This window comes from Mesorhizobium delmotii (assembly GCF_900149755.1).
Taxonomy (GTDB): Bacteria; Pseudomonadota; Alphaproteobacteria; order Rhizobiales; family Rhizobiaceae; genus Mesorhizobium; species Mesorhizobium delmotii.
Window position 1 is genome coordinate 1 of the sequence record NZ_FUIG01000002.1, and the last position, 57373, is coordinate 57373.

The window sequence follows — 57373 nt, forward strand, 5'->3', positions numbered from 1 at the left end:
CAGAACTTGACGCACACAACTCGAGACTGGCGTGGCGAGTGGGGCTCGTGTGTCCAGCGGGACGGCACAAGAAGCTGGCCGCCGGGAGGCCTGCAGGGATACGCGGCAGCCAGGGATTTCCCGCCGGTCAAGGGCGGGGATTGAGGTTCGGGGCTTAGTCGGCCTTGGCGATGTGCCAGACGCCGCCGACGCCGTCGCCGGTCACATCGCCGGCCTTCTTGTCCTTGATGAATGTGTAGAGCGGCTTGCCTTCATAGGCCCACATCTTGGTGCCGTCGGTGCGGTCGACGATTGTCCATTCGCCTTCGGGCTTGGCGTCGGCCTCAGCCTTCAGCGGCGGCCAATTGGTGGCGCATTTGTCGTAGCAGTTCGACTTGCCCGTCTCATCCTTGTCGTAGGTGTAAAGGGTCATGCCGTTGGCATCGGTGTAGATCTTGGTGCCGCCGACATCGGCTTCTTTCCACGCTTCGGCGGCATAGGAGGTGGCGGTGCCGAGCAAAAGCACCGCCAGCCCAACTGTGATCGATTTCATGACGCTCTCCCTGATATGGTCGAGAAGCGCGCGGAAAGCCGCGGCCTCGTTGTATCAACGCGCCTGGTGTGGCGTTTCTTCCTCGATGCGAGGCGGCAACTTGCCACGCATTGGTGATTGGCGGACAAGGACGTGCGCCGCTATATCGGCGCCGATACAGTTGGAGTTTCGGGAATGGCATTGGATATCGGCTATGTCAGCGCGGTCGGGGCGGGGGCGATCTCGTTCCTGTCGCCCTGCGTGCTGCCGCTGGTGCCGCCCTATCTCTGCTACATGGCGGGCGTATCGGTCGATGATTTCCGAGGCAATGCCGGCGTCGCGGCCAAGGCAGACGCACGCAGCGCGCTGCTCTATGCCTCGATCGCCTTCGTTCTCGGCTTTTCGACCGTCTTCGTGGCGTTGGGCGCCGGCGCCTCGACCATCGGCCGGCTGCTGCGCGTCTGGCAGGAGCCGCTGGCCATGGCCGCCGGCGTGCTGATCATCCTGATGGGGCTGAATTTCCTCGGCATATTGCGCATCCCGCTGCTGTCGCGTGAGGCGCGCTTCCAGTCGCGGGGCAAGCCGGCCAGTATCGTTGCCGCATACGTCATGGGACTGGCCTTCGCCTTCGGCTGGACACCCTGCATCGGACCGGTGCTGGGGCCGATCCTGACGCTTGCCGGCGGCCGCGAGACGGTGGGCGAGGGCGCGCTGCTGCTTGCCGCCTATTCGCTCGGCCTCGGCATACCGTTCCTGATCGCGGCGCTGTTTTCCGGCGCCTTCATGCGCTTTCTCTCGAAATTCCGCGTCCATCTCGGCCGTGTCGAAAAGGCGATGGGCGCACTGCTGGTCGTCGCCGGCGTCTTTTTCCTGACCGGAGGCGTGCAGGCCGCGTCCTACTGGCTGCTGGAGAATTTCCCGATGCTGGGGCAACTGGGTTGATTAGATCAAGTCGAAAGCTTGATGCGACTCACAGCTATCGCAGCTGGCGTTGCCGGCACGGTAATCGCTTCAGGTTTGCGCCGCCCCTCATCGCCCTGCAGGGCACTTCTCCCCGTATAGTGACGGGGAGAAGGACGCCTTCGCAAAGGATTTCGCCAATCTCCAACGTCGCCAGAAAGGGTGCCGAGGTTGCGGCCAGCCTCCTTCTCCCCGTCACTATACGGGGAGAAGATGCCGGCAGGCAGATGAGGGGCAGCGCCAGCATAGATCATTGGCCGGATTAGAAATCGAATTTGCGACGCAGCACAACCACCTCACTGGAATTTAACCGCATTGGCGCAGCATTGGCGCCAATGCTAGACATGCCTTGATTCCCGACCCTTTTCATATGGTTGCCATTCCATGAGCCAGAGAACCTGCCTGTCCGTCATCCTCGCCGCCGGCGAAGGCACGCGCATGAAAAGCGCTGTGCCAAAAGTGCTGCACCCGATCGCCGGCCTGCCGATGGTCGCCCATGTCGTGAGGGCTGCGGAAGCCGCAGGCAGCGGTGATCTGGCGCTGGTGATCGGCCATGGCGCGGACGAGATGCGCAAGGCCATGCAAAAGTTCGCGCCGAAGGCGGAGACCTTCGTCCAGGACAAGCGGCTCGGCACGGCGCATGCCGTGCTGGCGGCTCGCGACGCGATATCAAAGAGTTACGACGACATCCTGGTGATGTTCGGCGATACACCGCTGATCGATCCGGCGGTGCTGACCGCTGCGCGCCTGAAGCTGGCTGAAGGCGCTGCCGTCGTTGTGGTCGGCTTCCGCACGTCAAATCCGTCCGGCTATGGCCGCTTGATCGAAAAAGGCGGCAAGCTCATCGCCATCCGCGAGGAAAAGGACTGCACCGACGAGGAGAAGAAAATCACCTTCTGCAATGGCGGGCTGATGGCGATTGCGGGAAAGCATGCGCTGCAGCTGCTCGATCAAGTCGGCAACAACAACGCCAAGGCCGAATATTATCTCACCGACATCGTCGAGATCGCCGGCGGGCAGGGTTTTGACGTCGTTGCCGCAGAGGCCGGCTTCGAGAATGTGCTCGGCATCAACAATCGCGCCGAACTCGCTGCGGCGGAAGGCATCTGGCAGATGCGCCGGCGGCGCGAGGCCATGCTCTCCGGCGTTACATTGATCGCGCCGGAAACCGTGTTCTTTTCGCACGATACCGAGATCGGCGCCGATACGATCGTAGAACCCAATGTCTGGTTCGGGCCCGGCGTGAAGATCGCCCCGGGCGCCAAGATCCATGCCTTCAGCCATATTGAAGGCGCCACGATCGCTTCCGATTGCGATGTCGGACCGTACGCGCGGCTGCGGCCGGGTTCCGATCTCCGGCAAAAAGCCAAGGTCGGCAATTTTTGCGAGGTCAAGCAGGCGACGATCGAGGAGGGCGCAAAGGTCAATCACCTGACCTATATCGGCGATGCTCGCGTCGGCGCCGGCGCCAATATCGGCGCTGGAACCATCACCTGCAATTATGACGGCTATTCGAAGTTCTTCACCGACATCGGCGAGGGCGCTTTCGTCGGCTCGAATTCTTCGTTGGTGGCGCCTGTTAACATCGGTAAGGGCGGCTACATCGCTTCGGGCAGCGTGATCACCGAAAGCGTGCCCGACGATGGATTGGCCTTCGGCCGCGCCCGCCAGAGGACGCTGCCCGGCAAGGGCAAGGAATTGCGCGAGCGTATTGCTTCGGCTGCGGCGGCCCGGAAAAAAGGCTAGCCTGACGGAGCTCCGCAACGAGCTGCATCATGTCTTCGACGGATTTCAGGAACCACCGAGGCGAGATAGGATGCATGCTCGGAGAAACTGAGCGATTGCTGTAACCGGATTGCAAGAGCGCCCTGTCATGGTGCATCTGTGCAAGATCGTTCCGGCTGATACGGGACGAAACGCAATGTGATTTTCGCGGCAGCCCGGCCAACCCTAAATGGCGCCGGGCTTTTATGCCGGAATCGGGGGCAACGTCTATGTGCGGTATCGTCGGAATTGTCAGTCACTCGCCGGTCGCGCCACTGATCGTCGATGCACTGAAAAGGCTCGAATATCGCGGCTATGATTCGGCTGGCGTCGCCACCGTCGAGCACGGCAAGCTTGCGCGTCGCCGCGCCGAGGGCAAGCTGATCAATCTCGAACGCCGGCTGAAGGACGAACCGCTCGACGGCATGATCGGCATCGGCCACACGCGCTGGGCAACGCATGGCGTGCCCAATGAGACCAATGCGCATCCGCATTTTTCCGACGGCGTCGCCATCGTCCACAACGGCATCATCGAGAATTTCGCCGAATTGCGCGACGAGCTGATGCGCGACGGCTACACATTTTCATCGCAGACCGACACCGAGGTCGTCGCACACCTGGTGGGTCGCGAACTGGCCAGGGGCCTGCAGCCGGTCGAGGCCGCGCACCAGGCGCTGAAGCGGCTGGAAGGCGCCTTTGCGCTGGCCATCATGTTTAGGGGAGACGAGGATCTCATCGTCGGCGCGCGGAACGGCCCGCCGCTGGCCGTCGGCCATGGCGATGGCGAGATGTTTTTGGGCTCCGACGCCATCGCGCTTGCCCCCTTCACCAATTCGATCACCTATCTGGAGGATGGCGACTGGGCGGTGGTGCGCCGCAACGACGTCGGCATCTTCGACATGGACGGCAACAAGGTCGACCGCAAGCGCCAGCAGTCGCTCAGCACCAGCTTCATGGTCGACAAGGGCAACCGGCGCCATTTCATGGAGAAGGAAATTCATGAACAGCCCGAGGTGATCTCGCACACGCTGGCGCATTATGTGGATTTTGTTGGCGGCGTCTCGAAGCCGCTCGAGCTGCCGTTCAATTTCGCTGAGATCAATCGGCTGGCGATTTCGGCCTGCGGCACCGCCTATCTGGCCGGCCTGATCAGCAAATACTGGTTCGAGCGCTATGCGCGGCTGCCGGTCGACATCGATGTCGCTTCGGAATTCCGCTACCGCGAGATGCCGCTGTCGAAGACAGACGCCGCCTTCTTCATCTCGCAATCGGGCGAGACCGCCGACACGCTGGCCTCGCTGCGCTATTGCCGGCAGGCCGGGATGAAGATCGGCGCGGTCGTCAATGTCCGCGAATCGACGATGGCGCGCGAGTCCGACGTCATCCTGCCGACGCTGGCCGGGCCGGAGATCGGTGTCGCCTCGACCAAGGCCTTCACCTGTCAATTGTCGGTGCTGGCCTCGCTTGCCGTGCGGGCCGGCGTGGCGCGCGGAACGATTTCGCGCGAGCAGGAAACGACGCTGGTCCGCCAACTGTCGGAAGCGCCCCGCTACGCCAACCAGGTCCTGAAGCTCGACGGCCAGATCGAAAAGGTTGCGCGCGACCTCTCGCACTACAAGAACGTGCTCTATCTCGGCCGCGACACCAATTTCCCGCTGGCCATGGAAGGTGCGCTGAAGCTCAAGGAAATCTCCTATATCCATGCCGAGGGCTATGCCGCCGGCGAACTGAAGCACGGGCCTATCGCGCTGATCGACGAGAACATGCCGGTCATCGTTATTGCCCCGCATGACCGCATCTTTGAAAAGACCGTGTCGAACATGCAGGAAGTGGCTGCGCGCGGCGGCAAGATCATCCTGATCACCGACAGCAAGGGTGCCGCGCACGCCACGGTGAAGACGATGGAGACGATCGTGCTGCCGGACGTGCCGGAAATCATCTCGCCGATCATCTACGCGCTGCCGATCCAGATGCTGGCCTATTTCACCGCGGTGTTCATGGGCACCGACGTCGACCAGCCGCGCAACCTGGCGAAATCGGTGACTGTGGAATAGCCGTGGTTTAAAAATTTCGCAGTTCCAAAGCCGAATGCGGTTCACTAATGTTGTGCCGCAATCAGTGCTGCGGTGAACCATGTCCGATGCTTCCAAGACCTCAGGCATGACCCGGCTGCGGAATTATTTCCTGACAGGTTTTGTTGTCTGCGCGCCGCTGGCGATCACCGCCTACATTGCATGGTCCTTCATCGGCTGGGTCGATTCCTGGGTGAAACCCTATATTCCGGCGCGCTACAACCCCGATAGCTATTTGCCGGCGCCGGTTCCGGGTTTTGGCCTGATCGTCGCCTTGATCCTGATCACCCTGATCGGTTTCCTGACCGCCAATATCGTCGGCCGCGCCATCGTCTTGTTTGGTGAGCGCCTACTCGGCCGCATGCCGCTGGTGCGCGGCATCTACGGCTCGCTGAAGCAGATCTTCGAGACCGTGCTGTCGAACAAGGGAGACATGTTTCGCCAGGTCGGGCTGGTCGAATACCCGCGCAAGGGCGTCTGGTCGCTGGTCTTCGTCGCCAGCGAGAAGGAAACCGAGATCAACCAGAAGCTCGACCAGGAAGGCAACCCGCTGATCGCGGTGTTCATGCCGTGCACGCCCAACCCGACCACCGGCTTCCTGATGTATGTGCCGAAATCCGATGTCGTGCTGCTCGACATGACGATCGAGGACGGGGCCAAGCTGATCGTCTCGGCCGGGCTGGTGGCACCGGAGGTCAAGGCGAAAATGGTGACGTTGAACGGCAAGCCGATCGGCGTGCAGATCGCCAATCCGCCGGTGGGTGCCGGGCCTCAGCCGGCGCGCAAGAGCCGCACCGCCTCGTCGCGGCCGAACAAATAAAGCAGCATGCGAAGGGCGGCGCCGCGTTCGGATTGCAATTCCGGATCGCGCGACAGGATCAGCCGTGCGTCGTCGCGCGCGGCTTCGAGCAGGTCGGCATGCGCCTCGATGCGCGCCACTTGGAAGCCCGGCGTGCCGGACTGGCGGGTGCCCAGCAGCTCGCCTTCGCCACGCAGTTTCAGGTCCTCCTCGGCGATGCGGAACCCGTCCTCGGTCTCGCGCATCACCGACAGCCGGCGCATCGCTGTCTCGCCGAGCGGATCCTTGTAGAGCAGCACGCAGGAGGACGGTTTTTCGCCGCGCCCGACGCGGCCGCGCAACTGGTGCAGCTGGGCGAGGCCGAAGCGCTCGGCATGCTCGATGACCATGATCGTCGCATCCGGCACATCGACGCCGACCTCTATGACCGTGGTGGCGATCAGGATGCGTGTCTCGCCGGCCTTGAAGGCGCGCATCGCCTCGTCCTTGTCGGCGCCCTTCATGCGGCCGTGCACCAGGCCGATCCGGTCGCCGAACAGCTGATACAGCGAGGCAAAACGGTCCTCCGCCGACATCAGCTTGATCTCTTCGGATTCCTCGACCAGCGGACAGATCCAGTAGATCTTCTGGCCGTCGGCGACGGCGTCGCGCATGCGGCCGATCAGCTCGTCGAGCCGTTCGAGCGGCAGGGTGACAGTGCGTATCGGCTGACGACCGGCCGGTTTTTCGGTCAGCTTCGACACATCCATGTCGCCGAAAGCGGTCAGCACCAGCGTGCGCGGGATCGGCGTCGCCGTCATCACCAGCATGTCGGGCGCGTCGCCCTTGGCGGTGATGGCAAGCCGCTGGTGGACGCCAAAACGGTGCTGCTCGTCGATGACGGCGAGGACAAGGTCGTGGAACGTCACCGTTTGCTGGAACAGGGCGTGGGTGCCGACGACGATGTCGATCTCGCCATTGGCCAGACCGGCCAGCGTCTCGGTGCGCTCGCGGCCCTTTTCGCGGCCGGTGAGGATGGCGACGCGCAGGCCGGCTTGTTCGGCCAAAGGTGCAATCGTCGCAAGGTGCTGGCGCGCCAGGATTTCGGTCGGCGCCATCAATGCCGCCTGGCCGCCGGCCTCGACGGCGCGCGCCATGGCGAGCAGCGCGACAACCGTCTTGCCGGAGCCGACATCACCCTGCAGCAGGCGCAGCATGCGTTCGGGGTCACCGAGATCGGCGTTGATTTCGGCAAGCGCCATTTCCTGCGAGGTGGTCAGCGAATAGGGAAGGGCGGCGCGCAGCCTTTCGACGATGCGGCCGTTGCCGACCAATGGTCGTCCGGACAAGCGGCGGACTTTTGCGCGCACCAGCGCCAGCGACACCTGGCCTGCCAGAAACTCATCATAGGCGAGACGCCGCCAGGCAGCGCCGTCGATGGACACGTCGATCGGGTCGGCGGGATTGTGGATGCGGGCGAGCGCGTCGCCAAAGGCAGGAAAGGTCCGGCTGCGCAGAAACTCGCCGTCCTGCCATTCCGGCAGCACCGGCAAGCGAGCGAGCGCCTGGCCGATTGCCCGGCGCAGCACTTTTCCCGAGAGCCCGGCGGTGAGCGGATAGACCGGCTCGACCAGCGGCAGGTTTTCCGCCTCACTGGCCAACGCGATGTGGTCGGGATGAACCATAGTCGGGCGGCCGTTGAACCATTCCATGCGCCCGGAGACCACGACATGCTCGCCCTCGGGCATAGCCTTTTCGAGATAGGCGGCGTGCGCATGGAAGAAGGTCAGCGCGATCTCACCGGTGTCGTCATGGGCGTAAACCCGGTATGGCACCGATCTGTTGCCGCGCGGCGGCGGCTGGTGGCGGTCGATGCGCACTTCGAGGGTGACGATCGCGCCTTCGGCCGAACCGGCGATACCCGGCCGGTTGCGGCGGTCGATCACCGCGTGGGGCAGCACGAACAGAAGATCGCCGGCACGCGCCGCGCGGTCGCCGAGATCGGCCGGCACGATTTTCTCGATCAGTGCGCCGACCTTCGGCCCGACGCCGGCAAGCGAGGTGATCGGGACAAACAGCGGATCGAGGAGGGAAGGGCGCATGATGTCAGCTTATGTCGAGACAGCCGCAGCGCAAGGCTGACACCGCCCTCTATCCACGCTATATGCGCCGCTTCAGGCAAGGATGCTGGTCAATGACGGGAACGAGACGATCAAGCGAGGGGCTCGACGCCCGCCGCCGCAAGCTTCTGTTTCGGTCCTGGCATCGCGGCATGCGCGAAATGGACCTCATTCTCGGCAGTTTCGCAGACGCCGAGATCGGCGCCTTGACCGGCGACGAACTCGACCAATATGAGAGGCTCCTCGATGTTCCCGACACCGAATTCCTGCCCGTGATCACCGGCGAACGCCCGATTCCGGCAAATATCGATTGTGCCGTCCTGCAAAAAATCCTGGCGTCGCGCCAGACGATGACATTCTGAACGACGTGTAATCCATGAGCCTCATTCCCTCGATCGGCCTGCCGAAAGGCCGCGCCGGCCAGTTCATCGTCGACGGTGTCGCCGACGGTTACGAAGCCTTTGCGCTGGTGCAGGCGGCACACGAGATCGCGCCTGACAAGCCGGTGCTGTTCGTGGCACGCGACGGCCAGCGCCTGCCTTCGATCGTCGAGGCGCTTTCATTCGCCGCGCCTGGCCTGCCGGTGCTGGAACTGCCGGCTTGGGACTGTCTGCCCTACGACCGCGTTTCGCCCGGGGCGGATGCTGCGGCAAGGCGGCTCGATGCACTCACAGCGATGATCGCGCTGGCGAAGAAACCACACCGCGCCGTCATCCTCACCACAGCCAATGCGCTACTGCAGCGCATCCCGCCGGCAAGCCTCGTCGAGGCGCAGATGTTTCACGCCGAACCCGGCAACCAGATCGACATGAATGCACTGGTGTCGCGGCTGGAGATATCAGGCTTCGAAAGGGTGCCGACCGTGCGCGGGGTCGGCGAGTTTGCCGTGCGCGGCGGCATTCTGGACCTGTTCGCACCCGGCTGGACGGAAGCGCTGCGGCTCGATTTCTTCGGCGACACGCTGGAATCGATCCGCGTCTTCGACGCCGCCACGCAGCGCACCACCGGCCAGCGCAAGTCGATGGCGCTGCAGGCGATGAGCGAAGTGGCGCTGACGCCGGAGACCATCAGCCGCTTCCGCCGCAGCTACATCGATGCCTTCGGCGCACCCTCGCGCGACGATGGGCTGTATGCGGCGGTCAGCGAGGGACGGCGTTTCGCCGGCATGGAACATTGGCTGCCGTTCTTCTACGAGCGGCTGGAGACGGTGTTCGACTATCTGCCGGACACGCCTGTCGTGTTCGACCATCTGGCGCATGAGGCGCTGGCCGAGCGCCATGCGCTGATCCTCGACCATTACGAGGCGCGCAGGAAGCAGGCCGACGGCGCGCTGAAGGACGCCGTGCCCTACAAGCCGGTGCCGCCGGACCTGCTTTATTTGTCGCCCGAAAACCTCATCGCCTCGCTTGGCCCGCGCGAAGCGATCGACTTCACGCCCTTCGACGCGCCCGACGCCGGCGCCAAGAAAATCTTCCATGCCGGCTCGCGGCATGGCCGCAGCTTCGTCGAGGAACGCGCCGATCCCAACGTCAACGTCTTCGACGTCGTCGTAAAACACATTGCCGATGAGCGGGCCGCTCGCCGCCGCGTCGTCATCGCCGGCTGGACCGAAGGTTCGCTAGACCGGCTCGGCCAGATCCTGGCCGAGCATCACCTCGGCAACCTCAGGCCGGTCGCCACACTGGCCGAGGCGGAAAAGCTCGAACCGGGGCAGGCGGGACTTGCCGTGCTGCCGCTCGAATCCGGCTTCGAGACCGAGAAACTGGTCATTATCGCCGAGCAGGACATCCTGGGCGACCGGCTGATCCGTCGTTCGAAGCGCAAGAAGCGCGCTTCGGACTTCATCGCCGAGGCCTCGGCGTTGTCCTCCGGCGACATCGTCGTCCATACCGATCACGGCATTGGCCGCTTCATCGGGCTGCGCACCATCGAGGCGGTCGGTGCGCCGCATGATTGCCTCGAAATCCATTATGCCGGCGACGACCGGCTGTTCCTGCCGGTGGAGAACATCGAGCTTCTGTCGCGCTATGGTTCGGATTCGGCTGAAGCTACATTGGACAAGCTTGGCGGCGGCGCCTGGCAATCGCGTAAGGCGCGGCTGAAGCGGCGGCTTCTCGATATGGCCGGGCAGTTGATCCGCATCGCCGCCGAGCGGCATATGCGCGCCGCTCCTTCGCTGGTGCCGGGGGACGGTCTCTATGGCGAATTCGCCGCGCGGTTTCCCTATGAGGAGACCGACGACCAGCAGACGGCGATCGATTCGGTCATGGGTGATCTGGGCGCCGGAAAGCCGATGGACCGGCTGATCTGCGGCGATGTCGGCTTCGGCAAGACGGAAGTTGCACTTCGCGCCGCCTTCATCGCGGCGATGGAAGGCTTTCAGGTCGCGGTGGTGGTGCCGACGACGCTTCTCTCGCGCCAGCACTTCAAGACCTTCTCGCAGCGCTTCTCCGGCTTGCCGATCCGCGTCGCCCAGGCTTCGCGGCTGGTCGGCGCCAAGGAACTGGCCGAGGCCAAGAAAGGCATCGCCGAAGGCACGGTCGACATCGTCGTCGGCACTCATGCGCTGCTCGGCTCGTCGATCTCGTTCAAGAATCTCGGCCTGTTGATCATCGACGAGGAACAGCACTTTGGCGTCAAGCACAAGGAACGGCTGAAGGACCTGAAGAGCGACGTGCATGTGCTGACGCTGTCGGCAACGCCGATCCCGCGCACGCTGCAGCTGGCGCTGACCGGCGTGCGCGAACTGTCGCTGATCGCCACGCCGCCGGTCGACCGCCTGGCGGTGCGCACCTTCATCTCGCCCTTCGATCCGCTGGTCATCCGCGAGACCCTGCTCAGGGAACGCTACCGTGGCGGCCATTCCTTCTATGTCGTGCCGCGCATCAGTGATCTGGCGGAAATTCATGATTTCCTTCGCGAATCCGTGCCCGAGCTGAAAGTGGCTGTCGCTCACGGCCAGATGCCGCCCGGCGAACTCGACGACATCATGAATGCCTTCTATGACGGCCAGTACGATGTGCTGCTGTCGACCACCATTGTCGAATCCGGCCTCGATATCCCGACCGCCAACACGCTGATCGTGCATCGCGCCGACATGTTCGGCCTGTCGCAGCTTTACCAGCTGCGCGGCCGCGTCGGCCGCTCGAAGGTGCGCGCCTATGCGCTGTTCACGCTGCCGGCCAACCGCAAGCTGACCGACACTGCCGAGCGGCGGCTGAAGGTGCTGCAGTCGCTCGATACGCTGGGCGCCGGCTTCCAGCTCGCCAGCCACGATCTCGACATCCGCGGCGCCGGCAACCTTCTCGGCGAAGAGCAGTCCGGCCACATCAAGGAGGTCGGCTTCGAGCTTTACCAGCAGATGCTGGAGGAAGCCGTTGCCGAGGTGAAGGATTCCGGCGAGGTGCAGGATGGCGGCTGGTCGCCGCAGATCGCCGTCGGCACGGCGGTGATGATCCCGGAAAGCTATGTTCCTGACCTGCAGCTGCGGCTGGCGCTCTATCGCCGCCTCGGCGACCTCGAAAACACCGAGGAGATCGACGCCTTCGGCGCCGAGCTGATCGACCGCTTCGGACCGTTGCCGGAGGAAGTGAAGCATCTGCTGAAGATCGTCTTCATCAAGGCGCTCTGCCGCAAGGCCAATGTCGAAAAGCTCGATGCCGGACCAAAGGGCGTCGTCATCCACTTCCGCAAGCGGGAGTTCTCGAACCCCGTCGGACTGGTCACGCTCATTGCCGAGCAGGGCTCGCTGGCCAAGATACGGCCGGACCACAGCGTCGTGTTCAGCCGCGACTGGCCGACCCCTGAAAAGCGTCTGGCCGGGGCCGCCGTCGTCATTACGCAATTGGCTCGGCTGGTGGAGAAGGCTGCCTAGCAAGGCGTTGCTGCTGCTTTGGCCAACGACTACGCCGGCAGTTCCGGCGCATCACGGCCATTCGCCACACGTCCAAATCCGGTCTAGAATAGGAAATCGGCTTCGTGTATGGAGCCGCGATCCCCATTTGGGGGGCGAAATGGCGGGCGATAGCACCCGCTGGAAAGAACGTTGGGTGCAACGATGACGAAATGGTCGCCGAATTCGTGGAGAGCAAAGCCGATCCAGCAGGTTCCTGCCTATCCGGATCTTGCCGCGGTGAAGAACACGGAAGCCCAGCTCGCCACCTTTCCACCCCTGGTTTTTGCAGGTGAGGCACGCAAGCTGAAGAAGCAGCTTGCGAACGTCGCTGCCGGTGACGCATTCCTTCTCCAGGGCGGCGATTGCGCCGAGAGTTTTGCCGAGCATGGCGCGGACAACATCCGCGACTTCTTCCGCGTCTTCCTGCAGATGTCTGTGGTGCTGACCTTCGCCGGTGCGCAGCCGGTGGTGAAGGTCGGCCGTGTCGCCGGCCAGTTCGCCAAGCCGCGCTCGTCCGACAATGAGACAAAGGGCGGCGTGACGCTGCCCAGCTATCGCGGCGACATCATCAACGGCATCGAGTTCGACGCCAAGTCGCGCATTCCCGACCCCGCACGCCAGGAGATGGCCTACCGCCAGTCAGCGGCGACGCTCAACCTGTTGCGCGCCTTCGCCCAGGGCGGCTACGCCAACCTGGAGAACGTGCATCAATGGATGCTCGGTTTCGTGTCGGACAGCCCGCAGGGTGAGAAATACGAGTCGCTCGCCAACCGCATCACCGAGACGATGGACTTCATGAAGGCTGTCGGCATCACCTCGGAGACCAATTACGCGCTGCGCGAGACCGATTTCTACACCAGCCACGAGGCGCTGCTGCTCGGTTACGAGGAGGCGCTGACCCGCGTCGATTCGACGTCGGGCGACTGGTACGCAACCTCCGGCCATATGATCTGGATCGGCGATCGTACCCGCCAGCCCGACCATGCCCATGTCGAATACTGCCGTGGCATCAAGAACCCGCTGGGCCTGAAATGCGGCCCGTCGCTCACGCCGGACGGCCTGCTGCAGCTCATCGACCTGCTCAATCCGGAGAATGAGCCCGGCCGGCTGACGCTGATCGCGCGCTTCGGCTCCGACAAGGTCGCCGAGCATCTGCCGAAGCTGGTGCGCGCTGTGCAGAAGGAAGGTCGCAGCGTGGTGTGGTCGTCGGATCCCATGCATGGTAACACGATCGAGGCCGCCGGCTACAAGACGCGGCCGTTCGATCGCGTCCTGAAGGAAGTGCAGACCTTCTTCGAGGTACATCGCGCCGAAGGCACGCATCCGGGCGGCATCCATATCGAGATGACCGGCAAGAACGTCACCGAATGCACCGGTGGCGCTCGCGCCATCACCGCCGAGGAGCTGCAGGATCGCTACCACACCCATTGCGACCCGCGCCTCAACGCCGACCAGGCGATCGAACTGGCGTTCCTGGTGTCGGACCTGCTCAAGAAGAGCCACCCGGTTCAGCACAAGCAGGCCGTCAACGGCTGATTTCAGTCGCCATCGATCAAGGAGCGTTGGAGAAATTCCCGGTCCCTGAGGAACCCGGACCACCGGACGGCTCATCACCGTCGGGTATGTCCGGGCTACCGACTTTGGCTCTTGCCATGTCCTTGAGTGCTGTGGTCACTCTATGCCGTGGTTCCATGCGCTCATGAAGCACTCGAACGACAATGACGCCGATCGTATCGTCCGAAAGGCGACCCTTCATGTAGTAGAGGCAATGCGCAGCACCTCCGCGCCTTCCCGCAGCGATCTCCAGGTGCAGCAGTCGAACACCCGCCGCGAGTTCGGCACGCTCGATGGAACCTGGTCGATCCGGGTCTTCCGAGATTAGCTCGATACCAAGTTCGATGATGCGGGCATAGGCCCGGACTTGCTGCGGAGCGAACATCTGCATCGTATTTCGCAAGATGTCCCTGATATCGCGTTCGGCGGGTTCGGTAAGCTCGTGTCTCATCTCCTGGGCGATTCGAGCATCACCTCGTCGAGAATGTCACTGACGCTTTTCTTCGAGAAGCGTCCTGCGTCGGCGGCTTCCACCCCAATACTGATTTCGCGCCGAAGGATGGCGAGTTTCTCCGCCTGTTGGGCCTTTTCGTGTCGCAGCAGGCGCAGCGCTTCCCTGACTACTTCACTCGAGGAACCGTACCCGCCTTGGGATACTTCCTGCTCCACGAATTCGACCATATCGCTTGGAAGGCTTACGTTCATCGTTGCCATGTCGCTTCCTCTGCCTCTGGGCTGCCCGATAAATGAGAGCTTGGCAATCTTTGTCAATGGCAATGAGGCCTGAGTTGAGGACGACGATGCCTCAAACTTGAAGCTCCTTCAGATTTCGTAAGCAAGTGGGGTCCTCAAACGCCATAAGAGGGCGCCCTGGGAAGTTCCGTATTGCGTTCCACGCACCTTGCGATAAACTGATTGCGAAATGCAATCAGTTATGCACCTTCGTGCGGGGACAGAACGGAGGCACCAATGGCGAGGATCGTCTACGCCATGCTGATGTCCTTGGACGGCTACATCGCCGGGCCGGACGGAGACATTGCCCTGCCGGTACCCGAAGGGGAGCTGCACCGGCATTTTAGCGACATGATGAGGCAGACCTCGATCGCGCTCTGTGGACGCCGGATGTACGAGGTGATGCGCTTCTGGGACGGTCCGGACCGAGAGACCGGTGCCGAAATCGGGCGGGATTTTGCCCGCGCCTGGCGCGAAACCCCGAAGATCGTGTTTTCGACGACGCTTCGGGAAGTCGGACCTAATGCCCGTCTGGCGAACGGCGATGTCGAGAACGTGGTGAAATCTCTCAGGTCGGAAGCGGATAGCCAGATCACCGTCGCCGGCGCCGATCTTGCCGCGCATCTCGCACGATCCGGTCTCATCGACGAGTACAGGCTCTACATGCACCCGGTCGTGCTGGGCGGCGGCAAGCCGTACTTCCAGTCCGGCGTGTCGCTGACCTTGAGGCCGCTTGGTAAGGAAAGCCTTACCCAGGGCGTGACGCTGCTGCGCTACGCACCCGCCGGTTGAGGCGTGGCTCGACGTGGTTTTGCGAGTGGTGACAATCCGACAATCGGCCGGTTTCGACCCTGTGCAGGAACGTCAAGCATCGTCCGCTTCACGGCCGATCAGTTCGATGAATGCATCGAAATCAGGAACAACTTGCTCAGCAGTTTCGGGTCCAGCAATCATGTCGATCATGACCACCCGCCAGGGCGAATTCTTCCGTATGTCAAAGGCTAAGAATTCTCCGCCACCGTTACCTCCAAAGATAACAAATCCTACCAGATGGTCTCTGCCATAATTTCGCGTACGAATCCCTTCCATGACCTCAGCGGCGGTATCGAGGCACAGGTTATAAGGATTAACAGGCAGCGGCCCTTCTCCGCCGTTAGTGAACGTCAAGAGACGGTAGTACGCATCCGGCAGTTCAACTGGCGAGACTTGCTTCAGTTCAGCGAGCGCTTCAGCGGAGGCCCCCGGCACGCCAAACCATTCGCGACCGTCAAGCATGAATCAGACCCAACACATGTTCATCTGAAGCAGAGTAGCTTGAACAGTCGACCGCTTTCTACCCCAAGCGGTAGTTTAGCGTGCACCAAGCGTGTGATTTTCATCACCAGGATCTGCTCAGCGCCCCGCGTTCCCAGCGCAATCCGTTTAGCCGGGGATCGGCGGCAAAGGCCGTCCTGGAAAACTCGATCCGCTTTTCCGGGAACTCACAGATCGCCTGCACGCCGAAGGCGCCCAGCCGGATGCGCCAGGTATGGGGTTCCAGCGGTTTCGGCTTGGCAAAGCCGCTACATGCCAGTAGCGCCACATTGGCGCCTTTCGGGTCGCGCACGGAGCGATAGCGGATCGCCTCCAGCCCGGCTTCGCGCGCGACATCGGCAATATTTTGGCAGGCCGCGTAGTCGGTCGGGTGCGTCCACGCCGCCGCGTCGCGGTCGAGCGGCGGCCGCGTCAGGTCGATCACCTTTGTGCTGCGTATCGCGGCAGCGAAGGCGGTGTATTCGGCGGCGTCGCGCGGCCACGGCGTAGCCGGCGATTCCGCGAAGAACAGCAGGCGGTAAAAAGCCATCTCAGAGACGGCGGTCATCGTGGTTTCCGCCGCGTAGTAGACGCCCTTGGTCCTGCCGGCGCGGCGGAAGCGCGAACCGTGCGGGTAGATCGAGCCGTAGCGGAAGGGCGTTGCCAGGAGATAATGCAGATGCCGGCATTCCAAGGGGATTTGCGGCTTGGTTTCCTCGATCAGGTCTTCGAGGACGGCCTGCTCGTCGAGCGTGTCAACGACTTTCAATGTCGAGACGCGGTGCTGCGCCTCGACCATGCGCCAGTATTTGCCATCGAGCCCATACTTGCCATCTCGCTTGGCTGCCTCAGACGAGAGCGCGTCGGGAGTCCAGATAGGCGATGACATCGACAAGTCCTGATATCGTCTTGATTTTTTCGAGCGGGGTGCCGTCGAAGGCCGTGTTGGCATTCTTCAGCCATGCCCGGGCGACGGTCTCGTCGCCGCCGACAATGGCGTCGAGCGAGCGGAACAGCCGGACGAACAGCACGGCAAGCTCGAATGGCTTGGTTCCACGCTCCAGCAGGAATTCCTGTCTGCGCATGCGCGAAACCGTGGCTTCCGAGACCCCGATGATGGAGGCAAGCATCCTGGCGGTAATGTCCAGCAGGTCTGCGGCGCGCAGCGTGGCCTTGGTCAGGACTGCATTTTCGGCCGGGTTGGCGGCAAGATGGGGCTGCATTGTAAGCGTCTCTCCTTTCTGATGAAAATATATGCCATAAAAATTCATATGGAAAGATGTTGGCTTTAAACAATTTGGCGGACCGTCGAGAGGCTGCTCGCGCGGCCCGCCGCTTTGTACAAACCGTGCTATGCGTGACATGCCCGCCGAATGTCGCATTTGCTGGGACATAGCCGCTGCAAAACTGGAATCCTGGCAAGCACGCCGATGCCAACGGCGATTTCAGGGTGGCGACTGAGTTAGGAGGCAAGATGGACGACGCTCATACCGGATCATGCCTGTGCGGGCTGTGCGGTTCAGGACGCGCGGGCCATTGCGCGGCGTCATCTACTGCCACTGCTCGCAGTGCCGGAAGCAGAGCGGGCTTTTCTACGCTGCAACCAATGTTCCCAACGCAGACATCACAATAGCGGGCGCGGAAAGCATCACCTGGTACGAAGCATCTTCGTTTGCCAGGCGCGGTTTCTGTAAGACATGCGGCTCGCTGCTGTTCTGGAAGCCGCAGGATGATGAATATGTCTCGGTTTTGGCCGGACTGTTCGACAAGCCCACCGGACTTCAGGGCCAATGTCACATCTTCGTCGGCGACAAGGGCGACTACTACACGATCGACGATGGGCTGCCGCAGTTCGAGAAGTCGACGCCGTCGATCAAGGTCGCGGATGAGTGACTAGGTCGCCGGCGAATGATTTTGCAGAGGTCGCCTTATTCCCTTGATCCGGCCATTGCGCTATCCCCTCCCGGTGGTTCGGAAAGGTTTGGCATGCAGCGGCTGATCGATGCGTTCTTCAATTCAGTGCGGGCATTTCGCAAATTGGCTTCCAGCGAGAAAGCCTTCCAGCAGGAGTTGATGCTGCTCGTGCTTGCCTTGCCGCTCGGCTGGTTTGTTTCGGTGTCGTGGCGCGGCTATGCGCTGCTGATCGGCGCGGTGCTGCTGCTGATCATGGTCGAAGTGCTGAACACCGGCATCGAGGCCGCATGCGATGCGTTCAGCCGGGAGTTCAACGTCGATATCCAGCTCGCCAAGGACTGTGGTTCGCTGGCGGTGCTGATTTCGGTGGTGATCGTTGCCGGCGTCTGGGGCATCGCCATCATCGAGCGAATCATGGGGCTACCGATCTAGCGCTCCTGATTACTACATGGCGGTTACCAAAGGAGACTGTCGTGTCGGAAACCGTCGATTTTTTGCTGCTCGAACGCGCAGGCCTGCCGGACGAATTGCGCTGGCTTGCCGAGAAATACCCGCGCGAGATCTGGCAGGCGCATTCCAATATCCATGGCATGGCCAACATGTGGCTGCAGCGGCACGACATGTTCCGCGAGCTCGGCGGCATGCTGACCAACGGCATCGGCGACTATCGCGAGGGCAGGCTGACGGCGCCGGAGTTCGCGCGCTGGTTCGCGCCGCGCCTCAACCATTTTCTCGGTCATCTCGACGGTCACCATAACGTCGAGGACAATCATTATTTCCCGGTCTTCGCCAAGGCGGAGACCCGGCTGAAACGCGGTTTCGAGATTCTCGATGCCGATCATCACACGATCCATGAAGGGTTGGAGCGCAATGCCGAGGCCGCAAACGCCTTCATCCGCACGCTTCAGGAGAGCGAGGACAAGCAGCGCTTTGCCGCCGATGCCTACGCCGACGAGAACAGCCGGCTGATCGCCATGCTGACCAGGCACCTTGCCGATGAGGAGGACCTGATCATTCCGCTGATCCTTGATCGTGGCGATCGCGCGCTCGGCATCGACTAGGATGTGTGGATATTCAGGTGATGCCGGCCTGCAAGTGGCTGCTTCCTGTGCTCCCTGTGCTCACGTACCCAAAAGTACGCTGCGCTCCGGTTCTCGGAACCCACCTGTTTGGTCGCTTCGCGCCCGTCTTCGACTCCGACTCGGCCTGACCTGAATCTCAACACATCCCGGAGCAAGGTGAGGTCAGGTTTTGTCGACCCCTACGTTTCCTTGCTACGCTCCTTTTTGGCAATGGTGTGAGCGGTGAACCAGGCGAGGACCGCCGCTGCCAGGCCAATCGCCAGGGCGATCAGCAATCGCTCGTGACGGGCCAACGCCTGACCGACGATGCGCTCCGCGCCCAGCCCGAACACATAGCCGATGGTGGTGAACAATCCGGCCCAGACCATGGATGAAATGACGTTGAGAATGACAAAGCGCGTCACGGCAATGCCGGACAGTCCGGCCGCGATGCCGCCGATAAGGCGCAGGCCGTAGATAAAGCGGTTCGTCAGCACGAAAATGTCGGGATGGGTGGAGACAAGACGATAGGCGTGACTGAAACCCGGCCGGCCCTTCAGTTTGACCACGAACGGATGGTCGGCGAAGCTTCGTCCGAGGATAAAGAAAAAGGTGTCGCCGACGAAGGCGCCGATGGCCGCTGCGAGAAAGGCCTGCCAAAGGACGAAGACATGCTGATGCGCGAAAAACCCGCCAAGGATGGCGGCACTTTCGCCCTCGGCTATACAGCCCAGAAAGACGACAATCAGCCCATATTGCTCGATGAGATGGTGGATGGCATCCGTCATGAAGGCGTCCGCTGCTTCGACAGAATCTCGTCGATCCGCTTCACCTGTTCGGCCAGCTGCGCGATCTCGTCGCGCATGCCAACGATCTGGCTGTGGCGCAATTCGTCCAGCTTCTCATGTAGCGCCATGATCTCGATCTCGGCCTTGAGATTGACCTCGTAGTCGTGGGCGGCGTCGATGCGGTCGCGCTCCGCCTGGCGGTTCTGCGCCATCATGATCACCGGCGCCTGCAGCGCCGCGATCATGGAGAGGATGAGGTTGAGGAAAATGAAGGGATAGGGATCAAAGGCATCGCGCGACAGGAGCCAGACATTGCCTGACGTCCACAGGATCAGGAAGGCGATGAAAGCCAGGATGAAGGACCACGAACCGCCGATCCGGGCGATGGTGTCGGCGAGGCGGTCGCCAAACGTCTGATGAAAAGCGACGGCCTTGTTGGTATCCTTGGAGATCGTGGTGCGCTCGAGCGTTGATTGCAGCACCCGGTTTTCAAGCGCGCTGAGACCATCCGGCTTTCGCTTCAGCCAACGGTTTGCCAGTTCCTCGATCGTCTTGTTCATCGTCGCCCTCCGTCGTCAGCGATAGAGGTAGAGGCTACTGGTTCGTACGGGAAGTGGTAGATTGACGCGATAAGGTGAGGAAACAATGTTGGATTTTCAGAAAATTTGCGCCCGCGCAGCAGAACGCAAAGGTGGTGAAGCCTCATTGGCCTCGCTGCTGGGGGCTATGCCCGACAATGCTGCGGTGGCTGACATTACCGACGACCGCATCCTGTCGACCATGGCCGAGCGTGTTTTCGCCGCTGGTTTCGTCTGGCGCGTCATCGAGCAGAAATGGCCTGGTTTCGAAGAAGCGTTCCTCGGATTCGAGCCGAAGCGGCTGCTGTTCCAGCCCGATGATTTCTGGCACGACCTGACAGCCGACGAGCGCATCGTGCGCAACCCGCAGAAGATCAAATCCGTCCGCGACAACGCAGCCTTCGTCGAGCGGGTATCGAGGGAGCATGGCGGCTTCGGCAAGTTCCTCGCCGATTGGCCGGCGGATGATCAAGTCGGGCTGATGGCCTATCTCGCCAAGCATGGCAGCCGGCTCGGCGGCAACACCGGCCAGTATTTTCTGAGGTGGCTGGAGTGGGACGCCTTCATCGTCTCGGCCGACATGGCGGCCGCACTTCGCGACGCCGGCCTCGACATCGCCGAAAGCCCGACGTCGAAGCGGGATCTCGACAAGATCCAGAACCAGATCAATACCTGGGCAACGAAAACCGGCCTGCCGCGCCGGCATATTTCGCGCATTCTGGCGATGTCGATCGGCGAGAACCATTCGCCCGAGGCACTGCGCGAATATATGGGCGAATAGGACACGATCGACATTTCGATCGGTCCGACATGATCGACATTCGTCGATCGGTCAGTGGTCCAAGCAAACGCCATTGCCCGGCGAATTTTGCCGCGCTAAGTCAGCAGGCATGACCGACAACACCGCTTCCGACACATTGCGCATCGCCGTCGCCCAGCTCAATCCGACGGTTGGCGACGTCGCCGCCAATCTCGCCAAGGCGCGCGAGGCGAGGGCGGATGCCGCCCGACAAGGCGCCGACCTCGTGCTGTTCACCGAGCTTTTCCTCGCCGGTTATCCGCCCGAAGATCTAGTGCTGAAGCCGGCGTTCCTGAAGGCCTGCGAGCGGGCGGCGCAGGATTTCGCCGGCGATACCGCCGATGGCGGGCCCGGCGTCATCATCGGCACGCCGCTGAAGCGCAAGAGCGGCACGCACAATTCGATCATCTTTGCCGATGGCGGCAAGATCCTTGCCGAGCGCTACAAGCTCGATTTGCCGAACTACGGCGAATTCGACGAGAAGCGCGTCTTCCAGGCCGGCCCTGAAATGCAGGGACCGGTCAATTTCCGCGGCGTGCGCTTGGGGATTCCGATCTGCGAAGACATCTGGGGCGATGTCGCCATCTGCGAGACGCTGGCCGAAAGCGGCGCGGAAATCCTGCTGGTGCCGAACGGCTCGCCCTACTATCGCGGCAAGGTCGACGTTCGCCACCAGATCGTCATCCGTCAGGTCATCGAATGCGGATTGCCGATCATCTACGCCAATCAGCTTGGCGGCCAGGACGAGCTGATCTTCGACGGCGCGTCGTTTGCCATAGGTTCTGACAAGACGCTGGCCTTCCAGATGAGCCAGTTCGAGGAGACGGTCAACGTCACCACCTGGAAGCGAAACCGCGCCGCCGCAGGCGCGCAAAGTGGAAATAATTCCGAGGGGTGGGTCTGCTCCGAAGGGCCGATGTCGAAAATCCCGGAAAAGGAAGAGGCCGATTACCGCGCCTGCATGTTGGGCCTGCGCGATTACGTCAACAAGAACGGCTTTAGGAATGTCGTGCTCGGCCTTTCCGGCGGCATCGATTCGGCGATCTGTGCAGCGCTTGCCGTCGATGCGCTCGGCGAGGAACGGCTGCGCGCCGTGATGATGCCTTATCGCTACACCTCGAAGGACTCGCTCAAAGACGCCGAGGATTGCGCCCGTGCGCTCGGCTGCCGTTACGATATCGTGCCGATCTTCGAGCCGGTCGAGGGATTTCTGCACACGCTGACGCAGCTTTTCGAGGGTACCAAGGAAGGCATCACCGAGGAAAACCTGCAGAGCCGCGCGCGCGGCACCCTTTTGATGGCGATCTCCAACAAGTTCGGCTCGATGGTGGTCACCACCGGCAACAAGAGCGAGATGTCGGTTGGCTACGCAACGCTCTACGGCGACATGAATGGCGGCTTCAACCCGATCAAGGACCTCTACAAGATGCAGGTCTATGCGCTGGCGCGCTGGCGCAATACGCACGTGCCGCCGGGCGCGCTGGGCCCTTCCGGCGAAGTGATCCCGAATAACATCATCGACAAGGCGCCGTCGGCGGAACTGCGCGAGAACCAGACGGATCAGGATTCGCTGCCGCCCTATCCGGTGCTGGACGACATCTTGGAGTGTCTGGTCGAGAACGAGATGGGTGTCGACGAGATCGTGGCCCGCGGCCACGACCGGGCGACGGTGACGCGCGTCGAGCACCTGCTCTACATCGCCGAATACAAGCGCCGGCAGGCAGCGCCCGGCGTGAAGATCACCAAAAAGAATTTCGGCCGCGACCGCCGTTATCCCATCACCAACCGGTTCAGGGATGGCGGGTAGATCACCGTTTCTCGCTCTTGTGAAAATGGCTGCCGCGAGGAAGTGCACAACCCGCGATTGTTGCAAAATGGTCTCACTGGTTGGACCAGATGCGCTTTCGGCCTTCCACTGACTTGGCGCGGCGTTGAGGCGTCTCTATAAGGGCGTCTTCGTGATCCCCTACGCATCGGCCCGAAAATCGCAATCGATTTTCGGAAAGCACGATGCGCAGGTTCAAAATGTTAGAGCGTACTTTGTGCGTCCAAATGGACGCACGTCGCTCTAATGGGAGGACCGAATGGCAGGATTTGACACCGTTATGCGAGGCCGCGAAGCCTAGGTCTCAGAGGGCGCGCCGGAAGGTTTTCATCTTCACGGCCAAGCCCATCTGACAACAGGCGTTCGTCGATGCCGGTCGCTGCCCGTATTCGGGCGAGCCGCCAAATATGCCGAACCTCCGCATTCCCGGGCGCTAATTCGCCCAACGCGGTTTTTTCAATTTTCGACCTTACCGGGGCCGGGCTCGCTTGCGCCCGAATGACATCATGGCTCGTTTTCAGATAGATTTGCGCGCCGGCGCCTTTCGCAACGTCCTTGGCTTCACGCTCAGCCATTGGCGGCGCCAGCCGTGGCGGCTTTCGCTCATCATGGGCACGTTCCTGCTGTCGACCTTGGCCGACGTGCTGACGCCGTTCTATTCCGGCCGGCTGGTCGACGCCGTTGCCAGCAGTGCTGCAGCCGACGATGTCGCGTGGAATGCGGCGACGGCGGCGTTTTCGATGCTGGTGGCGCTGGCGCTCACCGGCGTCGTGCTGCGCAACCTCGCCTTCATGGCTATCGTCGAACTGACCCTGAAGATGATGGCGGATATCGCCGCCGACGCGTTCCATCGCGTCCAGCGCTTCTCCACCGACTGGCACGCCAACAGCTTCGCCGGATCGACCGTGCGCAAGATAACCCGCGGCATGTGGGCGCTCGACCTGCTCAACGACACGATCCTGATAGCGCTGCTGCCGTCCGTCGTCATGCTCGTCGGTTCGACGCTGCTGCTCGGCTGGTTCTGGCCGCTGATGGGTGCTGTCGTCGCCGCAGGTTCGGTGCTGTTCATCGCGGTGACGGCGCTGCTGTCGCTTGGCTATGTCGCGCCCGCGGCAAGGCTTGCCAACGCATGGGACACGCGCCTGGGCGGCTCGCTGGCCGATGCGGTGAGCTGCAACGCCGTGGTCAAGGGTTTTGGCGCCGAGGAACGCGAGGAAACGCGCCTCGGCAAGGTCGTCGCCAGATGGCGCGCCCGCACGCGCCGCACCTGGGTGCGTGGCACCGTCAACGGCACCACGCAAGGGTCGATGCTGCTGCTTCTGAGAACAGCGGTGATCGGATTTTCCCTGCTTTTATGGTCGTGGGGGCAGGCGAGCGCCGGCGATGTCACCTTCGTGCTGACCTCGTTCTTCGTGCTGCAGGGCTATTTGCGCGATATCGGCACGCATATCCGCAATTTGCAGCGCTCGATCAACGACATGGAGGAACTGGTCGACTTCCAGTCCGAGCCGCTCGGCATCGAGGATGTGCCCGGCGCCAGGCCGATCCGCATCACTGACGGCCGCATCAGCTTCGACGACGTCACCTTCCATTATGGCAGCCACCGACTGCCGCTCTATCGCGACTTTTCGGTGGACATCGCGCCGGGCGAGCGCGTCGGGCTGGTCGGCCATTCGGGCTCGGGCAAGACGACCTTCGTCAAGCTGATCCAGCGCCTTTACGACGTGAACGCGGGAGCGATCCTGATCGACCGTCAGGATATTTCAGCGGTGGCGCAGGCGTCGCTGCGCGGGCAGATCGCCATCGTCCAGCAGGAGCCGATCCTGTTCCACCGGTCGCTGGCCGAAAACATCGCCTATGCCCGGCCGAGCGCCACGCAGGCCGAAATCGAGCAGGCGGCACGGCTGGCAAGCGCGCACGACTTCATCGTCGATCTGCCGAAAGGCTATGGCACGCTGGTCGGCGAGCGCGGCGTGAAACTATCAGGCGGCGAGCGCCAGCGCGTGGCGATCGCGCGGGCCTTCCTCGCCGATGCCCGGATCCTCATTCTGGACGAGGCGACGTCGAGCCTCGATTCAGAATCGGAGGTGCTGATCCAGCAGGCGATGGAGCGGTTGATGGTCGGCCGCACGACGCTGGTCATCGCGCACCGGCTTTCGACGGTACGGGCGCTGGACAGGCTTCTGGTGTTCGATCGCGGCCGCATCGTCGAGGAGGGTTCGCATGACCAACTGATCCGGCTGCAAGGCGGCATCTACCGCCGGCTGTTCGAGCGCCAGGCGCTCGAATTGACCAAAGGGCTGGCGATCTGACGACCTAAAGCGCCGCGCGTCCATTAGAGCGACGTGCGTCCACTTGGACGTACAAAGTACGCTCTAACATTTTGAATCTGCGCATGGTGCTTTCCGAAAATCGGTTCCGATTTTCGGGCCGATGCGCTAGGACGCGCGGCGCTGCCGCCTTTTCATCGCCTTCGTCATGTTCTATGTCTGCGGCCCAAGCGCGGGGGCGTGTCTTGTCAACAGCAAAACCATCCGGTACGCCCCGTTCATGACAGTTACCGTCCGCTTCGCCCCATCACCCACCGGCCGCATTCATATCGGCAATGCGCGCACTGCGCTGTTCAATTGGCTGTTCGCCATGAACAACAAGGGCCGCTTCATCCAGCGCTTCGACGACACCGATGTCGCGCGCTCGACGCAGGAATTCTCCGACGCCATCCTCTACGACCTGCATTGGCTGGGCATCTTTCCCGACGCCACGGAGTACCAGTCACGGCGCTTCGAGATCTACGATGCGGCGATCGAGAAATTGAAGGCGGCGCGCCTTCTCTATGCTTGTTACGAAACACCCGAAGAGCTCGATCTCAGGCGCAAGGTGCGCCGCACGCGCGGCCTGCCGCCGGTCTACGGCCGCGAAGCGTTGACGCTGACGCCTGAGCAGATCGCCGAATACCAGTCCGATGGCCGCCGGCCGCACTGGCGCTTTCTGCTGCCCAATTTCACCAGCGACCCGTTGCAGCCGGAGCGCACGGAAATCCACTGGAACGATCTGGTGCGCGGCGAGGAAACCGTCGACCTCGCCTCGCTTTCCGACCCGGTTCTAATGCGCGAGGACGGGACCTATCTCTATACTCTGCCTTCGGTGGTCGACGACATCGAGATGGGCGTCAGCCACGTTATCCGTGGCGACGACCACGTCACCAACACCGGTGTGCAGATCGCCCTGTTCCAGGCATTGGGTGCCGAGCCGCCGGTGTTCGGCCACCACAATCTGTTGACCACCGCATCGGGCGAGGGCCTGTCGAAGCGGAGCGGCGCGCTCTCCATCGAGAGCTTGCGCGAGACCGGCATCGAACCGATGGCCGTCGCCTCGCTGGCCGTGCTTGTCGGCACCTCGGAAAACGTCGTGGCGGTGCCCGATATGACCGAGCTTGCCCGGCGCTTCGATCCGGCCGCGACCTCGAAATCCGCCGCGAAATTCGACCCGGACGAGCTCTTCGTGCTCAACCGCACGCTGCTGCATCATATGCCGTTTTCCGAGGCGCGCGACCGGCTGATCGTGCTCGGCATTTCCGGCGAACAGGCCGAGCCGTTCTGGCTGGCGGTGCGCGGCAATCTCGACAGGCTGGCCGATGCCGCAATCTGGTGGCGCACACTTCGCGACGGCCCGCAGGAGCAGCCGGACTTTTCCGACGTCGACCGCGATTTCCTTCGCCAGGCGTTCGACCTTTTGCCGGAAGACCCCTGGAACGGGTCGGTGTGGAAGGAGTGGACGGGCAGGATCAGGGAAGCGACCGGCCGCAAGGGCAAGGCGCTGTTCATGCCGCTCAGGTTGGCGCTTACGGGGCAGCCTTCGGGACCGGAGCTTGCAGATCTGTTGCCGCTGCTGGGTCGGGAAGGAACGTTGGCCCGACGACCCTGACCTTGCGCTGTCCCGGCGGCGGCAAAGTCGTCGGCGAGGGTTTGACGGCGAGGCGCTTGATGGCTTCGCGATCGAGCCCACCTCCGACATTGGCCAAAGTCTCGGGGTCGGCGCCTGGATCGGGTTTGGCGACAGGCATCGGATTGAGCGGCGTGGTCTCTACATCTGCCTCGGTCTGTTCGGGGCTTGGCGGATTGCCGGCAATGATCTCGAAATTCTGTGCAGCGTTGCAGCCGCAGGCCGGCGGGCGCGACGTTTCGGGCTGCTTGTAGAGATAGGCGGTCGGCAGTTCGCTGTAGGGCCTGCCGGTTACCGAAGACGTCATGTCAGCCGAGTCGTCGCCAATGCCGCGTGTATAAAACACCTGCATCTCGGTGCCGGGGCAACTCGAATCGCAGTTCTTCTGGTCGCGCTCGAAATCGCCCAGCGAGGCGGCATTCGACATCGGGAAGAAATAGCCGTCGCAGGTGCGCACGCACATTGTGCGGAATTCGCCGCCAAGGCGTGGCAGGTCCATACCGTCGGGCTGATTGATCATGGCGCGGATACCGCGTTCTTCGTCGGGATCGCTCGGCTCGTCCAGCGCATCGGGCTGATTTCTGGCGTCGCCCAAAAGCCGATCGAGCAGATTTCCATTGCCGTTCTCACGGTTCGCTTCCAGGACAGGCGCACGTTTCGAAGGCACGATGCTGTCGCGACAGCCATTGGCGTCGAGCGAAGCCAATATGCGCGCGCGATCGCGGCGCGAGCCGCCGTCGGCGAGCTGCGCGCGCTTGATCTGCAGGGCATCGAGATTGGCGATCATGCGGTCGAGCGTGGCCTCGAGTGCGGCGCAAGCGTTGCGATTGCGGCCGAGCAGCAAAAAGCCGCAGCCGGCGCTGTCGGACTGGCGGCTTGCCTTTGAAATCTGCTCGCGCTGCCGCACGATCGCGTCGTCGTATTTCCGGAGCAGGGCCGGCTTGCCGCCGCCACCGCGCGAAGCGGCCGCGAGATCGGCTTCCAGCTGGCGGCAAACACCGGAGGCGGCCTGCGGCTGAGTGACGGCAAAGCCTGATAACGCCAGGGCACCGAGCACCGCCGCGGCACGCGTCAGCTTCCACCCTCCGCCCGTCATTCGCCGTGAACTCCGTTTAACCGCCCGTCGCGAAAGCTACCGCTTTGCGGTTATTTGTTAGCTTACCGCGAAAGGCCGTTTTAGCCCAGATTTACGACCGCCTGCGCCTTATGGGCGGCTTCGACCACGGCGAGCGCCGTCATGTTGACGACGCCGCGTGACGTCACCGACGGCGTCAATATATGCGCCGGCCTGTCGGTGCCGAGCAGGATCGGCCCGACATGCAGGGCGTCCATCATCGCGCGCAGCGCGGTGAGCGTGATGTTCGCCGAATCGAGATTGGGGAACACCAGCAGATTGGCTTCGCCCTTCAGCCGCGAATGAGGATAGACGCGCTGGCGCAGCTGCTCCGACAGAGCCGAGTCGGCATGCATCTCGCCGTCGCATTGCAGGTCTGGCGCAATGCGCGCCAGGATCGCAGCTGCCTGCCGCATCTTGAGCGCGCTTGGCGAGTCGCGTGAGCCGAAATCCGAATGCGACAGCAGGGCGGCCTTGGGCTCGATGCCGAAGCGCTGGATTTCTTCTGCAGCCAGCACCGTCATCTCGGCGATCTCCTCGGCTGTCGGATCGACCGTGACATGCGTGTCGGTGAGGAAAATGATGCCGCGCTGCGAGATCAGCATGGAAAGCGTCGACAGGTCGTGATCCTTGATACCGGCACGCGGGCCGATGATCAGGGTGACATTGCGCAAATGCCGCTCGAAACGTCCTTCCAGGCCGCAGACCATGGCGTCGGCGTCGCCACGCTTGAGGGCAAGTGCGGCGATCACAGTGTTATCGGTACGCACCATGGTGCGCGCGGCCTCCGTCGTCACACCACGCCGGCCGGCGAGTTCGATCAAAAGGTCGACATAGTGGCGATAACGGGGGTCGTCCTCGGGATTGATCAGGCCGAAATCGACCCCCGGCTTGATGCGCAGTCCGTAGCGTTTCAGCCTGACTTCGATGACATGCGGGCGGCCGATCAGGATCGGCTCGGCGATGCCTTCCTCCAGCACCACTTGGGCGGCACGCAGTACCCGCTCGTCCTCGCCGTCGGCATAGATGACGCGCTTGGCACTTGACGTCTTGGCCATCGTGAACACCGGCTTCATGACCAGGCCGGAGCGGAAGACGAAGCGGTTCAGCGTGTCGATATAGACCGTCATGTCGGTGATCGGCCGTGTCGCGACACCGGTGTCGCAGGCGGCCTTGGCCACCGCCGGAGCGATGCGCAGGATCAGCCTGGGATCAAAGGGCGAGGGGATCAGGAAATCGGGCCCGAAGATCGGCGTTTCGCCGGAATAGGCGCGGGCGGCGACATCCGACGGTTCCTCGCGGGCAAGGGCCGCGATCGCCCGCACCGCGGCCATCTTCATCTCTTCGTTGATGGCGCTGGCGCCGCAGTCCAGTGCGCCACGGAAAATATAAGGAAAACAAAGTACGTTGTTGACCTGATTGGGAAAATCGGAGCGGCCGGTGCAGATCATCGCATCGGGTCGCGCCGCCCGTGCCGCTTCCGGCATGATCTCGGGGTTGGGGTTGGCCAGCGCCAGGATCAGCGGTTTTGGCGCCATATGCTGGAGCAATTCCGGTTTCAGCACGCCGGCGGCCGAAAGACCCAGGAACACGTCGGCGCCCGGCAGCACATCGGCCAGCGTGCGCGCCTCGGTGTCCTTCACATAGGGGTCCTTCCAGCGGTCCATCTCGTCGACGCGGCCCTTGTAGGCGACGCCGAAACGGTCGGTGACCCAGATGTTTTCGACGCGCGCGCCAAGCAAAACCAGCAAGTTGAGGCAGGCAAGGGCCGCAGCTCCTGCGCCGGAGGTGACGATCTTGATGTCGGAGATGGTCTTGCCGGCAAATTCCAGCCCGTTGAGCACGGCGGCGGCGACGATGATCGCGGTGCCGTGCTGGTCGTCGTGGAAGACCGGTATGGCCATGCGGGCCTTCAGCCGTTCCTCGACCTCGAAGCATTCGGGCGCCTTGATGTCCTCGAGGTTGATGCCGCCGAAGGTCGGCTCCAGCGCCGAGATCGTCTCGACCATGCGCTCGATGTCAGGCGCGTCGATCTCGATATCGAAGACGTCGATGCCGGCGAATTTCTTGAACAGCACCGCCTTGCCTTCCATCACCGGCTTGGAGGCGAGCGGACCGATATTGCCCAAGCCGAGCACCGCCGAACCGTTCGAGACGACGCCAACCAGATTGGCGCGCGCCGTGTAGTCGGCGGCGGTTGCCGGATTGTCGCGGATTTCCAGACAGGGCGCCGCGACGCCGGGCGAATAGGCAAGCGCCAGGTCGCGCTGGTTGCCGAGCGGCTTTGTTGCCTGGATTTCAAGCTTTCCAGGCCGCGGATGCTTGTGGAAATAAAGCGCGGCTTCGTCGAGGTCCGACCGGGCTGCTTTTTTGTTTTCGCCTTCCATGCGGGCCTCCCTGCTATGCTGCCTTGAAGCCCTTTTAGCATGCAGCGTTGGTTTTTCACGATGCCAAATGACGCAACCGCCAATTAGGCGGAAGAATCGTCAAAAACTCATCTATGTCAGATTGTTGCGCTGAAATCCTCACCTGCCTTGTCGCTGCCGGGCTGATGTCATGGGAGCGCATTGCGCGACCGGGGTATGTCCGATCGCCGGCGGTCAAGTGCAGCCGCAACGGTGTCAGGTCGACCGCCTCCAGGCTTTGCGGCTACCGTCCACCCGACAGCTACTCACCGCGCGGTTGCGGGGCTACGCCTATCTCCGCCGCGCCACATCTCGACTCTCCCGTCTCCGCCATTTCCCTGCGCGTACAAACGTCAGACTTCACTGGGCCGGCGCCGTTTCCTTGGATGTACATGCTTTTTTTGTCATCGATGAACGCACTCATCGCGGCGAGGTGGTCGGCGAAGCCGGCAACGAACCGCCTGACCTTCAACGGAATGAAGCGGTTCGATGGATAGACCGCATGCACATGGTGCGGCGCATAGTGCCAGTCCGGCAGCACATGTTCGAGCAAGCCTTCGGCGATGAGCGGATCGAGTATCACCCTGTGCCCGAGGCCGATGCCGACGCCGGACAGCAACGCCTGATGATTGAGCAGCGAATTGTCAGAGCGCATGGCCGGCCGGATTCGCACCTCGGCCTTTTCGCCGCCCGGGCCGGTGAGCGGCACGACATCGCGCTTCCTGATGTGGGCGTAAAGCAGATAATCATGGTCGGCGAGATCTTCCGGGCGCCGCGGCCGGCCCCTGCGGTCGAGATACTCTGGCGTCGCCGCAAGGCAGCGCCCGATCACGCCGAGCTTGCGCACGATCAGCCGGTCGTCATCGATGGTCCCCATACGGATCGCCACGTCGAGCCCCTCTGCGATCACATCGACGAAACTGTCGGTCAGCGCCACGTCGAGCAACAGTTCCGGATAGGCGCGCTTGAACTCGATCAGGTAGCTGCCAAGCACGCCGGCGCCGAAGCTGGCCGGCGCGCCGACGGCAAGACGTCCGCACATCTTCGATTCGAGGCAGCCGACGCTGCGGTCCGCCTCCTCGATGCGCTCAATGATGTCGCGGGCGCGCTCCAGATAACGCCGGCCGGCTTCCGTCGGCGAAACATGGCGGGTCGTACGGTCAAAGAGCCGGACGCCTAGACGCTTTTCCAGTGCGCGGATCTGCTGGCTGACGGCCGGCTGGCTCAAGCCCAACTCGCGCGCTGCCGCCGAGAAGCTGGCGGTATCGCAGGCGCGTACGAAGCTGGTCAGCTCGGTCAAGCGGTCCATGATGGCAACTCTCCGTCGTGATTAATAAACAAGAGTAATAAGACATATAAGGAATCAGCAAGTTCAAAAAGCTGAGCCTATGACATAGACCCGCCTTGCTCCGCCTGGAGCTCTAGATCCCCAAACTGGAGACGATGCAATGCCGCTTTCCCGCCGTCATTTTCTCGCCGGTGCCGGCCTAACCGGCGGCACTCTCCTGGCCAATGTCTCCGTTCCGGCAGTGGCCCGCGCGCCGCTGGTCGACGCTGCAACGCTTGGCGCGCTGCGCCGCAACGTGGGATCGGTCCAGGTTACGGCGCTATTAGACGGCTATATCGACATTGGTTCCGAGCTGGTCATCGGGCTCGCTGAGGCCGATGCGGAGCGGCTGGCTGAGGCCAGCTTCCAGAAGCCCGGACCGCGCCGCGCACCGGTCAATGCCTATCTCATCAATCTGGGCGACCGTCTGGTGCTCGTCGACGCCGGTATGTCGGACAGCATGGGCCCGTCACTCGGCCGACTTCCGGCCGCTATCGAGGCGGCCGGCGTCTCTCCGGACCAGATCGACACATTGCTGATTACCCACATGCATCCCGACCATATCAACGGCGTTCTGACTCCCGCCGGCCAGGCGCTGTTTCCCAATGCCGAGCTCATCGTCACCGCCGCCGATTACGCCTTCTGGCATGACGACGCAAACATGAACCAGGCGCCGGATGGGGCAAGGCCGTTCTTCATCGGTGCCCGCCAGGCCGCCGCCGCCTATGCGAATCGCGTGCGGCAGGTGGGTGGCGAGGGCGAGGCGGTCGGCGCGATCCGCACCGTGCCGCTGCCCGGCCACACTCCGGGCCATGCCGGCTTCATCGTGGAATCGGACGGCGAAGCGCTGTTCATCTGGGGCGATGTCGTGCACATGGCGACCTATCAGTTCGCGCGCCCGGACTGGAGCATCGCCTTCGATGTCGATTCCAAGCTGGCTGCCGAAACGCGCAAGCGGACGCTCGACCGGGTCGCTGCTGACCGGATGCTGATCGCCGGCATGCATTTGCCGTTCCCCGGCATCGGCCATGTGGCGCGCGATGGCGACGCCTATCGCTTCGTGCCGGACGAATGGCCCTATGCACTGTAGCGGCGGCCAGCGCGGGAAGGGGCCATCAGAGCCCCGCTTTCAGAGCCGTCACTTCCTGACAAGAACGGCCGAGATGGATCGTCTCCCGGCGTTCCCAGCGGGTACCAAGCGTTAGGTACTAGAACGCGCTGACATAGGCGCCTCCGTCGACCGGTATATTCTGCCCGGTCAGGTAGCCGGCATGAACCGAGCACAGGAAGGCGCAGATCTGGCCGAATTCCTCCGGCGTGCCGAGCCGCTTGGCCGGAACCTTGGCTGCTGCCTGGGTCTTGCGCACGGCGGCAGCAGCCGGATCTTCGGGGGTGCCGGCTTCATGCGGAGGGCGCAGCCTGTCGGTGTCGATCTTGCCCGGCAGCATGTTGTTGATCGTCACATTGCGGTCGATCACCGTCCGCGCGACGCCGGCCAGGAACGAAGTCAGGCCTGCGCGCGCGCCGGACGACAGATCGAGGCCGGGAATGGGAACATAGACCGACAGCGAGGTGATGTTGACGACACGGCCGAAGCCGCGTTCGGCCATGCCGTCGATGACAGCCTGAACCAGCTCGACCGGGGTCACCATGTTCTGGGTGACGCCTTCGAGGATCTTTTCGCGGTCGAGTTCGCGGAAATCGCGAAGCGGCGGTCCGCCATTGTTGTTGACGAGGATATCGGGATTGGGACAGGCGGCAAGCAGCGCCTTCTGCACCTCGGGCTTCGACACGTCGCCGACGATTTCGGTCACCTCGACGCCAAATCTTTCGCGCAGTTCGGCGGCGGTCTTCGCCAATTGGTCGGCATTGCGCCCGTTGACGACCAGGTCACAGCCGGCCTCGGCCAGCGCCATGGCGCAACCGCGCCCAAGTCCTTTGCTCGAAGCACAGACGATGGCCTTTTTTCCGCGAATACCGAGATCCATGGCGATTTCTCCTCTGATTGGCGCGGCAACCTACTCTTGAGGCTGGACCAATCGCAACCGTCATACGGTTGTTGCATGAATCGGGGCATAGGCTGCACGAGAGCAACGGTGAGAATCCAATGCCTGGCGCAGAGCCCCGCACTTTCCGCAGCATGTTCATCTCCGACGTCCATCTCGGATCGAAGGCGGCGAAGGCCGAGTTCCTGATCGATTTCCTGCGCCATCACGACGCCGATATCATCTATCTCGTCGGCGACATCGTCGACGGCTGGCGGCTGAGACGGAACTGGCACTGGCCGCAGAGCCACAACGACGTCGTCCAGAAATTGCTGCGTAAGGCGCGCAAGGGCGCCAGCATCACCTACATCGCCGGCAATCACGACGAGTTCGCGCGCCAGTTCCAAGGCGTGCATTTCGGCGGCATCGTGGTCGCCGACCGCGCCATTCACGAGACCGCCGACGGCAAACGCCTTCTTGTCATCCATGGCGACCAGTTCGACACTGTCGTCCACAATGCGCGCTGGCTGGCCTATCTTGGCGACTATGCCTACGACGCGGCCATGCTCGTCAATCGCGTGGTGACGCGGCTTCGCCAACTGCTTGGCCTGCCATATTGGTCGTTTTCGTCCTGGGCCAAGGTCAACGTCAAAAAGGCGGTGAATTTCATCGGCTCGTTCCAAACCATGCTGACCGAGGAAGCGCGCCGCTCGCATGTCGACGGCGTGATCTGCGGGCACATCCACCATGCCGCGATCGAAAATTATGAGGACGTGCAATACATCAACACCGGCGATTGGGTGGAGAGCTGCACCGCGGTGGTCGAGCATTTCGACGGCCGGATGGAGATCCTGCACTGGGCGCACGTCCTGCCGGAGGCTCCGGTCGGCAGCGAAGTGCTGGTGCCGATCGACATCAAGGGCAGGGCAGTCCAGGCTGCCTGACCAAACCCGACCTCACCTCGCTTTAATCGATTAGTCCAAGCGGTTCCGCCGACTTTTTCAGCATGTTATGGAATTGGCGTGCGCTGCTGGCCGACTCGGCTGAGCGCTGCGCCGACGGATTGCCTGTTGATGTCCTCCCTGCCGCCGCTTTCACCCGAACAGCTCGTCAAGCCGCGTCATTTCGAACTGCGCATGGGCCTGATTTTCTTCACGCTTTTCGTGCCGCTCGGAATACATTTGCCATATTTCCCGCTGTGGTTGCAGGCAGAGGGTTTCGATGCCGAGCAGATAGCGGTCATTCTCGCAGCACCAATGTTCCTGCGCGTGGTGACGACGCCATTGCTTACAGCACTGGCCGACAGGGCGAGTGACCGCGCCCATGTCTATGTCGCGCTGATGGTCGCATCTGTGGCTGCGTCCGCCGGTTATTTCCTGACGCCGACCTACGCCATCGTGCTCGCCGTTTCGCTGGCGCTCAGCGTGGTCTGGACACCGCATTCGCCGATTGCCGATTCGCTGGCGCTATCGGGTGTGCGCCGCTTCGGCTCCAACTACGCAAGCATGCGCAAATGGGGATCGATCTCCTATCTGTGCGCAAATCTTGCGGGCGGTTTCATCCTGTCGGCGACCGGCGCCCAGGCTGTTCCGATGATCATCTTCGTGGCCTTTGGTGCGGCGCTTGTCGTCGGATTGATCGCGCCGCGGCTCGGCCGTCCGCGCCGTGCCTCGCCGCTTTCGGCGGCCGACATCCAGCAATCCGCGCCAAAACTCCTCAACGCCTATTTCCTGTATTTCTCCATCGGCGTCGGCGTCATCACCGCCAGCCACGCGTTTTTCTACGGCTTCGTCTCGATCTACTGGAAATCGATCGGCATCGGCGATCAGGTTGTCGGGTTGCTTTGGGGCTGGGGTGTGGTAGCCGAGATCGGCATGTTCATGGTCTTTACCCGGGTTTTCGGCTCCTTCTCGGTCGTGTCGATCATGGTGATGGCCGGGATAGGCGCGATCATGCGCTGGATTGCCTTCCCCATGATCTGGCCGCTCGGCCTTGGCATTTCCGGATTCTTCGCTGTCCAGACGTTGCATGCGGTCTCCGTGGCGCTGGTTTTGATCGGCCTGCAGAAAATGATCGGTGAGACGGTCGCGGAGGAACGCACCGGGGCCGCGCAAGGCATCGCCTATTTCTCCAACGGCTTTTTCACGGCCGTGGTGACGCTCATGTCCGGGCCTCTGTATGACCGCTTCGGCGTGGATGGTTTTTTTGCCATGGTTCCGATCGCCTTGGTCGGCCTTGTACTGATCGGGCTTGCCGCGCGTTCAGCCCCACAGCGCCGCATCGGGCGGTGACACCAGTGAACCTTGGTAGACGAGACCGGGAACACGGTCGCGGGCAAGCAGCAGCGGCCCGTCGAGATCGACGAAATCGGCATCTTGGGCCAAGAGCACGGCCGGCGCCATGGCCAATGACGTGCCGACCATGCAGCCGACCATGACGCCAAAACCCAGTTCGCGGGCGCGATCGCGAAGGACGAGAGCAGCGGTCAAGCCGCCCGACTTGTCGAGCTTGATGTTGACGGCATCGTAAAGGCCGACAAGCGAGGCAAGGCCCCCTGCCTCATGCACGCTTTCATCGGCGCAGATCCGCACCGGATGCGCGATGTGGCGAAGGATGCCGTCACGGCCCGCCGGCAGCGGCTGTTCAATCAGGGCGATGCCGTATTCGGCGGCAAAGGCGAGATTTGCAACGATGTTGTCGTCGCTCCAGCCCTCATTAGCGTCAAGGATGATGCGGCTCGTCGGTGCCGCCTCTCTAACCGCGCGGATACGGGCCATATCGTTGTCGCCGCCGATCTTGACCTTGAGCAGCGGGCGCCGGGCGTTGGCGCGGGCCTGGGCTGCCATCGCTTCGGGCTCACCGAGCGACAGCGTGTAGGCTGTCTCAAGCGCCCTTGGCGGAGCCGCGCAGATGCTGGACGCGACCGGCCTGCCTGTGATCTTCGCCTCCAGGTCCCATAACGCGCAGTCGACGGCGTTGCGCGCCGCGCCCGCCGGCATGGCCTCGAGCAGCGCGGCCCGGCTGATGCCGCCTTGAATCTGCTCCCGCATCGCCTCGATCGCATCGCGCACACCGTCCATCGTCTCGCCATAGCGCTTGTAGGGGACGCATTCGCCGCGCCCGCTCTGGCCGTCCTCTCGGATCGTCACTGTGATGACCTCGGCCTCGGTCTTCGAACCGCGCGAAATGGTGAAGGTCCCGGCGATGGGAAAGCGCTCGGACTCGACCGAAATGACACGCGCCATATTTTTCTGCTCCGGCTGTGCGACAACAAGCTTGTCGGCAAATCGACAGGTGGGTTCCGTCAGGTTAAACAGATGGCCCGTCAGACTAAACAGGACGCCATGTTGACGATCCGCAAACGCTTCGCAAGCGGCAAGACCGCCAAGGAGGCCGACCACCAGCCACGCGTCGCGGTCGGTGAGGAGGGCGGCGTTCTCGGCTGCGCCTTCTCCGGAAACTGGACGACGCGCACCGTGACGCTGGTCGACGCCGAGATGCGCAAGATCGAGAAGCGCAGCGGTTTCCAGACGCTGGCGATCGACCTTTCGCGTATCGAGAAGATGGATACCGCCGGGGCCTGGGTGATCGACCGTCTGGTTAGCGCCTTCGAAAAGAAGGGTGTGGAAATCACGGTGCAGGGGCAAAGCGAGATTGCCTCGATCCTGCTCGGCGCCGTCGGTGACGCGGTTCGACGCGAACCTGATTCCGGCACCGCTAGGCCGCCGAATATCATCATTCGCGCGCTCGAGGCGGTTGGCCGGCGCGTCTATGAGATGCGTGACGATTTCCTGGCCGCGATGAACATACTGGGCGCCACGATACGCGGCTCGCAGATGAAGCTTGGCCGCGGCCATGCGGTCAATCCGGCGGCGATCTTCAACCAGATGGACCGCATGGGCGTCGGCGCCATCCCGGTGGTCGTGCTGATGTCGGCCATCGTCGGGGCGATCGTCGCTCAGCAAGGCGCCTATCAGCTCAGCTATTTCGGCGCCGATATCTTCGTCGTCGACCTGGTCGGCGTGCTGATCCTGCGCGAGCTCGGCGTGCTGATGACCGCGATCATGATCGCCGGCCGATCGGGCAGCGCCATTACGGCTGAAATCGGCTCGATGAAAATGCGCGAGGAGGTCGACGCGCTAAAGGTCATCGGGCTCAATCCAATCGGCGTGCTGGTGTTTCCGCGGCTGGTCGCGCTGGTGATCGCACTGCCTTGCCTGACGATCATCGCCAATTTCGCCGCACTTGGCGGCGGCATCGCGGCGGCATGGCTCTATTCCGACATCGCACCGGCCGCCTTCATCGACCGGCTGCGCGTCGCCATCGATCTCAGCACCATCTTTGCCGGGCTGATCAAGGCGCCGTTCATGGCCATGATCATCGGCACGATCGCCTCGGTCGAAGGCATGAAGGTTGGCGGCAGCGCCGAATCGCTGGGACAACACGTGACCGCTTCGGTGGTGAAGTCGATCTTCGTGGTCATCATCCTCGATGGGCTTTTCGCCATGTTCTACGCGGCGATCGAGTTCTGACATGGCGACGCAGGGCAGCACAAAGGCGACTGGGGTTGCGGAAGGGGCCGACGAAGACGAGATCGTGCTTTCCGCGCGCGACATCACCGTGTCCTTCGGCGACAAGGTCATTCTCGACAGATTGTCGCTCGATATCAGGCGCGGCGAGATCCTCGGCTTTGTCGGCGCCTCTGGTGCCGGAAAGTCGGTTCTCCTGCGCACCATCCTCGGCCTGGTGCACAAGCAGTCGGGAACGATCAAGCTGTTCGGCGTCGATGTCGAAAAGGCGAGCGAGAGGGAGCGTCTTCGCATCGACATGCGCCTTGGCGTCCTCTTTCAGCACGGCGCGCTGTTTTCGGCGCTCACGGTTCTCGAAAACGTGCAGGTGCCGATGCGCGAATATCTCGACTTGCCGAAAAAGCTGATGGACGAGCTGGCGATGCTCAAGGTCGAACTGGTCGGGTTGCCGCCGGATGCGGCGCAGAAATTCCCGTCCGAGCTTTCCGGCGGCATGATCAAGCGTGCGGCGCTTGCGCGCGCACTGGCGCTCGACCCCGACATCGTGTTCCTGGACGAGCCGACATCCGGCCTCGATCCGATCAGCGCGGCTGAGTTCGACGAACTGGTCGTCAAGCTGCGCGATACCATGGATCTGACCGTGTACATGGTCACGCACGATCTCGACACGCTGTTCACCGCTTGTGATCGGGTGGCCGTGCTCGGCAACAAGAAAGTGCTGGTCGAAGGCACGATCGACGACATGCTCGGAAGCGAGGAACCCTGGGTGAAATCCTATTTTCGCGGAAAACGTGCGCGGCAACTTGATCTTGCGGCCCGCGCGTAGCCATAAGTGGATAAATGGAAACCAGAGCCAACTACGTCATTGTCGGCATTTTCACGCTAGCCGCGATCCTGGCAGCATTCGCGTTCGTCTATTGGACGGCCGCGATCGGCGAGAGGGGTGAGACGGCGATGCTGCGGGTACGCATTCCGGGATCAGCTTCCGGCCTCGGCCGCGGCAGTTTCGTGCTGTTCAACGGCGTCAGGGTTGGGGATGTAAGGCGAGTCTATATCGACCTCGCCAATCCGACCGCCGCCATAGCCGAAGCCGAAATAGGCCGCACGACGCCGATCACCAAATCGACGCAGGCCGATATCGGCCTTGCTACCCTCACCGGTCAGGCCAATATCGAACTCAGGGGCGCCGACCTCAAGGAGGTCAACCTTCTCGACCAGGCGGAGGCGGAGGGCCGCGTCGCCGAGATCGTCGCCAACCCGTCGGCGGTCACCAACCTGTTGCAGACAGCCCAGAACATCTTCACCCGCGCCGATACGGTTCTCACCCAGCTCGAAGGCTTCACCAGGGACGTTCGCGGGCCGCTGACGCAGACCGTCAACAACGTGCAGACCTTCTCCGACGCGCTGGCCAAGAACTCTGACGGCATCGACAAATTCCTCGCCAGCGTCAGTTCGCTGGCGGACGAGTTGAGGGGCGTCTCGGGCAAGCTCGACGGCACGCTGAAGGCGGCGGAAGGGCTGCTCAACGCCGTCGACAAGGATCAGATCAAGAGCATTGTCGCCAATGTCGATACGGTGACCGAGAACCTGAAGGAAACCAGCAAGCAGTTCGACACGGTCGTCAGGAATGTCGACACCGCGGTGGGATCGATCAACGATTTCGCCCAACGGACGCAAGGCACGCTGGCCAAGGTCGACGGCGTTCTCGACGGCATCGACCCGGCACAGGTTCGCACCGCGCTGGCCAACATCCAGAAGGCCAGCGAAAACGCCAACGAGGCTGCCGCCGACATCGCCAAGGTTACCAACAAATTCGCCAACCGCGCCGACGATATCGACCAGACGATCAAGGACGCGCAACAGCTCGCGGAGCGTCTCAACGACGCTTCGGTGCGCGTCGACGGCATCCTCGCCAAGGTCGATACATTGCTCGGCTCAGGCCAGGCCGACGGCATGATAGCCGATGCCAGGAATACGCTGAAATCGTTCAAGCAGGTCGCCGACACGCTGAACGCCCGCCTCGGCACCATCACCGACAATCTGGCGCGATTCTCCGGTCAGGGCCTGCAGGACGTCGAGGCGCTGGTCCAGGACAGCCGCCGTTCGATCAGCCGCATCGAAGAGGCGGTGACGGATCTCAGCCGCAATCCGCAGCGGATCCTGTCAGGCGGCGAAGGCGAGGTTCGGCAATTCGACGGCAGGGCGCGGCGTTGACTTCGGCTTTCGCCCGCCCCAAGAACAGCAGGCAAGTGCACTGCGGAAGCGGATTGCTCATACGATTCGGGGGACAACGGGGATCGCGTGTGAAGTCGGTGGTGCTTAAATTGGGCGGGGTCAAATCGGGCGGGCTCAAAGCGGGTGTGGCATTGCTTACGCTTTCGCTAGCCGGTTGCGCGTTTTTGCCGGGCGGCGGGCCGGCGCCCCTGGACACATTCGAACTGTCGGCGCCGCCGCTCGATGCGCGCGGCCGCAGCCGCCGCCAGATCCTCATTGCCCAACCCTCCGCGCTCAAGGCGCTGGACAGCCAGAACATCGTTATCAAGCCGTCTGTGCGTTCGATCCAGTACCTCAAGGGCGCGCAGTGGGCCGATCGGCTGCCGCTGATCGTGCAGGCGCGGCTGGCCGAGACATTCCAGCGCTCGGGCAGCTTCGCCGGTGTCGGCAAGCCGGGCGAGGGGCTGGCGATCGACTATCAGGTGATCGTCGAAGTCCGCTCCTTCGAAGTCCGGGTTGACGGCGGCGAACATGCCGAGGTCGAGCTGTTCGTGCGGATACTGAACGACCGCAATGGCGAGGTGCGCGCCTCGAAGAGCTTTACCGCGACCGCGCCCGTCTCCGGCGGCGGCAACCAGGCCTATGTCGGCGCGCTCGACCGCGCATTCGGCGATGCCGCCAAGGACATCGTCCGCTGGACCGATTCGGTGATCTGATACAGCCCGGGCCGCCGGGCGCAGCTTAGGATCAAACTCAATCACCTGGCTGCCGCCAATGGCCGAGACGGGTGGGGAACTGCCGTCCGTTTCGACGACTGGAACGAGCAGGGAGCGCCAATTACCGACCTTCCCGGCGCTTCTCCAAAGCCGCCCTTCGCGCTACAGCTTTGAATCGACCCCCTTTCGGACGTAGACAGCGACTTGCATGAAGGTCGGATTTGGCTACGGCCAGCGGCTTTGTGGGCGATGGAAAGCCGCAACGTTCGCCTGCTTCGCCGCGGAGACGCTGCGTGTTCCGCCAGGGACATAGCGCCAGCAAGCAAGCTCCGGATCCGCTGCCTTGCCTCCCGCAGCGACGACGCCCAGAGCTCCAGCGTCTCGATCGAAACGCCCGTCATCCATGATCTCCGAATCATGGCGACCCATCGATTCAGCAACCAGAAAAGAACGCAGCTGCAATGCTAGGACGCGTCGGTCGAGAATTTGTGTATCGTAGTCGACTTCAGCGTTTCGCCCGGTTTCAGCACCGTCGTTGGAAATGACGGCTTGTTCGGCGAATCCGGGAAGTGCTGCGTCTCAAGGCAGAAGCCGTCGGTCTGGCGGTATTGCTGACCGGCCGCGCCGACGAGCGTCGAATCGAGGAAGTTGCCGCTGTAGAACTGGACGCCGGGCTCGGTGGTCGAGATCTCCATGATCCGGCCCGAGCGCGGCTCGTAGACTCGGGCGGCGAGCGAAAGTCCACCACCCGACCGGTTCAGCACGAAGTTGTGATCGTATCCGCGGCCATAGGCCATCTGTGGGTCGTTCGAGCGGATGCGTGCGCCGATCGGCGCCCCTTGGCGGAAGTCGAACGGCGTGGCGGTCACGGAGGCGAGCTGCCCGGTCGGGATCAAGGTCGCATCGACCGGCGTGTAGCGATCGGCGTTGATCGTGAGGATGTGATCGTCGATCCCACCCGTGCCGTCGCCGGCGAGATTGAAGTAGGAATGACTCGTGAGATTGACCACGGTTGGTTTGTCGGTCGTCGCCTCGTAGTCGATGCGCAGTTCGTTGTCGTTGGTGAGGCTATAGACGACCTGGACCGTGAGCGTGCCGGGATAGCCTTCCTCGCCATCCTTGCTCGTGTAGTTGAGCCGCGCTGCGGCGCCGCTGACGCTGCTCAGCGGTTCGACCGCCCAGACGACCTTGTCGAAGCCTTTCGTGCCGCCGTGCAGGCTGTTCGGCCCGTTATTGGCGGCGAGTTGGTATTGCGTGCCGTCGAGCGTGAACTTCGCGCCGCCGATGCGATTGCCGTAGCGCCCGATCAAGGCGCCGAAATAGGGGTTCATGGATTCGTAGTCGGCGAGTTCCTTGAAGCCGAGCACGACGTTGTCGAGCTTGCCCCAGCGATCGGGCACATTGATCGCCGTGATGATACCGCCATAGGCGATGAACTTGACGGACGCGCCCCTGTCGTTGGTGAGCGTGTAGAGATCGACGGCTTTGCCGTCCTGCGTGTTTCCGAATGGGGTCTTGTCCACAGAGCCAGCGCCGGCGCTCGTTCCCGTCAGCAGCACGCCCATGCCGAGCACGGCCGCGCCGAGCACTGACCTATGCCAGGTACGCGACCTGTTTGGTTCGATCGGCGTCATGGTTTCCTCCCTCGATAGGCCTCTTCGCCGGCGGCTTCTGACGAGCCGCCTGAAAGACCAATTCTAAACTCATCGGGCTATCAAGGTAAGCGCGTCCTGGTAGAGATTGTACAATAGCACCGTGCTTGAAAAGCGTGTGCCGGATACCGCCGGTCGCATCAGCTCATTGCCTGATCAAAATTGCCGTCGGTGCATGAATCGCAGGACGGGGTATCCGCCTGACTCCCGACTTCGATCTTGCTGCTAGTTGGTGTCGCAAAGCCACCCGATTGAGACGTAGAACGCGCCATGGCGGTGAAATCCGAGCCGATGCCCCGGCCGGCTCGGTTGCGCTATTTCCGGACCAACATCGAGGCGACCCTGTCGGTCGCCTCTCCTACTCGTTGGCCGACCTTCGTGTTGCTTCGCTGCAAGAACCGCACAGGGGTTAGCGGTTCGACGTCGCTGCGGGCGAACATAGTAGAACGAGGTCGCCAGATCACTATCAAAAGATCTGATCGTTATCGAGGTTTCCTGAAAGGCAAAGGTCGCTTGGACGTGGGTGCGAGAAACTCGTCAAAAGCGTCGCGTTTCTCGGGCCATTCCCGGCTGCGGCCGGTGAGGCGCCGCGCCCTGGACATATTCTCGACGGAAAAACGCCTCGAAGCGCCCGGGAACCGACCGATTGGGAACAATCTTACCTGTTTCAAGGTTGGAGATGCGCAAGGGACTGCTCTACGGAATCGTTGTCCAGATGAAACGCCATTTTCGGATTGTTTTGGGTGCCGTGGTCGGCCTCACATTGACACCTGCTCCGCTTCCCGCACTTTCGCGCGACGCCCAGCCGCGCGCCGCACCCCTCATTCTGGCCCAAACCCAGTCTCCCGAAGAGGAAGAACTGCTGCGCAGGAAGAAAAGAGAGGGGGCCAAACGCGACGAGCAGCGGGCTCCCCGGGCAGAAAGGCCGGCGCATCGCGAGCGGGCCGAGCGGCCTGCGGCGCGGGAGCGCGAAGCCGTCAAACGGCGTGCCGCCGAACCCGAGCCCGCGATCACCGAGGAGCGCCAGAAGCGGCGCAAGGAGCGCGAAGCCGCCAGACAGCGTGCCGCCGAACCTGAGCCCGCGATCACCGAGGAGCGCCTGAAGAGGCGCAAGGACCGCGAAGCCGTCAAACGGCGTGCCGCCGAACCCGAGCCCGCCATCACCGAGGAGCGCCAGAAGCGGCGCAAGGAGCGCGAAGCCGTCAAACGGCGTGCCGCCGAACCCGAGCCCGCGATCACCGAGGAACGCCTGAAGCGGCGCAAGGAGCGCGAAGCGGCGATGCGTCGTCCCGAAAACGCCGCCAGGCTCTTCGACAGCGCCAAGGAAAAGCCGCTGAGGCGCAAGCCGGGCGGCGCCGAGCCGGACCAGCCCGCTCGGGGCAGGGCCGAGCGGCTGCCCGAAAGCGACGCCGCGGCGCAGGCGCGAGCCTCGACAGATCCAGTGCAAATCGGCTCCGTCATCTCCGAGGAAGGCCGCCGCATCGAACGCCCGCGCAGGGAGCGTCCCGAGGTTCCGGAGGGCGCGGAACTCGTGCGCGAGGTCAACAACCGCTTCATCTTCCGGACCAGCAACACCTATTTCATCGAGCGGCCCCGCGAGGAACGCTTCATCATCGACGCGCGCGAGGTCTACTACGAGGAACTGCCGCGCAGCCGGCAGCGCGAGGTTGTGGTCCGTCCCGACGGGACGCGGATCGTCACGATCCGCAACCGCTGGGGAGATGTCGTCCGCCGTGTGAAGATCCTGCCCGACGATCGCGAGATCGTCCTCGTGTATGTTGAAGACGACTATTACGACGAGGTGCTGGAATGGCGCGATCCCGGCCTCGACCTGCCGCCGCTCGACCTCGACATTCCGGTTCGCGACTACATACTGGACGCGGAATGGGTTGAGGACCCCGAGGACTACTATACGTTCCTCGACCAGCCGCCGGTCGAGCAGGTGGAGCGCACCTACTCGCTTGACGAGGTCCGGCGTTCGGCGCGAATCCGCGACAAGGTCAGGCGCATCGATCTCGACATCATCAATTTCGAGTTCGGCTCGGCCCAGATCCCGGAGAGCGAGATCGGCAAGCTCGAAGGTGTCGCCGGGGCCATGCAGCGCCTGCTCAAGGAGAACCCGGGCGAGACCTTCCTGATCGAGGGCCACACCGATGCGGTCGGGGCGGAGGTGGCGAACCTGGCGCTGTCGGACCAGCGGGCCGAGGCGGTGGCGACCGCGCTGACCAACGTCTTCGACATCGCGCCCGAGAACATGGAGACGCAGGGCTATGGCGAGCAGTATTTGAAGGTTGAAACCCAAGAGCCCGAACGCGAGAACCGGCGCGTCGCGATCCGCCGCATCACGCCGCTGGTCGCACCCGTGGCGAGCTCCGAATAGGCCCCCACCCTTGTTTTGAGCCGGCCGGGCAGGTAGCGCCAGGCTCACCATTGCAAGCCCGCTCATATACCCCCGCGTATCGAGCGGGCCAAATAGGCGACACGCATCTAGCTCGGTCAAGATCCGCTTTCGCCACCTCTTGCGACATTGAGGTCGAAATCGAGTGACAACTGGATTGGGTCAAAGCGGTGAGTTCCACTGGAGGTCCCTATCTGGGAGAAAATTTGGGCCTGGAATGTCCGACTAGGGTCATGGGCGTGAATTCGGCAGGGTCGAACGAACTTCCGCAACGGGTCGAAAAGCGGTCGCAGGGAGCCTAAACATGAAGGTCTGCGGCCCCGGTTCCAAAAAACCTCAGAACTTGTGTCGGATTGGTCAAGACCCGTTCGTCCTTGGGCAGGATCGACACTCCAATCACAAGGATAAATGATATGCCCAGTACCGTACGCCTGCACCGCGTTCTGGCGACCAGCCCAGAAAAAGTCTACCGCGCTTTCCTTGAGGCGGACGCGCTCGCGAAATGGCTACCGCCCAACGGCTTTACCTGCACGGTTTATCATCTGGAACCCAAAGTCGGCGGAACATTCAAAATGTCGTTCCGCAACTTCACAACGGACAAAAGCCATTCGTTTGGCGGCGAATATGTCGAGCTCGTTCCGGGTGAACGCCTGCGCTATACGGACAAGTTCGACGATCCTAACTTGCCCGGCGAGATGCAGGTGACGGTGATATTGAAGAAAGTATCAGTCGGCACGGAACTGGATATCACGCAGGCAGGTGTTCCGGACATCATTCCAGCTGAGGCTTGTTATCTCGGTTGGCAGGAGTCGCTGCGAAATCTGGCAAGGCTCGTCGAACCGGAGATCAATGAATAATGAATAGAGCATCATCCCCGAGGACGCGGGGACGGCATGAAAAAGGCGGGAATTTTTCCCGCCTTTTCGGTCCCTATCGCCTGATCAATGCAGGCGGCCGCTGGCGTGTGCAAGCATCGTATAGACCTTGCCGGTGTCCGACGTCAGGTAGGTCTGCGCCATCATGTTGTCGCGGTCGTTGCGCGACACGTCCTTGAGCAGTTTTTCGAAATCGTCGCAGTAACGGTCGACGGCGGCGCGGAACTCCGCCTCCATCTGATATTTGCGACGGATTTCGTCGAAAGTTTGCTGACCCTTCAACGTGTAGAGACGCCGCGTGAACACGTCACGCTCGCCGCGCCGGTAGCGGTCCCACAGCTCGATCGAGGCGTCGTGATCGATGGCGCGGGCGATGTCGACGGAAAGCGAGTTGAGCGACTCCACTACATGAAGCGGCGAGCGCTGGGCAGGGGCCGAGCGTGGCGCTTCCGAAGGTGCCGCGGGCTTGGCGCCCTCTTCGCGCGATGCCCCAGTCAAGAGATCGCGCACCCAGCCGCCCTGCGACGTACGGCCATTGGGGTCGCGCTGGCGCGGCGCCGTCTCAGCCGGGCGTTCCAGGTCGAGGGTGCCGCGCAGTGCGGTGTCACCCGATGGCGCCTGCGGGCCAAGAGGCTCCGATTGCAGGCCCGGAGGACGGCGCTGCGGCTCAGCGGCGGGCGCGGCAGGCGCTTGCGGCGCAGGACGCAGGTTGCGCGGCTCCGAGGAGTCGGTGTTGCGGCCAGATTTCGCAACGATTTCAGATAGTTCCTTCAGCGCGTTAATCTGCTCGGAAACGGCGCGGCGGATAGCCGTGGTCGATTCCTTTGCCTCTTCCGGCATTTCGATGACGCCCTTCTTGAGCTCGGCGCGGGTGAGGTCGAGCTCGCTCTTGATCGAGCCGGCGGTGCGCCGCATCTCCTCGGTCGCGTCGGCGAAGCGCTTCGTTGCCGAATCGACCACGTCGGAGATGGCGGTACGGATCTTGTCCGCCGACTCCAACGTCTTGCCTTCGGCGTTCTGCAACGTCTGGCCGACCAGATCCTCGAACGAGCGCATGACCTTTTCGAGATCCTCCGACTTCTTGACCAAGCCGACGGCGAGGTCCTCCAGCGACGATTGCCTTTCCAGTGTGTGTTCGAGGTTGCTCTGGGCCGAGCTCAACAGATCCGAAGCACTGGACAGCAATCGGCTGTGCTCGTCGAACTTGGTGGCGATCGAGGCAACCTCGCGCAAGGTCGCGGATGACAGCTCGGTAAGCCGTGTCGTGTTCGAATCGACCAGGCGTGCCGAACTGGCGAAGGTCTGCGCGGCTTTTTCCGTCGTCGCCGCAAAGCTTTGCGTGCTGCCGGTCAGGCGTTCGTCGACCTGGCCGAGATTGGCCGCCGCCTGCTCGATCAACTGACCGAGCTGCGAGCTCGAGGTGCTCATGCGGCCGATGAGATCGGCGACACTGTCGGCGAGCGTCGAGCGCGCGCCTTCGACGGCCGACAATGTTTCGGCCGTGCGGCTGGCGAGCGCATTGACGAGGGTGGCGTTTTCACTGCGCAGCTTCTCGGTGGCGCGTTCGGTCACCTCTTCCATGCTCTTTTGCAGTTCCGAGCCGCCCTGGGCGAAGCGCTCGACCAGCGGCCGTGCCGTTTCGTCGAGGATTTTCGAGATCTCGGCCGAACGTGCCGCAAGCATGGTGTTGAGCTCGCGGGTGTTGGTGCCGATGGTCTTCGCCGCGTCGTTGGTGCTCTGGCCGATATGCTGGCCGACCGCAGTGAAGGTTTCGGCGATCGAGTTGGCGCGCGAAATAAGTTGCGCCTCAGCGGTCGAAACCTGCTCGTTGAGCTTCTGGCCTATCGTTTCGGTGGTGTAGACGAGACGGTTTTCGACGCCGGCAACCTGCTCCTCGACGCGAGCCGCCGCAGCCGCCGCGCTGGATGCCAGGCGCTCGTCGGCGCCGGCGAGCGCCTGCTCGATTTCACGGGCGTGGACGGCCAGTTCCTGACCGGTCTGCCTCGCACGTTCGGCAACCCGCTGCTCGGTGCTGGCAAACGCCCCGACGATATTGTCGGCATGTTCTCCGATCGTCGACGTGCTGTCGGTGATGCGGGAAACCAGACGGTGATCCGCCTCGTCGAAGATACGGCCGATCTCGGATGCTCGGGCCGCCAGCGCCTCCGAACCTTCGGCGATGCGCGAGATCAGCTGCTGGTCGGCGGCATCGAAAATGCGGCCTAGGTCCGATGCCCGCGCTGCTAGCGCTTCGGCCGATTCGCCGATGCGCACGCCGAGCCGTTCGTCGGCGCCTTCGAAATTGCGCAGGATGTCGCCGGCGCGTGCCGCCAGCGACTGCGCCGTTTCGACCGCGCGGGCAACCAGCTTCTGGTCCGCCGCATCGAATGTACCGGCGATCTCGCTGGCGCGAGCGGCCAGCTGGTCGGCTGTTTCCTGGGCGCGCGTCAGCAAGGAGTTCGATGTGTCGTCGACACGGGCCATGATTGCGCTGGATGTATCCTCGGCGCGGGCAATGAGCGTGCTCGACGTGTCTTCGGCACGTGCGGCGAGGCGGCGGTCCGCCTCCTCGAAGGTGCGGGCGATATCCTCCGCCCTGGCGAGCAAGGCGGCCGAGGTCTGCTCGGCACGTTCGGCGATCTTGCGATCGGCGTCGCTGAACGCCGCGCCTGCCTGCTCATGCAGCGCGCTGGTGACTTCCATGACCTTTTCACGCAGCGCTCCCGCAACAAAGACGGCGCTCTTTTCGAGCACGCTGCGGACGTTGTCGACACCGGTCGACAGCGCGCGCTCCATGGTTGCGGCGCGCTCCTCAATGATGCCGGTCTGGCGGCTGAACGCCTGCTCGATCTTTTCGACGTCTGCGGCAATGGCGTCCGAGATATCGGTGCTTCTGGCGGCGATCTGGTCGATATGGCCGGACAGGGAACGGTCGACTTCCTTGCGCGTATCGGCGAGCTTGGAGAGATCGTCCTCCAGCGCACGGGTCAGCGCGTCGCGGCCTTCGCCCAGTTTGCCGACATGCCCGGCGATGATGTCGTCCACCTCGCTGCGGCTCGTCGCAATTTTCTGCAGGTCTGCTTCCAGCGCACGTCTGAGGATGTCGCGGCCCTCGGCCAGTTTCTCGACTTGGCCGGCAACCAGCCCGTCGATGCTCGACCGGCTTTCCGCCAGCTTGGCGAGGTCGTCTTCAAGCGCCTTGGACAGGATCGAGCGGTCCTGGATGAGCTTCTCGGCATGGCTGTTTACAAGACCGTTGACGCTGCCGAGATCGGCTTCCAGCGCCTGCGCAAACTGTGCGCGATTGTCAGTCAGCTGCTGCGACTGGTCGGCGACGACATCCTTGATGGTATTGAGGTCTGCTTCCAGCGCACGTCTGAGGATGTCGCGGCCTTCGGCCAGCTTCTCGACCTGGCCGGCAACCAGCCCGTCGATGCTCGACCGGCTTTCCGCCAGCTTGGCGAGGTCGTCTTCGAGCGCCTTGGACAGGGTCGAGCGGTCCTGGATGAGCTTTTCGGCATGGCTGTTTACAAGACCGTTGACGCTGCCGAGATCGGCTTCCAGTGCCTGCGCGAACTGTGCGCGATTGTCGGTCAGCTGCTGCGACTGGTCGGCGACGACATCCTTGATGGTATTGAGGTCTGCTTCCAGCGCACGTCTGAGGATGTCGCGGCCTTCGGCCAGCTTCTCGACCTGACCTGCGACCAGCCCGTCGATGCTCGACCGGCTTTCCGCCAGCTTGGCGAGGTCGTCTTCAAGCGCCTTGGACAGGATCGAGCGGTCCTGGATGAGCTTCTCGGCATGGGTGTTTACAAGACCGTTGACGCTGCCGAGATCGGCTTCCAGCGCCTGCGCAAACTGTGCGCGATTGTCAGTCAGCTGCTGCGACTGGTCGGCGACGACACTCTTGATGGTATTGAGGTCTGCTTCCAGCGCACGTCTGAGGATGTCGCGGCCTTCGGCCAGCTTCTCGACCTGGCCGGTAACCAGACCATCGATGCTCGACCGGCTTTCCGCCAATTTGGCGAGGTCGTCCTCAAGCGCCTTGGACAGGGTCGAGCGGTCTTCCGCCAGCTTTTCGGACTGGCCTGCTATGACGTCATTGATCGTATTGAGATCGGATTCCAGCGCGCGCTTGAGAATGTCGCGGCCCTCGGCCAGCTTCTCGACCTGGCCGGTAACCAGACCATCGATGCTCGACCGGCTTTCAGCCAGTTTGGCGAGGTCGTCTTCGAGCGCCTTCGACAGGATTGAACGGTCCTCGGCGAGCCTGTTCATGTGATCGGAGATAAGCCCATTCACGCTCTGCAGGTCGGTTTCCAACGCCTTCGAGAGCTGACCACGGTCTTCCGCCAGCTTTTCGGACTGGCCTGATATGACCTCCTTGATCGTGCTGAGATCGGATTCCAGCGCGCGCTTGAGGATGTCGCGGCCTTCGGCCAACTTCTCGACCTGGCCGGCGACCAGCCCGTCGATGCTCGACCGGCTTTCCGCCAATTTGGCGAGGTCTGCCTCGAGCGTCTGCGAAAGCAGGCTGCGATCGTCGGCGAGCCTGCCCGAATGGTCCTCGATCAGGCCTCGGATGCCGGACAGGTCGCCTTCAAGCGAGCGCGAAAGCAGGCTGCGGTCTTCCGCCAGTTTGGCGGAATGGCTCTCGATGAGATCTTTGATGCCGACAATGTCGGTCTCCAACGCCTTGGCGAGTATGGCGCGACCTTCGGCGATCTTCTCGACCTGACCGGCGACCAGTCCGTCGATGCTGGCGCGACTGTCGGCCAGCTTGCCGAGATCGGCCTCGAGGGCGCGTGAAAGAATGCTGCGGCCTTCGGCGAGCTTGCCAACATGGCCGGCAACCATTTCGTCAATGATCGTACGGGCTTGTACAAGTTTTCCGGAGTCTTCGTTCAAGGCTTGTGAAAGCCTGTTGCGGCCCTCTTCGAGCCTTTCGAGATGGCTGCCGAGCGAAGCATCGATGGCGGCGCTTGACTCGTTGACCTTGCGCAGATCCTCTTCGAGGGCGCGCGAGATCAGGTTGCGGCCTTCGGCAAGCTTCTGCACCTGGTCGGTGACGGCCGCGTCGATGCCGGCGCGGCTTTCGGCGAATTTCGCAAGATCGGCCTGCATTGCCGCCGCCATGCGTTCGCGGCTTTCGGAAAGCTTGCGGCTGTGGTTCTCGACGGCTTCTTCGATGCCGACGCGGGCATCGGCAAGCCGCTGGATGTCGGCGTCGAAGGAGCGCGACACCACATGACGGGCCGCTTCCATGCGCCCGGCGAAATCGCCGGCGCGTGCTTCAAGCATGGACGAAGTCGACGAGACGATGTCGGCCATGTCGGCGCCGATCTGGGTCTTGCCCTGATCGATCATCGCCGACAGCGTCTCCTTGCTTTCCTGGAAGGTATGGGCGATTTCGCGCGCGCGCTCGACCAGCGTCTCGTTGATCTGCCGTGCGCGGGCCTCGAGCGCGGCGTTGAGCTTCTGGGTGCCGGTGTCGAGCGCTTCGGCGCGGGTCTGGAATTCACTAATCAGCGCCTGGCCGCGTTCGGCCAACGTCCGCTCGATGCCGTCAAGACTGGCTTCAAATTCGGAGTTGAGCGTACGCGCGGCGCCGCCGAGCAGCGACACCATGCCGGAGGTCCGATCGTCGAGCAGATCGGTCAGCGACCGGGTGAGGCCGTCGGTCGTGTCCGTCAGCTTGGCGATGCGTGTATCGAGAAGGCTGGCGAAGGCTTCGCCGGAGGTCGACAGCCGGTCCGTGATCGACTCGAGCCGGCCTTCCACCGAATCGAAGATCGACAACGAGCTTTGGTTGATCCTGTCGATCAGCGTGTCGCCGGAATTGGTGATGGTCATCGACAGGTTGGTCGAGGCGTTGAGAATGCTGTCGCGAATGATGTCGCTGGCAGCCCCGATTTCGTCCTTCAGCGTCTCATGCGCGCCGGTGATCGAGGCGCGCACGCGTTCGGCGTGAGTGACCACCGCTTCGCGCTCGCTGCCCAGCCCGTCGACAAGCGAGCGGATGCGCGATTCATTCTCCGAGTAGGAGCGTTCGATCTGGTTCACCTCGCTGTGGACCAGGGTTTCGAGCTCGACAGCACGCGCAAGCGTGCGCTCGATGCCTTCGCCCATGGCCGCCACCTCGCGGCGGACGGCTTGCCCGATCATCATGACGCGATCCTGGGCAATATTTTCCGGCTCGGTCAGGCGGAAGGCCACTTCCGTCATCGACTGAGCCGCGATGCGCATTTCCTGCGCGCGGCGGATCATGGCTGCAAACGCCCAGAACAGGAGCACGGGCAGGATCGCAGCGATCGCCAGGCCGATCAGTTCGGGACGGGCGAAGAACTGGCCGGGCGTGCGGATTTGCCAGATGCCTGGTCCAAACAGCAGGTTGGCCAATGCACCGGCGCCCGCGATCCAGGCAAGCGAAACGAGCGCCACGATCCAGTAGATCGTGTTCGAGGCACGCCGATCGAGGGTGTGCAGCAGCGTTTTGTAGTCTTTTTGACGCGGGTCATTGGCTGGCGTGAAACCGGCCGGCTGGCCATTGCGCGTTTCCAAAGAGCGCAGTTCAGCCGGCTTGGCCATTGCCGCGGGCTTTGCTTTCTGGTCCTGGTTGGCAGACTCGGTCTGTAGGCTCCAGTTGGCGGGCTCGGCATTCTGTCCCTGGTCGGCGATAGGCTCAGCATTCTGGCTCTGGTCGGCGACAGGCTCGGCATTCTGGTTACGGCCTTCGCGGGCCAACTCGTCGGCAGCCTGCGATATCTGCGCTTCCAGATCTTCCATCGACGCTGCGATATCGAGGTCGCCGCCGGCATCGCCGCTCAGATCGATATCAAGTGCTTTTTCGAGTTCCCTGGCTACGTCGTTGTCGAGCGTTCTTGTCGTCGATGTTTTCTTCGCCATGCCTTCGCTACCCTGTACAAGCTGCCGCGGGACTTATTGATTCTGCTTGTCGTGTCCCACGCAAGAGGCTGAAAATGGACCTGTCGTATCGTAATGACACACCGGGGTAAAGAAAACATGCATTCGGCGCGATACGTAAAACTTTAAATATAAGGTTAACAGAACTGTGATTCCGGCGCCGTTATCGCAACATTTTTCCGGGCCAATCATTAACCCGTCGTCCACAGGATGGGCCTATTTTTTGCGGCTGGAAGAACGGAGTTGCAGAGTCATGCGTGGCGAAAACGGCATTGCCTTCTCGATGCCCGGCGGCGACGTGTCGGGAACGGCCGGGTCGCGGCCGGTGGACCTGGCGCATCTGGCGCGCCAGACGATGGGCGACCGCAGCCTCGAGCAGGAGGTGCTGGCACTGTTCGTACAGCAGGCGCTGTCGGTTCGCGACAGGATCGTCGACGCCGATGTGAGGCAAAGGCTGCTTCTGGCGCACGGGCTGAAAGGTTCGGCGCGCGGCGTCGGCGCCTTCGCTATTGCCGATTGCGCCGGCGCGATCGAGCTTCAGCCTGAAGATACCAATACCCTCAAGCGGCTTGGCGCCCTGATCGAAGAAGTCCGCGATTTCGTCGCCGCCATCAGCCGTTAAACCGATTTCCGAAAAAAACGGCATAGAGCGCCGCTTTCGCGCGGCAGTTGACTTGTCTGCCGGAGTGATTATCTCGGCTGGGACTCCCTTCAGGTGACAAATGACCAAGCTGACCTTCATCGCCAATGACGGCACACATTTTGACGTGGATGCCGAAAACGGCTCGACCGTCATGGAGAACGCGATCCGCAACGCTGTGCCGGGGATCGAGGCCGAATGTGGTGGCGCCTGCGCCTGCGCGACCTGCCACGTCTATGTCGACGAGGCATGGACGGCGGAAGTCGGCGAGCCGGAAGCGATGGAAGAGGACATGCTGGACTTCGCCTACGACGTCCAGCCGAACTCACGGCTTTCCTGTCAGATCAAGGTGCGCGACGCTCTCGACGGCCTGGTTGTGCGCGTGCCTGCCCGCCAAGGCTGAAGCGTGAAGGCTGAAGCGCTAGATATAGCCGATTTTTCCGGCTCCGGCTTGGCAGCGCGCCAATGGTCATGCAGTGTCGCGCCGTTCTCTACAGCGCCGCGTTTCTCTCGGACGCGCAAAGGACGCTGTAGCACCGTGATTTGGCGCATGATCCCCAGCGAAAATCGATTTCGATTTTTGCGGTCGTGCGCATCGAAGGCGCATTCATGACCGATATCACCAAGACGGACGTATTGATTGTCGGGACGGGGCCTGTCGGCCTGTTCGCCGTGTTCGAACTCGGCCTCTTCGACATGAAATGCCATCTGATCGACATACTCGATCGGCCCGGCGGGCAATGCGCCGAACTCTATCCGGAAAAGCCGATCTACGACATTCCCGGCTGGCAATCGATTTCGGCGCAGGGCCTGGTCGACAGACTGCTTGAGCAGATCGCGCCGTTCAAGCCCGACTTCACCTTCAACCGCATGGTCTCAAGCCTCGAAAAGCTCGAGGACGGCAGCTTTCGCGTGATCACCGACGAGAACGAGCTGTTTGAAGCCAAGGTTGTGGTTATCGCCGCCGGCGGCGGCTCGTTCCAGCCGAAGCGGCCGCCGATCCCGGGCATCGAGCTTTATGAGGGCAAGAGCGTCTTCTACTCGGTTCGCCGGATGGGGGAATTTCGCGGCCACGACCTCATCATCGTCGGTGGCGGCGATTCGGCGCTCGACTGGACGCTGAACCTGCAGCCTGTGGCCAAGAGCGTGACGCTGGTCCACCGCCGGCCGGAGTTTCGCGCGGCGCCCGACAGCGTCAACAAGATGTACGCCATGCAGGAGATGAAGGAACTGGATTTCCAGGTCGGGCAGGTGACGGGATTGTCCGGCGCCGACGGCCAGCTTTCCTCCGCGACCATCAAAGGCCCCAGCGGCGATATCGAGGTGCCGTGCACGCGGATGCTGCCGTTCTTTGGCCTGACCATGAAGCTCGGACCGATCGCCGAGTGGGGGCTCAATCTTCATGAGAACATGATCCCGGTCGACACCGAGAAATTCCAGACGTCGGTACCGGGCATCTTCGCCGTCGGCGACATCAACTGGTACCCCGGCAAGCTGAAGCTGATCCTGTCGGGCTTCCATGAGGTCGCCCTGATGGCGCAGGCAGCCAAGCGCATCGTCAGCCCCGGCGAGCGCATCGTATTCCAGTATACGACGTCGTCGACCAGCTTACAGAAGAAGCTCGGCGTCGCCGGCTGACGCCCACTCTTACTCCACGAGAATCGATCTTATCATCTGGCCTGAGCTAACCCGGCAGCCGGCCGTTCTCGATGCGCTCCATGCGATAGCGCAGCAGCCGCAGGATACGGCTTTCGAAATTGATTGTCTCGACGCGATCGAATTGCATCTGGGCCTGGTCGTGCTTGGCAAGAATAGCGGCGGCGACTTCCGCGGCCTTGGCCTTGGCCTCCTGGCAAGTCTTCTGCGGATAGGTCGCCTTCAGCGCATCCTCGAGGTCGCGGGCATGGTTCTTGGCGATCTCGACATGGCGGTCCTCATGGCGCTTGATGTCGGCGGACAATGTATCCCAAAACAGCCTTACGCCCGCATCAGCCTTGCGTGAGCGGCGCCACTCGGGAAGGATCACCTTGACCTTGAGAGTGACGTCGGCGTCAGCAATCGCGCAGGAATTCGATTTTTCCGCATAGCTGACGCGGGTGGTGAACGCCATCTGCGTGGCGCCTGGATGCCGCATCCCGGTGCTTTTCACCTGAGGTCCAAGTTTCGTAAGCTGGGATCCGATATCATCGAGCGTTCTGCCGCCGATGCTGAAGTAGCTATATGTCTTTACCAAACTCGCCGTGCCCGCCGGCAAGGCAGAAAAAGCGAGCATCAGGGCGCAAAGCAGTGATCGTTTCATCATGTTGCCTCTTTGCCTACCATGCGCTACGGCCGCTGCCGGCGCAACGGAATTGATCTTTGGCGGATCACACATGATTGATGGACAATGACGACACGGCGATGGCAACTGGCGCATGGGCGTCATCTCGACCTTGGCGGCAAGGCGGTGATCGTCGGTATCCTCAATGTCACGCCGGACAGTTTTTCCGACGGGGGACTGTTCGTTGCGCCCGAACAGGCGATGGCCCAGGCCCGCCGGATGGTGGAAGAGGGCGCCTCCGTCATTGACGTCGGTGGAGAATCGACACGCCCCGGCGCATCTCCGGTAGCCGTCGAGGAAGAGCAGGCCCGCGTGCTGCCTGTCATCGAGGCGCTCGCCAGGCTTGGCAAGGCGCTGATTTCGGTCGACACCTATCGCGAGGACACCGCCCGGCTTGCCGTCGCTGCCGGCGCCCATATCGTCAACGATGTCTGGGGCCTGCAGCGCGAACCGGGCGTCGCGCGCGTCGCTGCCGAGACCGGCGCCGGGCTGGTCATCATGCACACCGGACGTGACAGGCAAAAACTGCCCGACGTGATCGAGGATCAGTTTTCCTTCCTCAGGAAGTCACTGGAAATCGCCCGGCGAAACGGCGTTGCCGACGACCAAATCGTGCTCGATCCGGGCTTTGGCTTCGCCAAGGAAACAGCGGAGGAAAATCTCGACCTGATGGCACGGTTTTCCGAACTCGATGCCTTGGGCTTTCCACTGATGGCCGGTACATCGCGAAAGCGCTTCATCGGCGCCGTCACCGGCCGCGACGCCTCGGCCAGGGGTGCCGGAACGGCGGCGACGAGCGTCATACTGAGGCTCAAGGGCGCGCAGCTTTTTCGCGTCCACGATGTCGCAATCAATGTGGATGCGCTGGCACTTGCCGATGCTATGCTGGCGCGTGAAACTACCGCACAGGCTCGAAAATCGGAATCGATTTTCGGAAAGCCCGATGGGTAGATTTAAAGCGTTAGAGTGTGCGTTGTGCGTCCAGGTGGACGCAACATTGCTCTAATCGAGCGGGATGCTGAGCGATGTATGTCATCCGCATGAAGAACTGCGCCTTCTTCGCCCGGCACGGCGTGCTGGATGAGGAGGAGACGCTCGGCCAGCGTTTCTATGTCGACGCTGCGCTCACCGTCGAACCTGGCCGCGCGCTGGTCGACGATTCCATCGAGGATACCGTCCACTATGGTGTCGCCTTCGGGGTGATCGAAAAGATCATAACCGGGGAGAGGCGTTTTCTGATAGAAGCGCTGGCGCTGGAGGTGGCCCGGGCGCTGACGGCCCGGTTTCCCCAGATCAAAAAGGCCGAGATTACCGTGCGCAAGCCGAACGCTCCGGTGCCCGGTGTGCTCGATCATGTCGAGGTGACCGTTGTCTGGCCCGAATAACACAGTCTACCTCAGCCTTGGCGGCAATCTCGGCGACCCGGCAAGGTCGATGGGCGCGGCGCTGCGCATGCTGGACGCCGACGAGAACACGCGCGTGGTTGTGGTCTCCTCGCTTTACCGCACACCACCCTGGGGCAAGCTCGACCAGCCGGATTTTCTCAATGCGGCTGCCGAAATTTCGACTGTGCTCGCACCACATGCTTTGCTCGATCTCTGCCTCGATGTAGAGTGCAGGCTGAAGCGGGTGCGCGAGGAGCGCTGGGGTCCACGCCTGATCGACATCGACATTCTGGTGTTCGGTGA

At 62.6% G+C, this 57373-nt stretch carries 46 protein-coding genes and 1 pseudogene (1 of these 47 cut by a window edge); 30 read left to right on the top strand and 17 right to left on the bottom strand.

Annotated features, from left to right (window positions below; all coding sequences use genetic code 11):
- Positions 1–154: 154 nt before the first annotated feature.
- Positions 155–532, bottom strand: a complete 378-nt coding sequence (locus BQ8482_RS00105; RefSeq protein WP_123145740.1) for a COG4315 family predicted lipoprotein — start codon at positions 530–532, stop codon at positions 155–157.
- 174 nt (positions 533–706) lie between these two features.
- Between BQ8482_RS00105 and BQ8482_RS00110 the strand changes: the two genes are divergently transcribed.
- From BQ8482_RS00110 to BQ8482_RS00130, 4 genes are all read left to right on the top strand, one after another.
- Entirely contained in the window at positions 707–1453 is a 747-nt protein-coding gene (locus BQ8482_RS00110) for a cytochrome c biogenesis CcdA family protein (RefSeq protein ID WP_123145929.1), read from the top strand.
- A gap of 402 nt (positions 1454–1855) precedes the next feature.
- Positions 1856–3217, top strand: a complete 1362-nt coding sequence (gene glmU / locus BQ8482_RS00120) for a bifunctional UDP-N-acetylglucosamine diphosphorylase/glucosamine-1-phosphate N-acetyltransferase GlmU (RefSeq protein WP_123145741.1) — start codon at positions 1856–1858, stop codon at positions 3215–3217.
- Between the two features lie 248 nt (positions 3218–3465).
- Positions 3466–5289 (top strand): glutamine--fructose-6-phosphate transaminase (isomerizing), encoded by a 1824-nt coding sequence (gene glmS, locus BQ8482_RS00125; RefSeq protein ID WP_123145742.1) that lies wholly within the window; start codon positions 3466–3468, stop codon positions 5287–5289.
- Between the two features lie 79 nt (positions 5290–5368).
- Entirely contained in the window at positions 5369–6127 is a 759-nt protein-coding gene (locus BQ8482_RS00130) for a DUF502 domain-containing protein (RefSeq protein ID WP_123145743.1), read from the top strand.
- Here BQ8482_RS00130 and recG read toward each other — a convergent pair.
- Entirely contained in the window at positions 6079–8187 is a 2109-nt protein-coding gene (gene recG / locus BQ8482_RS00135; RefSeq protein WP_123145744.1) for an ATP-dependent DNA helicase RecG, read from the bottom strand. The genes BQ8482_RS00130 and recG overlap by 49 nt on opposite strands.
- 92 nt (positions 8188–8279) lie before the next feature.
- Between recG and BQ8482_RS00140 the strand changes: the two genes are divergently transcribed.
- The 3 genes from BQ8482_RS00140 (at position 8280) to BQ8482_RS00150 (ending at position 13636) form a co-directional block, all read left to right on the top strand.
- Positions 8280–8567: an FAD assembly factor SdhE gene (locus BQ8482_RS00140; protein ID WP_123145930.1), complete on the top strand. Its 288-nt coding sequence runs from the start codon at positions 8280–8282 to the stop codon at positions 8565–8567.
- Positions 8568–8581: 14 nt separating this feature from the next.
- A complete protein-coding gene (gene mfd, locus BQ8482_RS00145; protein ID WP_123145745.1) occupies positions 8582–12079 on the top strand; it encodes a transcription-repair coupling factor in 3498 nt (1165 codons plus the stop codon).
- A gap of 183 nt (positions 12080–12262) precedes the next feature.
- Positions 12263–13636, top strand: a complete 1374-nt coding sequence (locus BQ8482_RS00150; RefSeq protein WP_123145746.1) for a class II 3-deoxy-7-phosphoheptulonate synthase — start codon at positions 12263–12265, stop codon at positions 13634–13636.
- A gap of 16 nt (positions 13637–13652) precedes the next feature.
- Here BQ8482_RS00150 and BQ8482_RS00155 read toward each other — a convergent pair whose 3' ends face one another.
- Together BQ8482_RS00155 and BQ8482_RS00160 are read right to left on the bottom strand one after the other, a co-directional pair.
- The gene (locus BQ8482_RS00155) at positions 13653–14105 is read right to left on the bottom strand and encodes a type II toxin-antitoxin system RelE/ParE family toxin (RefSeq protein WP_123145747.1); all 453 of its coding nucleotides are present in this window, start codon (positions 14103–14105) and stop codon (positions 13653–13655) included.
- Positions 14102–14368 carry a type II toxin-antitoxin system ParD family antitoxin gene (locus tag BQ8482_RS00160; protein WP_123145931.1) on the bottom strand — a complete coding sequence of 89 codons (267 nt, stop codon included), beginning with the start codon at positions 14366–14368 and terminating at the stop codon, positions 14102–14104. The genes BQ8482_RS00155 and BQ8482_RS00160 overlap by 4 nt, the downstream gene beginning before the upstream one ends.
- 255 nt (positions 14369–14623) lie before the next feature.
- Here BQ8482_RS00160 and BQ8482_RS00165 point away from each other — a divergent pair, with 255 nt between their 5' ends.
- The gene (locus tag BQ8482_RS00165; RefSeq protein ID WP_123145748.1) at positions 14624–15178 is read left to right on the top strand and encodes a dihydrofolate reductase family protein; all 555 of its coding nucleotides are present in this window, start codon (positions 14624–14626) and stop codon (positions 15176–15178) included.
- 72 nt (positions 15179–15250) lie between these two features.
- Here BQ8482_RS00165 and BQ8482_RS00170 read toward each other — a convergent pair whose 3' ends face one another.
- The 3 genes from BQ8482_RS00170 to BQ8482_RS00180 all read right to left on the bottom strand — a co-directional run bounded on the left by BQ8482_RS00170 (position 15251) and on the right by BQ8482_RS00180 (position 16902).
- Positions 15251–15661, bottom strand: a complete 411-nt coding sequence (locus tag BQ8482_RS00170) for an SMI1/KNR4 family protein (RefSeq protein WP_123145749.1) — start codon at positions 15659–15661, stop codon at positions 15251–15253.
- Positions 15662–15764: 103 nt separating this feature from the next.
- A complete protein-coding gene (locus BQ8482_RS00175; protein WP_123145750.1) occupies positions 15765–16568 on the bottom strand; it encodes an RES family NAD+ phosphorylase in 804 nt (267 codons plus the stop codon).
- Positions 16528–16902 carry an MbcA/ParS/Xre antitoxin family protein gene (locus BQ8482_RS00180; protein WP_123145932.1) on the bottom strand — a complete coding sequence of 125 codons (375 nt, stop codon included), beginning with the start codon at positions 16900–16902 and terminating at the stop codon, positions 16528–16530. Before BQ8482_RS00180 ends, BQ8482_RS00175 begins: the two co-directional genes overlap by 41 nt.
- Positions 16903–17153: 251 nt before the next feature.
- On the opposite strand from BQ8482_RS00180, the pseudogene BQ8482_RS00185 reads away from it, so the two are divergent.
- From BQ8482_RS00185 to BQ8482_RS00195, 3 genes and pseudogenes are all read left to right on the top strand, one after another.
- Positions 17154–17572: pseudogene (locus tag BQ8482_RS00185) on the top strand (GFA family protein).
- A gap of 93 nt (positions 17573–17665) precedes the next feature.
- Positions 17666–18025: a diacylglycerol kinase gene (locus BQ8482_RS00190; protein ID WP_027155134.1), complete on the top strand. Its 360-nt coding sequence runs from the start codon at positions 17666–17668 to the stop codon at positions 18023–18025.
- A 41-nt stretch (positions 18026–18066) separates the two neighbouring features.
- Positions 18067–18654: a hemerythrin domain-containing protein gene (locus BQ8482_RS00195; RefSeq protein ID WP_123145751.1), complete on the top strand. Its 588-nt coding sequence runs from the start codon at positions 18067–18069 to the stop codon at positions 18652–18654.
- 200 nt (positions 18655–18854) lie between these two features.
- Here the strand turns inward: BQ8482_RS00195 and BQ8482_RS00200 are convergent, their stop codons facing one another.
- Both BQ8482_RS00200 and BQ8482_RS00205 read right to left on the bottom strand, forming a co-directional pair.
- The gene (locus BQ8482_RS00200) at positions 18855–19442 is read right to left on the bottom strand and encodes a DedA family protein (protein WP_123145752.1); all 588 of its coding nucleotides are present in this window, start codon (positions 19440–19442) and stop codon (positions 18855–18857) included.
- Positions 19439–20002, bottom strand: coding sequence for a DUF1003 domain-containing protein (locus tag BQ8482_RS00205; RefSeq protein ID WP_123145753.1), 564 nt, complete (start codon positions 20000–20002; stop codon positions 19439–19441). Before BQ8482_RS00205 ends, BQ8482_RS00200 begins: the two co-directional genes overlap by 4 nt.
- Before the next feature lie 85 nt (positions 20003–20087).
- Between BQ8482_RS00205 and BQ8482_RS00210 the strand changes: the two genes are divergently transcribed.
- The 4 genes from BQ8482_RS00210 to gltX all read left to right on the top strand — a co-directional run bounded on the left by BQ8482_RS00210 (position 20088) and on the right by gltX (position 26568).
- Positions 20088–20801, top strand: a complete 714-nt coding sequence (locus tag BQ8482_RS00210) for a DNA-3-methyladenine glycosylase I (protein WP_123145754.1) — start codon at positions 20088–20090, stop codon at positions 20799–20801.
- A gap of 109 nt (positions 20802–20910) precedes the next feature.
- Positions 20911–22626, top strand: coding sequence for an NAD+ synthase (locus tag BQ8482_RS00215; RefSeq protein ID WP_123145755.1), 1716 nt, complete (start codon positions 20911–20913; stop codon positions 22624–22626).
- Between the two features lie 524 nt (positions 22627–23150).
- Positions 23151–24956, top strand: coding sequence for an ABC transporter ATP-binding protein (locus tag BQ8482_RS00220; RefSeq protein ID WP_123145933.1), 1806 nt, complete (start codon positions 23151–23153; stop codon positions 24954–24956).
- Positions 24957–25194: 238 nt separating this feature from the next.
- Positions 25195–26568, top strand: coding sequence for a glutamate--tRNA ligase (gltX, locus tag BQ8482_RS00225; protein ID WP_123145934.1), 1374 nt, complete (start codon positions 25195–25197; stop codon positions 26566–26568).
- Here the strand turns inward: gltX and BQ8482_RS00230 are convergent.
- The 3 genes from BQ8482_RS00230 to BQ8482_RS00240 all read right to left on the bottom strand — a co-directional run bounded on the left by BQ8482_RS00230 (position 26486) and on the right by BQ8482_RS00240 (position 31414).
- A complete protein-coding gene (locus BQ8482_RS00230; RefSeq protein ID WP_123145756.1) occupies positions 26486–27682 on the bottom strand; it encodes a DUF2865 domain-containing protein in 1197 nt (398 codons plus the stop codon). The genes gltX and BQ8482_RS00230 overlap by 83 nt on opposite strands.
- Positions 27683–27762: 80 nt before the next feature.
- Positions 27763–30087: an NADP-dependent malic enzyme gene (locus BQ8482_RS00235; RefSeq protein WP_123145757.1), complete on the bottom strand. Its 2325-nt coding sequence runs from the start codon at positions 30085–30087 to the stop codon at positions 27763–27765.
- A 280-nt stretch (positions 30088–30367) separates the two neighbouring features.
- Positions 30368–31414 carry a LysR family transcriptional regulator gene (locus tag BQ8482_RS00240; protein WP_123145758.1) on the bottom strand — a complete coding sequence of 349 codons (1047 nt, stop codon included), beginning with the start codon at positions 31412–31414 and terminating at the stop codon, positions 30368–30370.
- A 139-nt stretch (positions 31415–31553) separates the two neighbouring features.
- On the opposite strand from BQ8482_RS00240, the gene BQ8482_RS00245 reads away from it, so the two are divergent.
- The gene (locus BQ8482_RS00245) at positions 31554–32522 is read left to right on the top strand and encodes an MBL fold metallo-hydrolase (RefSeq protein ID WP_123145759.1); all 969 of its coding nucleotides are present in this window, start codon (positions 31554–31556) and stop codon (positions 32520–32522) included.
- A 118-nt stretch (positions 32523–32640) separates the two neighbouring features.
- On the opposite strand, the gene BQ8482_RS00250 is transcribed toward BQ8482_RS00245, so the two are convergent.
- Positions 32641–33420: an SDR family oxidoreductase gene (locus tag BQ8482_RS00250; RefSeq protein ID WP_123145760.1), complete on the bottom strand. Its 780-nt coding sequence runs from the start codon at positions 33418–33420 to the stop codon at positions 32641–32643.
- 119 nt (positions 33421–33539) lie between these two features.
- Here BQ8482_RS00250 and BQ8482_RS00255 point away from each other — a divergent pair, with 119 nt between their 5' ends.
- Together BQ8482_RS00255 and BQ8482_RS00260 are read left to right on the top strand one after the other, a co-directional pair.
- A complete protein-coding gene (locus BQ8482_RS00255; protein WP_123145761.1) occupies positions 33540–34361 on the top strand; it encodes a UDP-2,3-diacylglucosamine diphosphatase in 822 nt (273 codons plus the stop codon).
- 129 nt (positions 34362–34490) lie between these two features.
- A complete protein-coding gene (locus BQ8482_RS00260; RefSeq protein ID WP_123145762.1) occupies positions 34491–35708 on the top strand; it encodes an MFS transporter in 1218 nt (405 codons plus the stop codon).
- Here BQ8482_RS00260 and dgcA read toward each other — a convergent pair.
- On the bottom strand, positions 35679–36662 hold the full coding sequence (dgcA, locus tag BQ8482_RS00265) for an N-acetyl-D-Glu racemase DgcA (RefSeq protein WP_123145763.1): 984 nt from the start codon (positions 36660–36662) through the stop codon (positions 35679–35681). The two genes, BQ8482_RS00260 and dgcA, sit on opposite strands and share 30 nt — an antisense overlap.
- 99 nt (positions 36663–36761) lie before the next feature.
- Here dgcA and BQ8482_RS00270 point away from each other — a divergent pair, with 99 nt between their 5' ends.
- The 4 genes from BQ8482_RS00270 (at position 36762) to BQ8482_RS00285 (ending at position 40876) form a co-directional block, all read left to right on the top strand.
- Positions 36762–37949, top strand: coding sequence for an MlaE family ABC transporter permease (locus tag BQ8482_RS00270; RefSeq protein WP_123145764.1), 1188 nt, complete (start codon positions 36762–36764; stop codon positions 37947–37949).
- A gap of 1 nt (position 37950) precedes the next feature.
- Positions 37951–38772, top strand: a complete 822-nt coding sequence (locus BQ8482_RS00275; RefSeq protein WP_123145765.1) for an ABC transporter ATP-binding protein — start codon at positions 37951–37953, stop codon at positions 38770–38772.
- Positions 38773–38786: 14 nt separating this feature from the next.
- The gene (locus tag BQ8482_RS00280; RefSeq protein ID WP_123145766.1) at positions 38787–40160 is read left to right on the top strand and encodes an MlaD family protein; all 1374 of its coding nucleotides are present in this window, start codon (positions 38787–38789) and stop codon (positions 40158–40160) included.
- Positions 40161–40270: 110 nt separating this feature from the next.
- Positions 40271–40876 carry an ABC-type transport auxiliary lipoprotein family protein gene (locus tag BQ8482_RS00285; RefSeq protein WP_425294063.1) on the top strand — a complete coding sequence of 202 codons (606 nt, stop codon included), beginning with the start codon at positions 40271–40273 and terminating at the stop codon, positions 40874–40876.
- Positions 40877–41340: 464 nt separating this feature from the next.
- Here the strand turns inward: BQ8482_RS00285 and BQ8482_RS00295 are convergent, their stop codons facing one another.
- Complete coding sequence (locus BQ8482_RS00295) at positions 41341–42510, bottom strand: aldose epimerase family protein (protein ID WP_123145769.1); 1170 nt, start codon at positions 42508–42510, stop codon at positions 41341–41343.
- 733 nt (positions 42511–43243) lie between these two features.
- On the opposite strand from BQ8482_RS00295, the gene BQ8482_RS00300 reads away from it, so the two are divergent.
- Complete coding sequence (locus BQ8482_RS00300; protein ID WP_123145935.1) at positions 43244–44908, top strand: OmpA family protein; 1665 nt, start codon at positions 43244–43246, stop codon at positions 44906–44908.
- A gap of 431 nt (positions 44909–45339) precedes the next feature.
- Positions 45340–45783 carry an SRPBCC family protein gene (locus tag BQ8482_RS00305; RefSeq protein WP_123145770.1) on the top strand — a complete coding sequence of 148 codons (444 nt, stop codon included), beginning with the start codon at positions 45340–45342 and terminating at the stop codon, positions 45781–45783.
- A gap of 84 nt (positions 45784–45867) precedes the next feature.
- Here the strand turns inward: BQ8482_RS00305 and BQ8482_RS00310 are convergent, their stop codons facing one another.
- The gene (locus BQ8482_RS00310; protein ID WP_123145771.1) at positions 45868–52707 is read right to left on the bottom strand and encodes a kinesin; all 6840 of its coding nucleotides are present in this window, start codon (positions 52705–52707) and stop codon (positions 45868–45870) included.
- A 271-nt stretch (positions 52708–52978) separates the two neighbouring features.
- On the opposite strand from BQ8482_RS00310, the gene BQ8482_RS00315 reads away from it, so the two are divergent.
- From BQ8482_RS00315 to BQ8482_RS00325, 3 genes are all read left to right on the top strand, one after another.
- Positions 52979–53347, top strand: coding sequence for an Hpt domain-containing protein (locus tag BQ8482_RS00315; RefSeq protein WP_123145772.1), 369 nt, complete (start codon positions 52979–52981; stop codon positions 53345–53347).
- 100 nt (positions 53348–53447) lie between these two features.
- Positions 53448–53768: a 2Fe-2S iron-sulfur cluster-binding protein gene (locus tag BQ8482_RS00320; protein WP_123145773.1), complete on the top strand. Its 321-nt coding sequence runs from the start codon at positions 53448–53450 to the stop codon at positions 53766–53768.
- A gap of 206 nt (positions 53769–53974) precedes the next feature.
- Entirely contained in the window at positions 53975–55003 is a 1029-nt protein-coding gene (locus BQ8482_RS00325; protein WP_123145936.1) for an NAD(P)/FAD-dependent oxidoreductase, read from the top strand.
- A 46-nt stretch (positions 55004–55049) separates the two neighbouring features.
- Here BQ8482_RS00325 and BQ8482_RS00330 read toward each other — a convergent pair whose 3' ends face one another.
- On the bottom strand, positions 55050–55667 hold the full coding sequence (locus BQ8482_RS00330) for a DUF922 domain-containing Zn-dependent protease (RefSeq protein ID WP_123145937.1): 618 nt from the start codon (positions 55665–55667) through the stop codon (positions 55050–55052).
- An 84-nt stretch (positions 55668–55751) separates the two neighbouring features.
- Between BQ8482_RS00330 and folP the strand changes: the two genes are divergently transcribed.
- The 3 genes from folP to folK all read left to right on the top strand — a co-directional run.
- A complete protein-coding gene (folP, locus tag BQ8482_RS00335) occupies positions 55752–56636 on the top strand; it encodes a dihydropteroate synthase (protein ID WP_123145774.1) in 885 nt (294 codons plus the stop codon).
- Between the two features lie 74 nt (positions 56637–56710).
- Complete coding sequence (gene folB / locus BQ8482_RS00340; protein WP_123145775.1) at positions 56711–57070, top strand: dihydroneopterin aldolase; 360 nt, start codon at positions 56711–56713, stop codon at positions 57068–57070.
- On the top strand, positions 57054–57373 hold the 5' portion of the coding sequence (gene folK / locus BQ8482_RS00345) for a 2-amino-4-hydroxy-6-hydroxymethyldihydropteridine diphosphokinase (protein WP_123145776.1). 193 nt of this gene lie beyond the right edge of the window; only the first 320 of its 513 coding nucleotides appear in the window; it begins with the start codon at positions 57054–57056; the stop codon falls past the right edge of the window. The genes folB and folK overlap by 17 nt, the downstream gene beginning before the upstream one ends.

Coding starts and splice junctions, on each gene's coding strand:
- BQ8482_RS00105 (WP_123145740.1), bottom strand. CDS start 532: ATGAAATCGATCACAGTTGGGCTGGCGGTGCTTTTGCTCGGCACCGCC.
- BQ8482_RS00110 (WP_123145929.1), top strand. CDS start 707: ATGGCATTGGATATCGGCTATGTCAGCGCGGTCGGGGCGGGGGCGATC.
- glmU (WP_123145741.1), top strand. CDS start 1,856: ATGAGCCAGAGAACCTGCCTGTCCGTCATCCTCGCCGCCGGCGAAGGC.
- glmS (WP_123145742.1), top strand. CDS start 3,466: ATGTGCGGTATCGTCGGAATTGTCAGTCACTCGCCGGTCGCGCCACTG.
- BQ8482_RS00130 (WP_123145743.1), top strand. CDS start 5,369: ATGTCCGATGCTTCCAAGACCTCAGGCATGACCCGGCTGCGGAATTAT.
- recG (WP_123145744.1), bottom strand. CDS start 8,187: ATGCGCCCTTCCCTCCTCGATCCGCTGTTTGTCCCGATCACCTCGCTT.
- BQ8482_RS00140 (WP_123145930.1), top strand. CDS start 8,280: ATGACGGGAACGAGACGATCAAGCGAGGGGCTCGACGCCCGCCGCCGC.
- mfd (WP_123145745.1), top strand. CDS start 8,582: ATGAGCCTCATTCCCTCGATCGGCCTGCCGAAAGGCCGCGCCGGCCAG.
- BQ8482_RS00150 (WP_123145746.1), top strand. CDS start 12,263: ATGACGAAATGGTCGCCGAATTCGTGGAGAGCAAAGCCGATCCAGCAG.
- BQ8482_RS00155 (WP_123145747.1), bottom strand. CDS start 14,105: ATGAGACACGAGCTTACCGAACCCGCCGAACGCGATATCAGGGACATC.
- BQ8482_RS00160 (WP_123145931.1), bottom strand. CDS start 14,368: ATGGCAACGATGAACGTAAGCCTTCCAAGCGATATGGTCGAATTCGTG.
- BQ8482_RS00165 (WP_123145748.1), top strand. CDS start 14,624: ATGGCGAGGATCGTCTACGCCATGCTGATGTCCTTGGACGGCTACATC.
- BQ8482_RS00170 (WP_123145749.1), bottom strand. CDS start 15,661: ATGCTTGACGGTCGCGAATGGTTTGGCGTGCCGGGGGCCTCCGCTGAA.
- BQ8482_RS00175 (WP_123145750.1), bottom strand. CDS start 16,568: ATGTCATCGCCTATCTGGACTCCCGACGCGCTCTCGTCTGAGGCAGCC.
- BQ8482_RS00180 (WP_123145932.1), bottom strand. CDS start 16,902: ATGCAGCCCCATCTTGCCGCCAACCCGGCCGAAAATGCAGTCCTGACC.
- BQ8482_RS00190 (WP_027155134.1), top strand. CDS start 17,666: ATGCAGCGGCTGATCGATGCGTTCTTCAATTCAGTGCGGGCATTTCGC.
- BQ8482_RS00200 (WP_123145752.1), bottom strand. CDS start 19,442: ATGACGGATGCCATCCACCATCTCATCGAGCAATATGGGCTGATTGTC.
- BQ8482_RS00205 (WP_123145753.1), bottom strand. CDS start 20,002: ATGAACAAGACGATCGAGGAACTGGCAAACCGTTGGCTGAAGCGAAAG.
- BQ8482_RS00210 (WP_123145754.1), top strand. CDS start 20,088: ATGTTGGATTTTCAGAAAATTTGCGCCCGCGCAGCAGAACGCAAAGGT.
- BQ8482_RS00215 (WP_123145755.1), top strand. CDS start 20,911: ATGACCGACAACACCGCTTCCGACACATTGCGCATCGCCGTCGCCCAG.
- BQ8482_RS00220 (WP_123145933.1), top strand. CDS start 23,151: ATGGCTCGTTTTCAGATAGATTTGCGCGCCGGCGCCTTTCGCAACGTC.
- gltX (WP_123145934.1), top strand. CDS start 25,195: ATGACAGTTACCGTCCGCTTCGCCCCATCACCCACCGGCCGCATTCAT.
- BQ8482_RS00230 (WP_123145756.1), bottom strand. CDS start 27,682: ATGACGGGCGGAGGGTGGAAGCTGACGCGTGCCGCGGCGGTGCTCGGT.
- BQ8482_RS00235 (WP_123145757.1), bottom strand. CDS start 30,087: ATGGAAGGCGAAAACAAAAAAGCAGCCCGGTCGGACCTCGACGAAGCC.
- BQ8482_RS00240 (WP_123145758.1), bottom strand. CDS start 31,414: ATGGACCGCTTGACCGAGCTGACCAGCTTCGTACGCGCCTGCGATACC.
- BQ8482_RS00245 (WP_123145759.1), top strand. CDS start 31,554: ATGCCGCTTTCCCGCCGTCATTTTCTCGCCGGTGCCGGCCTAACCGGC.
- BQ8482_RS00250 (WP_123145760.1), bottom strand. CDS start 33,420: ATGGATCTCGGTATTCGCGGAAAAAAGGCCATCGTCTGTGCTTCGAGC.
- BQ8482_RS00255 (WP_123145761.1), top strand. CDS start 33,540: ATGCCTGGCGCAGAGCCCCGCACTTTCCGCAGCATGTTCATCTCCGAC.
- BQ8482_RS00260 (WP_123145762.1), top strand. CDS start 34,491: ATGTCCTCCCTGCCGCCGCTTTCACCCGAACAGCTCGTCAAGCCGCGT.
- dgcA (WP_123145763.1), bottom strand. CDS start 36,662: ATGGCGCGTGTCATTTCGGTCGAGTCCGAGCGCTTTCCCATCGCCGGG.
- BQ8482_RS00270 (WP_123145764.1), top strand. CDS start 36,762: ATGTTGACGATCCGCAAACGCTTCGCAAGCGGCAAGACCGCCAAGGAG.
- BQ8482_RS00275 (WP_123145765.1), top strand. CDS start 37,951: ATGGCGACGCAGGGCAGCACAAAGGCGACTGGGGTTGCGGAAGGGGCC.
- BQ8482_RS00280 (WP_123145766.1), top strand. CDS start 38,787: ATGGAAACCAGAGCCAACTACGTCATTGTCGGCATTTTCACGCTAGCC.
- BQ8482_RS00295 (WP_123145769.1), bottom strand. CDS start 42,510: ATGACGCCGATCGAACCAAACAGGTCGCGTACCTGGCATAGGTCAGTG.
- BQ8482_RS00300 (WP_123145935.1), top strand. CDS start 43,244: ATGAAACGCCATTTTCGGATTGTTTTGGGTGCCGTGGTCGGCCTCACA.
- BQ8482_RS00305 (WP_123145770.1), top strand. CDS start 45,340: ATGCCCAGTACCGTACGCCTGCACCGCGTTCTGGCGACCAGCCCAGAA.
- BQ8482_RS00310 (WP_123145771.1), bottom strand. CDS start 52,707: ATGGCGAAGAAAACATCGACGACAAGAACGCTCGACAACGACGTAGCC.
- BQ8482_RS00315 (WP_123145772.1), top strand. CDS start 52,979: ATGCGTGGCGAAAACGGCATTGCCTTCTCGATGCCCGGCGGCGACGTG.
- BQ8482_RS00320 (WP_123145773.1), top strand. CDS start 53,448: ATGACCAAGCTGACCTTCATCGCCAATGACGGCACACATTTTGACGTG.
- BQ8482_RS00325 (WP_123145936.1), top strand. CDS start 53,975: ATGACCGATATCACCAAGACGGACGTATTGATTGTCGGGACGGGGCCT.
- BQ8482_RS00330 (WP_123145937.1), bottom strand. CDS start 55,667: ATGATGAAACGATCACTGCTTTGCGCCCTGATGCTCGCTTTTTCTGCC.
- folP (WP_123145774.1), top strand. CDS start 55,752: ATGACGACACGGCGATGGCAACTGGCGCATGGGCGTCATCTCGACCTT.
- folB (WP_123145775.1), top strand. CDS start 56,711: ATGTATGTCATCCGCATGAAGAACTGCGCCTTCTTCGCCCGGCACGGC.